Here is a 57,671-nt window from a genome sequence, read left to right on the forward strand (position 1 = left end):
ATTGATGATGTTTGGTTTTGTTAAAGAAATTTAACAAAGTATGCTCCAGCCCTGAGCCAGATGTAACCTGACAGATACCTGTATAAATAACCGGTAACTGTCAGATCAGGTCTGAGCTAATACACTTAAAAGAATGCTTTAATTTTTTCACCGATACGCTTGTTAAGCTGGCAAACCCGGGCTTCGGTTAATCCCAATACCAGTGAAATCTCTTTCAGGCTCATGTTCTGCTGGTAATAAAGGTTGAGGATGATTTTTTCACGTTCATCAAGCGTGTCGATAGCACTTGCCAAGGTACGCTGCGTTTCAATTTCTTCTTCCAGACGCCGGCCTGCGAACGCACTACCCTTCAGGTCACCAGAAAGCAGTACATCAAAACTTTCCATCGTTCCGGCATTATCCAGCAACAGATATTCCTGATAATCCTCAGCGGTGATACCTATCTGTTGGCAAATTTCTTCCGGCGAAGGCTCGCGCCCTAACTGACGAGACAGAACCCGAATAGCATCATTCATCTTATGGGTTTTCTGTCGCAGTCCACGTGGGCGCCAGTCGTGCTGGCGAAATTGATCCAGTACCGCACCGCGAATACGCTGTGTAGCATAACCCGCGAACTGCTCGTCAGGATGACCATAGCGGCGCAGGGCTTCAAGCAACCCCATCAGTGCAATTTGCTCAATATCATCGCGATCCATCATACTGTTGGCCTGTGGCGCCAACTGACGGACAATACGTTTCACCAACGGAAGCCATTGCTGCAGGTAATGACTTTCTTCTGCCGAATTAAGCGTGAGAAGTTCGTTAAATATTTCCTGATGTGCCATTACTTAAAGCCCCTTTTTTAAAAAAGTAAGATCGTTAAAAGTTACCGGCATATCCCTTTCCGCAAAATCCGGCTTGTCGTTGTTCATCCTCTCCACGATGACCCGCTGTAAAATATGCTGTCCCATTACGCTTCGATCCCTTCCCCGTTTTCCTGGATTGAACCTAAGATCTCTTCCACCTCTTTAATCCGTTCAATGGACCGTTGATGGCTGGCGTCGTACAGGCGATAAACGCAGTAGTCATACAAGCAAGCTAAACGCAGCGCTAACTCGCCACCGTTTTCAAAGTCCAACGCGCTGGTCAGCGTATTAAGAAGGTCAATGCCTTTGTTGAGGCTGTCAGCCATACGCGTATAACATCGGGCCTGAAAATGTCCCTTAGCACGAGTCAACTCATCCAACAGGCCGGCGCACAGCATCCGTTGTTGATATAACGCGGATGCGACTGGGCGAACAGCCAGATCAGCGTCCTGATTCTGAATCAAGTCGTTATCTGTTCTTCTCATTCTCGCGATCCTTTTTTCTTAAATAATTTGGTTTCTTCATCGCGACTGACGGTGGGGCCTTATTCGCATTTTATTGATTTGTGCTTCCCGAGAGGTAAGTCCTCACCCTGGCGATAAAGAGGTGGTTTCCCCTTAAATAGCAAGGTTCGGGCCAGAACTTAAAATCTTTGTTATTCAATAGGTTGATGATTTTATGCGGAAACAAAACTTCCCCCTTAACGGAAAGAAGGAAGTTTGCAGGAGGAAAAAAAGCACCGCTTAATAAACGCGGTCGGCAAAGAAAATAAGTTGGTTATTCCGTATACTCAGAACGCTCTTATCCAGAGTGTTCAGATTATGCTTACAGGAGGATGGCAATGTTGCCAGTCAGCACGATCACCCGCCGCAGAGTCGCTGAAAGCTGATCATGAAATATGACTAATGCATTGAATTATAATAATTTTATATATTATCGCGACAAGTGGTATGGCTGAAAAATCATCCAGATAAAGACACGACAAATAAAAGGTTATAAAGAGTGGCGGTGATAACAATCTGGTTATAAAAGACCATAAAAAGGATGAAATCCGCCGGACGGAATAAACATGTTCTGGTAAAGAAAATGAGAAAAATGTTAATAAAAAACAACACAATGGATTTTAATTAACAACAAGAGAGTAATCTGATACTAACTATCAATATAAAAAGAACAAAAAAAATAAAATAAAAATAGTTTAGAAAGAAGGAAGTGCTTATTACACTACCAGTTGAATAATAAAACTGGAATAATGAAAACATCGTCACCTAATTTCCGGTTAGAAAAAGTGTCAATCCTTCTATGATCTCACACTGTGTTATTCACCACTGGCTAATTGATATCTCGTCCAGTTCGCTGATCCATCAGTTGACCGGTGAGCGGCGCCGTCTGGGCGAATATCAACTCAAACTGCTGATCGTACTGGTACAGAACGCGGGTAAAATCTTCACCCGCGAAGAATTGAATTCGCTGGTCTGGGAACGCCGGGTTATCGGTAATAACAGCCTGCCTAATGCCATTCATGCCCTGCGCGTAGCGCTGGAAGACAATGGGAAACAGCAGCGCATCATCAAAACGATCCCCAAAAAAGGCTACATTCTGGAAACAGAGTTTTGTCAGTTTCACCTGGATAAGCAGGAGAAGAACGAGGGAGAAGAGCCAACAGCAGAGGAAAGCCGTGAAAATAAGTCACCTTTATCACTGCATACAGCAGTCAGCCCCGACAATCATCCAGGGCAACACGCACCACAACAGGTTATCCCCCATCGGACACAGAAACGAGATGGGAAACGTGAACATTTCTGGCGCTGGATGAGTCTGGCGCAGGGTCTCCTGCTGTCACTGGTTGTGGGTCTGCTGGCCATCACCAGTTCATCCCGTCAGGAAAATAAAATGGTCGAACAGAGTTCCGGTATCTACAGTCATATTCATCTTTATACTCTGGCGCACAGTAATGACCCTCTGAGCCTGACGGAAGATATCAATAAACTGCTCGCCCCTGCGCTAACAGAATTAAACACCCTGCTCAGAGTAAAACAGGCTGAAATGAAGGTGTTTTACCTGGTCACGGCCAGCGCTTTAAATTACACGATAGTGATTACCAACCGCTGTGATCGCCGCCAGTTGGCGATGAAGATCGCACAATTTCGCAGCGATAATTCACAACTTAATGCCTTAATTTACCGGGAAACAGAGCGAAAAATAAATGAAATGGAGAATTGTATCAATTAGTCTGATGATTCTGACATTATTGTTAATCAGTTGTACGGTACTCAAAACGCTTTATGTATCGTATCCAAAAAATTCCAAACTGTTCAGCAATGAAATGAACAAACTGAATATTCAACTAGGCTATTACGACTTATTGTCTAATAACAGTGAGTTATATAACGTTCATTTTCATATCAATGGCAATAACATTGAGCTAAAACTACGGAATCCTGACGACAACCACTTGCAAATAAAGCTGAACATGGCGCTGAAAAAAGTGACCCTCCAGGGGAAAATTTATAGTTATGAGCCCATATTTACCTCAAAAAGCAATGCTAACCTGCTGTTAACCAACACCCTGGGTTATCTTGAACATGGTGATATCATGCTGATCAGGCTGTCCAGTCCGGGAGGCAAGGTGACCCTCACCCCTACCGGGATGATAGTCAACCATATTTAGCGAATGTTCGGATGCACAGGCACGTTACAGTCCCTGCTCACTCGCGACGACGAAGAGGAAAAATGGGCGTAATTTTTTTTATTCCGAACGTAAAGTTCTGTCTGGCAGGGTCGCTCTTATAGGAGAGTAGATTTTCTTACCCTTTTATAGAGCAGCAACAAATGATGAAGATTCTAGCAGAATATATGATGCAATGTGGCAGCCCACTTAATAATGTATTTGCCGGAGCGGTGGGGAAAACCACGCAGAAAACCCCGGCTTCCCTGTTGCCAACCGATGTCATCAACCAGCCTCAGCAAGCGCTGCACGCCATGCCAGAGGTAGATACTGAGCGGGTTTATACCATGCAGGCGGCGATCAGAAACGGCGAATTGTCTCTGGACAGCGCCTCACTGGCAGGTGCCATGATGGATTACTACCGCCGATAAGCTGGCATGACCGACAGGTTCATCGTCTCCACACACAGTAAAATCTGCCGGAGCAAGGTATACCGATAAAATTTAAGGCTCAGGGATGGGTCTGCTTCTTTCCGTCAGCCATGTATCGCCAGATTGCGGGCGCTCAGTGCCGTCAGGCCCATCAGCGATACTAATCCAGCCTATCCCCGGTCATCAAGATGAACAACTGAGATCAAAGCCCTGCTCCCGCATACTGGCAAGCCGGTAACGTAGTGCACGCGGAGTGATGCCGAGAAAAGCAGCCGTCTGAGATTTATTGCCCTGATGGCGCTTAAGCAGGTCGGTGATATATTGAAATTCCGCCATCTTGCCGCACTGTTTGATTGGGCTTTCATCACTGTATTCAGGCCGTTCAGAGCTACAATCTGCCGACAACGGTGCCTTCAGCCCCAAACTATTGCTATCCAGTGCGCCGCTATCGGACATGATCAGGGCTCGCTGGACGGCGTTTTCCAGTTCACGGACATTACCTGGCCAGTCGTATGAAAGTAGCGCGCGTCGCGCCTGTTCAGTCAGGTGAGGTGTTGTGGTGGACAATGATCGATATTTCTGAATAAATCGTTCAGTCAGAGGAATAATGTCTTCCGCTCTTTCCCGCAGCGGGGTGATGTGAACGGGTACAACAGAAATACGGTAAAACAGATCCTGACGGAATCGCCCTTCGGCAACCTCTACTTCCAGATCTTTGTTGGTCGAGGCGATCAGACGGATATTCAGTGGTACGGATTTATGACTACCTAACCGTTCCACGCATTTTTCCTGCAATACACGCAACAACTTAACCTGCAACGACAACGGCATATCGCCAATTTCATCCAGTAACAACGTACCGCCATTAGCCTGTTCAAACTTGCCGGGTTGGCTGTTAATCGCGCCGGTAAACGCGCCCTTCTCGTAACCAAATAAAATCGCTTCCAGCATATTTTCAGGAATGGCTGCACAATTCACACCAACATAGGGAGCGTCATTACCAAAGGAATAATGATGAATATACTTTGCGACGCACTCTTTACCTGTACCTGTTTCACCGGTTATCAACACAGGGACATTAAACTTAGCCAACCGTCTTGCCAGTGATAATAAATTCACGCTAGTAGGAGAATGCGCAACAAAATCATATTCGATACAACCAGAAATTTTCCTGTTCATTTCCATTCTGCTGACTCTCATGTGTTAATACTTTGTTTGAAAATTACATCCAGTGGTAACCAGGAATAAAACAATTATACTTTTTTCCTTTATTTTTTTTATCTTTATTAGGATATTAAAAAATAATTCCAATAAAATCAATTAGTTGTACAATTTCAGGGGTGCGCATTAAGGTGATTAATAATAAATTAATAATCAAAAACCACTTAACACCCCACCTGAAAAACCACCAAATATATATTTTCAGAAGGAATTCAGAACAAACAGTGCTGGTGAAAATAAAAAAAACGCCCCAGGGAAATGACCATTTACCATTCAGATATATCCCCAAAAAAATACCGCCACCCTGTGCATTAATTGTACTTTTGCCTACAAAACAAATTATTGCGGATAGCGCGGTTCGTCTTAACAAGAGCATCATCAGCACTCATCATCATGGATGAGTATTCTGAGATAATGCCATTACAGATTAATCACTCCACTGCCCATTATTATAATGATTGAAAATATAACCATGGATAAACGAGAACATTTTTCCCGAAAAATTTTATCAATCATGCTCAAATGGGCGGTGATTCACAATAAATAGTCAACATAAACAGCCTTCTATGACTACAGTGAACACTGAAGATTCCGCACATGCTTGCGATGAATTGATGCATCATCGCGCCTGTCACTGGAGAAAAGGTTAGACAATGATGGTCAGACGTCACTTTAATTCAGGAATAAATTACGCCAATTGGTCAGCGTTTTCGGCAGCGTTGTCTCCCCTTTTTCGGTGGTGATGTAGCTAAGCTGTATGCTATTTTCCTGGCTGTCATCCGGAGTCACCAGCATCGCCCAGATTTTACCTGTTGATGTATACATCACTATCGCAGCATATCGATTGGCGGCCCCTTTCAACGATAATATCAGCACCGTCGCCCCCATATCATCTTGATCTTCCACGTAGCGTACATTGTTCGCTACGCGAACATACTGCTGGTAGTCTTTGTCGGCCAGTTGACGGAAACGGTCATCCAGCGTTTGGGATGGAAACACGCCTAAAGATAACAACGTGGCCGCCGGGCGCGGATCGCTGACCGCCTTCTCATACTCGCCATCAATACTCATGTTACCCGGCATCAGCAGCTTACAACTGCCCATCTTATCGCTGTTGATCTCCAGCTTGCCATCCTGACGCGGGATAAACAGCACAGTACATTTCCCCCCCCAGGCAATGCGGTCGGTGAACCCTTGTCCTTTATATATCCTTACGTTACCGCGCAGAGTCGATTTATAAACGCCACTCCACACTTGCCCGGTAAAATCGAACGCCCATTCATTGGCGTTACTGATAGTAATTTTTCCACCATTGCCATTGGTGGCAGAAGTATTCCACCAAACCCCATTCCAGCTAAACGTTTCCGGCACATGATATAACTCACTGAGTCCTTGCAGGTAAGCCCAGCGCAGACAACGGTTCGTGGTACAGGCATCTCGCGAACGCTGCCACAGCTGCATACGTTGAACCGCGCTATTAGTCTCCTCAGCCATCATCGTCTTGCGATATGTTTCGTTCAGCAGCCCGTCAAGCCAGAACAGTTGAGGGGTATCGCAAATGGTATTCTCCACAATGCTGGAGGCTTTATCACAGTCGATGGCCAACACGGGAAAAACACAACTGATCACAGCGATAAAAAGGATGCTTCTTTGTACCTGTTTCATCATTTCCTTATGTCATCTGGCTCGTAAAAAAAATTATATCCTTAACGCGTTGGAAATACCCGATTTCAGCACAACTGTTATAGTCTTATTTACGCAAATTGTGTCTGCTACTAATTAACTATTTATGATTAACTGTGAGCAGTATCAGTTGGGAGATCGACCATGGAATACGTCAAACAGATCCTGCTACGCGAAATTGACACGCTGAACCGTGAAGAACAACGCGATAACAAACCGCGTCTCAGCCTTGCCTTTCTGAAAAATCATCCTGGCCTGTGGGCTTCAATGTACGTCTGTTATGCGCTTACTGCGGCGCTCATTTTTACCACTGAGTTTCTGGGCTGGCCGGCCTTCTGGGGTGCCACTGGCTTCGTGCTACTGATGAGCGGCCTGATGCTACTGGATGTCAACCCCCGCTATCGTTTTGAAGATATCGATGCACTGGACCTGCGCGTCTGCTACAACGGTGAGTGGTATTACGTGCGTACCCTGTCCGAAAAAGCAATTCAGGATATATTGTCCAGCAATGAGGTGCCGGATAACATCAAACATGGCATAGAAAAGCTGTTATCACTGAAAGGCGAAGTGGACTTTTATGATGTCTACCATCTCGCCTGGGGACAGCAATCCGCCTCCAGCGTCTGAGTTCTGTGGGTCAGTCCGAGCGGCCCGCCAGCATATCACTGATCAACCCACCGAGTTTCGCCACCGCCGCTTCCTGCGCTTCTCCCCATGACCACGCGGTGTTAAAGCGAAAATAGTTGGCGTACTGCTCCCCGGAAGAAAACATCTTACCGGGCGCGATGCTGATATTGTGTTGCAGCGCACGGTAATAAAGTTCGGTGGTATTGATTTGTCGGGGTAACTCAATCCACAGGAAATAACCGCCCTGCGAATCGTTAATCCGCGCCGTCGCAGGCAAGTGGCGCTTCAGCGAAGATCGCGCCTGATTTTTGCGCTGTTCCAGTTGCTGACGCAATCGGCGCAGATGACTGTCATAACTACGCGTACCAAGATAGTTAGCCAGCGCCAACTGCATGGGCGCGCTGGTGGCAAGCGTGCTCATTAACTGCAGGCGCTGAATACGCTGGGCATGTTTACCGGCGGCCACCCACCCAACACGAAAACCCGCAACCAGATTTTTCGAAAACGACGAGCAATGCAGCACACGATTGTCGCGATCAAACGCTTTGGCAGGCAGCGGTTTCTCGCTGCCGAAATAAAGTTCGCTGTAAACATCATCCTCAATGAGCATCACCTGGTGCTGCTCCAGCAACGTCACCAACTGCTGCTTCTTCTCTTTACTCAGCGTACAACCGACCGGATTTTGCTGATTAGTCATCACCCAGCAGGCTTTGATCGGCCAGCGGCCCAGAGCTCTTGACAGCTCCGCCAGATCCATACCGTACTGTGGATCGGTGGCAATCGCCACCGCCTTCAGCTTCAGCCGCTCAATGACCTGTAGCGCGCCATAAAAGCAAGGGTTCTCAATCGCCACCCAGTCTCCCGGTTCGGTAACCGCCTGCATACTCAGATTCAGCGCTTCCATTGCACCATTGGTGATAACGATTTCATCGGGAGAAACCTGAATGCCTTGCAGGGCATAGCGCTGCGCCAGCGTTTTACGCAACGCTTCATTGCCGGGAGGCAGATTATTCAGAGCATCCGCAGGTTTGAGGGTATGGGAAACCGTCGCCAGCGAGCGCATTAATTGACGCTGGGGAAAGAGTCCGGGATCAGGAAAGGCTGAGCCAAAAGGTATAATGTGCGGATCACGGCAGGCCTGCAGGACATCAAAGATAAAGGCGTTTATATCCACCGACTCTGCCAGTTGCACCTTCTGGTGGCTGGCAGGCTGGTTGAGAAACTCCGCGCGCGGGGCAACATAGTAACCAGACTGTGGTCTGGACTGGATCCAGCCCTGGCTCTCCAACACCTGATAAGCATGCATCACCGTCATCAGGCTCATACTACTCAATGAGACCTGTTCACGTAGTGAAGGGAGTTTTTCACCCGGCAACCAGATCTCCGTCGAAATCTGCTGTTGGATTTGATCAATTAACTGCTGGTATTTTGCCAAAACGATGATCGTTCCGCCGCTAAACTTGAGCCATTATTATAGAGAGCGCCCACCGATTGAACAGCATCTGGCGGCAGAAAAATAGTTAAATCATCAATGTGTTGTTCCTGGAGTAAATCCCCTTTTTATGTTCAGGCGCCTGGTCGCTAAAGTTGCTGACGATAACGACGATAAAAGAGTCTTTCCTGCACCAGCGTTGATTCTGTTAATTTTTTGTTACCAATGTGAATGGAATACACCTTATCAACGGTGACCATCATCACATTAAATCCGACCTGCTCAGGCTAAAAGGGAAGAAAAACCTAAAGGATGTCGTATGACTGTGGCCACTTCTTCCTCTAACAAACCTCAGAGCAGTGCCAAAACCATCTTCAACGTCACCAGTGGTAACTTCCTGGAGATGTATGACTTTATGGTGTTTGGTTATTATGCCTCCGCCATTGCCAACACCTTTTTCCCCGGCGATGATCCGTTTGCTTCCCTGATGCTGACGCTGATGACCTTTGGCGCAGGCTTCCTGATGCGTCCGCTCGGCGCGATCATTCTCGGCTCCTACATTGACCATCACGGCCGTCGCAAAGGGTTGCTGCTGACGTTGGGTCTGATGGCGATCGGGACACTGACCATCGCCCTTGTCCCCGGTTACAATACGCTTGGGCCCGCCGCGCCGATTCTGATTCTGCTGGGCCGCCTGTTGCAGGGACTCTCTGCCGGGGTTGAACTGGGTGGCGTCTCGGTCTATCTCGCCGAAATTGCGCCGAAAAACCGCAAAGGTTTTTTTGTCAGTTGGCAGTCAGGTAGCCAGCAGGTTTCGGTGATTTTCGCCGCGCTGCTTGGCCTGACGATTAACCACTGGCTGGATAAAAACCAGATCACCGAGTGGGGCTGGCGGATCCCATTCGTGATCGGTTGTATGATTGTACCGTTCCTGTTCTGGGTCAGAAGCATGTTGCAGGAAACTGCGGCATTCAGCCAGCGTAAAGTTCACCCGTCAATGAAACAGATTGTCCGTTCGGTTGCCAGTAACTGGGCACTGGTGCTGGCTGGAATGCTGATGGTGGTCACCACCACGGTCATGTTCTATATGATAACCGCCTTTACCCCGACCTTTGGTAAAACCGTGTTGATGATGAGCGATAAACAGAGCTTCTTCGTCACGCTGTGCATTGGCCTGTCAAACCTGATCTGGCTCCCCATCATGGGGACTGTGTCCGACCGCTATGGCCGTCGTCCGCTGTTAATTTTGTTTTCCGTGCTGATGATTGCCACCGCATGGCCGGTGCTACGCTGGCTGGTCAGTTCTCCAACCTTCACTCACTTGCTGGAGGCCGAACTGTGGCTGTCATTTCTTTATGCCAGCTACAACGGTGCGATGGTGGTTTATCTGGCTGAAGTGATGCCTGCGGAAGTGCGGGCCACCGGATTCTCACTGGCTTATAGTCTGGCGACTGCGCTGTTTGGCGGCTTCACCCCAGCGATTTCCAGCTACCTGATCCATGTCACCGGTGATAAAGCGATGCCGGGCGTCTGGCTGACCTTCTCCGCCGTCTGTGGATTGATTGGCACCATGGTTATCAAACGCTTGCTCCGCCAGTATCAGGCGAAACATGCCGGAGTCCCGGCGGGGCAACAAATATAGTCTCTACGATGCCCCCTTGTGATACCGTATAGAAAGCCCCGAAAGGGGCTTTCTATACGGTATTAAACGGCAAGTCGGGGCAGAATTACTTACTGGTGGTTTCCATTCCCATTAGCCCAATTTTCAGGTATCCCGCCTGGCGCAGTTTATCCATCACCCCCATCAGCGTTTCGTAATCCACCGACTTGTCAGCCTGGAAGAAAATGGTGGTCTCTTTATTACCCTGAGTCTGATCGTTCAGCGTTGCAATCAGTGAGTCTGCGGTAACTGCGTCGTTGCCAATAAATAGCTGCTTATCTGCCTTGATAGAGAGATAAACCGGTTTTTCAGGTCTCGGCTGAGGCGCACTGGTTGAAGCAGGCAGATTAACGCGAATATCAACGGTTGCCAGCGGTGCGGCGACCATAAAGATAATCAACAACACCAACATAACGTCGATAAACGGCGTAACGTTAATTTCATGCATTTCGCCGTTGCTATCGAGATCTTCATTTAAACGCATTGCCATGATGCTTATCCTGCCCGCAGTTTTTGAGCTGCTGGCGAACACTGCGCACCATTACTGATAGCCAGGTCCAAATCACGACTTTGCAGCAGCATTATCTGAGCCGCCACATCGCCTAACATCGCTTTATAGTTGCCAATCCATCGGGCAAACACGTTATAAATAACCACCGCCGGAATGGCCGCAACCAGACCGATAGCGGTCGCCAACAATGCTTCAGCGATACCCGGTGCCACCACCGCCAGGTTGGTGGTCTGCGTCTGGGCAATGCCAATGAAGCTGTTCATAATGCCCCATACGGTACCGAACAGCCCGATAAAAGGCGCAATGGCGCCAATTGTTGCCAGAAAACCGTTACCCCGCCCTACATGGCGACTGAAAAAAGCCACCCGGCGCTCCAGGCGGAAAGCGGTGCGCTCTTTAATGCCGGCGTTGTCTTCCGAACCTGCCGACAGTTGCAGCTCATTTTCCGCTTCTTTCAGCAGTTGCGTAGTCAGACTATTGTCTTTAAAGGTCGCACAGGTCTCTGCCGCGTCCTGCAAAGAACGGGCATCCGCCAGTGCCAGTTGTTCGCGCTTCAGACGACGTTTCGCCGCGCTGAGTTCTGCGCTTTTGCTGAAGAAAATCGCCCAGGTCACAACCGACGCCAGCAACAGACCAATCATGACCACTTTAACCACGATGTCCGCATGGTGGTACATACCCCAGACGGAGAGATCCGTCTGCATCAAATCATTCGTCACGCTGTCTCTCCAACGGAAAAGGGATAGCAAAAAACCAGAGTGGATCATACCAAATCAATGACGAATTGATAGTAGTTATCATTACTATTTACCCACAACTTGCCAATTTTTACACTCTTTCCGCTTTGTTGCCGGTTTACGCTTTTTTGGCGTAATCTTTGTCACCTGGTGGGTTAACCAATGTCACGCCATCGCCTGCCGTGTTAACGTTAAGCAATAACCGCTATCTGCTAACAGAGTATCTGATGACCAGTAAACACATTGAAACGGCGCTGATTACGGTCGGACGTCGTAAACGATATACCCAGGGATCCGTGAACAGCGTTATCCAACGCGCCTCTTCACTGGTTTTTGACAGCGTTGCCGAAAAAAAACGCGCCACCGCAGGTCGGGCGAATGGCGAACTGTTCTATGGTCGTCGCGGCACACTCACCCACTTTTCGTTGCAGGAAGCCATGACCGAGTTGGAAGGCGGCGCAGGTTGTGCATTGTATCCTTGTGGCGCTGCGGCGGTCACTAATGCCATCCTCGCCTTCGTCTCCTCTGGCGACAACGTGTTGATGGCGGGGTCAGTCTACGAACCAACACAAGACTTCTGCACTAAAATCCTCACTAAAATGAACGTCTCCACCACCTGGTTCGATCACGGTATCGGCGAAGATATTGCGCAACTGATTCAACCGAATACCCGGGTGGTGTTCCTTGAATCGCCCGCCTCGATAACCATGGAAGTACAGGATATTCCAGCTATTGTCGCCGCTGTACGCCGTAAAGCGCCTGAAGCCATCATTATGATTGATAATACCTGGGCCGCCGGAATACTGTTTCCCGCGTTGGCATTCGGTATCGATATTTCCATTCAGGCAGGGACCAAATACCTGATTGGCCATTCCGATGCGATGATCGGTACGGCGGTCGCCAATGAGCGCTGCTGGGCGCAATTGCGTGAAAATTCATACCTGATGGGTCAGATGGTCGACGCTGATACCGCTTATATGACCAGTCGTGGCCTGAGAACACTGGCCGTGCGCCTGCGCCAGCATGAAGAAAGCGGCCTGAGAGTGGCAAACTGGCTGGCGGAGAGGCCAGAAGTGGCTCTGGTGAATCATCCAGCGCTACCGCAATGTCAGGGGCATCAGTTTTGGAAACGCGATTTTACCGGCAGCAGCGGATTATTCTCTTTTGTGTTAAAAAACCGGCTGAGCGAGGCGCAACTGGCTGAGTATCTCGATCATTTCGAACACTTCAGCATGGCTTACTCATGGGGTGGCTATGAGTCGCTGATCCTGGCCAATCAGCCGGAAGAGCTGGCCGCTATTCGACCGGCAGGCGGAATCAACTTCAGCGGTACACTGGTGAGGTTACATATCGGGCTGGAAAATGTTGACGATCTGATTGCCGACCTGGCGGCCGGTTTTGCCCGTCTGACACGCGGACCGGGCAGAGAAAAATAAACCGTGCCAGACGCCTCGACGCTCACAGTATGGTGAGTGGCTTATCAGTACCATCATCAAATTAATGCAGTAAACGGGATATGACATGGCAGTTTTACACGAGATTGTGCGTGCACTGTGGCATCAGGATTTTGCCGTGCTGGCCAATCCCGACGTGATTAAGATGGTTTATGGCGTTATGTTTATCACTCTCCTGCTGGAGAATGGTTTGTTACCCACCTCCTTTCTGCCTGGCGACAGCCTGCTATTGCTGGCTGGCGCAATGGTTGCCAAAGGCGTGATGGAATTTGTACCAACGATGGTTATCCTGACCTTTGCCGCCAGCCTCGGCTGCTGGATCAGCTATCTGCAAGGGCGCTGGCTGGGTCATACGCGGATAGTGAAAAAATGGTTGATGCACCTGCCTGCACAGTATCACCAACGGGCATGGAATTTGTTTCACCAGCATGGCCTGATGGCTCTGCTCATCGGGCGTTTTCTGGCTTTTATCCGTACTATCCTGCCAACGATGGCGGGAATTTCCGGCTTGAAAAACGGCCGTTTTCAGTTATTCAACTGGCTGAGCGGCGTATTATGGGTCGGGATACTGGTCTCGTTGGGCTATGCCATCAGCCAGGTGCCATTTATTAAACGTCATGAAGATTTGGTGATGGCGATACTGATGCTCCTGCCGCTGGGGCTATTGTTCACTGGGCTGATTGGCTGCATCACGCTGGTACTGAAATGTCGCAAATCCTCGTAAAACGCCGAATAAAGGCATACTGACCGGAAATCCGCAATCAACCGGTCAGATCGTGGACAACAACATTTCGTTTGCGTCGTTATGAACGGCTGATACTCCCGACAAGATTCCGCCAGTTCTCACCGCCCTGACGCATACGGGTTATCTCTTCTCCCGGCGTCACGCCAAAATAGCGCTTAAATTCACGCGAGAATTGCGAGGCGCTCTCATACCCGACCCGCATTGCCGCCGAACTGGCCTTCAGCCCTTCATGCAACATCAACATTCGCGCCTGATGCAGCCGGTAACTTTTCAGATACTGCAACGGCGAGGTGCTGGTCACCGCTTTAAAGTTGTGATGAAAAGCCGATACGCTCATGTTCACTTCGGCGGCCAGTTGTTCAACACTGAGGTTATCAGTGTAGTGGTGTTCAATACGCCGTAGCGCACGAGCAATCTGGCTGAACTGCGTCTGCCGGCTGACCAACGCCATTAGCGCCCCGCCACTCGGCCCCAACAGGACATGATAGAGGATCTCACGAACGATCTGTGGCCCCAGAACGCGTGTATCCCGCGGATTTTGCAGTACATCCAACAAACGTCCGGCTGCGTCCAGCATCGCTTCGGTTAGTGGTGAAGAGTGAATACCCCGCGTTTGCGGCTGAGGCTGGAAGCTGTCGTCATCACCGATATCAATCAGCAGATCCTGCAACTTTACCGGATCAACGGTTAACAGAATACCGGCCAGCGGCTCTTCCGGGGTGGCGAACGTTTCGCATTCAACCGAAAGCGGCACGGTGAGCATCAGGTACTCGGTGGCGTCATAATGGAAAACATGGTTACCCAGATAGCCAGTTTTCCGTCCCTGAAACAGAATAACGATCCCAGATGAATACAATACTGGCGTACGCCCACTCGGCTGGTTGGCATAAATCAGACGGATATCGGGTAAGGAAGCGATCGACGACGCGTTCGCAGTGACCAGATTGATAACCTGGCCGGCAAGTCGGGTACAAAGGGTATTGCGATCCATAATCAGTTCTCTTGCCCAGAAATTGTCTGATGTCATCCTGCCTGATCCGCCAACAATCCTCCAGACTCATGGAGAAACAGGCAAGAAAAGAGCAGGAATGTGTCTTATTCTAACCCCTGCTATATCCCCTAAACAGAACAGCGCGCAGGACAAAAACGTTAACGCGTTGTTGAACTAACCCCCCGGTCATCCTCGGTAATGGTCAGGGTCAGCGAACCGCTGCCCGGTTTCCGGAGAATATTAACGCGGTGGACTCATCCGTCCATCGTCCTGCCGGGAAGCAGGCGCTGTATGATGGTTCACCTCTGGTGCCATTTATGCACCTCAGGCACGCCATCATCTTACCGACACGCCAGTAATGACCGCATGACAAAGATGACATTTTTAGTTATTTAGGGTACAGCACGATCACCAATGGCAGAAAGGACCATGCGTCGCGACTCGTTTTAGCCGACATCCCGCTAAACTCAACTAAACTTAGTATCACTGACTGGCGCATTGGGCCAGTTCATCCGCTGAAAAGGAGGGATCATGGCAGAGCAACCGGTAATTAAACTCCACGATGGCAACACGATGCCGCAGATCGGTCTTGGCGTCTGGCAGGTCAGTATTGATGATGCCCGTAAAGCAGCGGTTAAGGCGCTGGAGGTCGGCTATCGTTCCATTGATACCGCCGCAATCTACAAAAATGAGGAAGGAATAGGTCAGGCGTTACAGGAAACTGACGTGGCGCGAGATGATATTTTCATCACCACCAAATTGTGGAATGACGACCAGTTGAATGCGGAAAAGGCGCTGGAAACCAGCCTGAAAAAACTGCAACTGGCAAGCGTCGATCTGTATCTGATGCACTGGCCATGCCCGGCCAAAGACCACTATGTCGAAGCATGGCAGGCGATGATTGCGTTGCAGAAACAAGGTCTGGCCCAAAGTATCGGCGTCTGCAACTTCCAGGAGGCGCACCTGAAACGTCTGATAGATGAAACCGGCGTCATCCCGGTGGTGAACCAGATTGAGCTACACCCCATGTTCCAGCAACGCGCACTGCATGCGTGGAATGCCCTGCATCATATCCAGACTGAGTCCTGGAGCCCGCTGGCACAAGGCGGTAAAGGGGTATTTGATCAGGAAGTGATTAAAAACCTGGCGAAGAAATACCATAAAACCCCGGCGCAGATTGTGATCCGCTGGCATCTGGATAGCGGACTGGTGGTTATCCCGAAATCGGTCACGCCGTCGCGCATTGAGGAAAACTTCGCGGTCTTCGATTTCCGCCTCGAAAAACCGGAAATCAGTGAGATTGCGACCCTGGACCACGGTAAGCGTCTGGGGCCGCACCCTGAACAATTCAACTGACATGCTGGATACGGGCAGCCTGACGATAAAATAGAGTTGAAAGCCCCGCACAATACCCGTCGGGGCTTTTACCTTTAATCCCTGTAGATTAAATCGCGGGCTGTACCTGCAACTGCCCCGCGGAGCCGCGATCTGCCATTTCCAGAGTCTGGCTGTAGTAAACGAAAGGGAAGTGATCAGATGACGGTTGAGTGAAGGAGACCAACAGCTCAACACTGCCGTCGACCCAAACAGTGTCCTTCCAGCCGCGATCCTCGGCCATCGGCTGCGCACCATTAATGCTTTTAATCAGGAACATCACCCCCTGAATATGAAAGGCCTGCGGCAAATCGGCATGAATGACCCAACGCTCGAAACTGCCCTGCTGCACCAGGGTGTCAATGCGTTTCATATCCCACAACGCCCCATTGATGCCCGGCGTCGAATCCCCCAGGCGGAATTCCCGTGTGCGGGTGACGCTGCCGTCAATAAACGGCGCCGTCTGCAATCGCATCGGCAGATTATCAGTGACCAGCGGCAACAACCCGGTCGGACGCAGTGTCAGGATCATGGTCGACGTCAGAATGCTCGACGGTTCAAACAAGCCGCGCAGGCGATCAATTATCCCTGCGGCCATGCCAGCGGTAATGGAAACTTCATTACCCTGGCTCATATCAACCAGAATCTCCCGTCGTTCGCCTGGTGCCAGAGAAAGCTGCTGTACTGCCACGGGCGCAGGCAGGAAACCCTGATCACTGGCAATAACGTTAAACGGGCGATTGTCATTCATCTGCAACTGATAACGCCGTGAATTAGACGCGTTCAGCAGGCGTAAACGTACCCAGCCGCGTGAAACATTAACAAATGGATTCTGCACACCATTCACCAGCAACGTATCACCTACAAAACCGCCGCTGTCGGGCTGCTCATATTCCGGCGTCCCAAAATTATCGAGCCGTTTGTCCTGAATAATCAGCGGGAAGTCGTCCACGCCGTAGTGTTTTGGCAACGGTAACGCTTTGCTGATTTCATCTTCCACCAGCCACAGACCGGCCAGCCCATTATAGACATGCCGCGCCATTTTGTTTGGTGTGTTAGCGTGATACCAACAGGTCGCGGCCGCCTGGCGGACAGGTACCACCGGCGACCAGTCCACACCGGGCGACATCAAACGGGGAGCGCCACCCGCCAGCGCGCCGGGGACCTGCAGGCCGGCAACGGTCATGGCCACCGATTCAGCGAGGCGATTACTGTAAATCAGTTTGACGTCATCACCGCTCCAGACACGAACTGTCGGCCCAAGATAGAGGCCGTTGATCCCCCAAACCTCCGCTTTACTGCCATCGGTGAATGACCAGTGGCTACGCTGCAGGGTGAGAAAAATAGGCTGTCCACGGCGTGACTCCACCAACGGAGGAACCGGTAAAGCGGTACCCGCTCCGGCAGCCAGCGCACGAGAAGGCAACGCACTGGCGCACAGCGCAATGCCCGAAGCCTGAATAAACTGACGTCGACTGAAGGACATGAAAACTCCGTAACCGAAAATGCAGCCTGCTGACCCGGCTGCTAGCCATTTATTATGATCCTGATAAATGCTGTGTTGTCCGTTGTGACCCGGTGCGTTAGCTCACTATATTTTCCCGGAAGCTTCGCGTTCGGCCACTTCGGCGTTAAGTTCTTCCAGTTTGGCCGCCATCAGTTCACGGCAGTGGGTCGCCAGTTTGCGCACAGACTGATCGACGAAGGCACTGGGGTCCACAGGCGGCAGCATCTCGACAATCACCAAACCGTTTTTCAGCCGGTTCAGTTTGATTTTGTCGTGAGTATTGCTGATAACCACGGGAATAATCGGCACACCCGCGGCTATTGCGGCATGGAAGGCACCGGTTTTAAACGGTAACAAACCGCGCCCCCGGCTACGAGTCCCTTCCGGAAACATCCAGAACGAAATTTTTTTCTTCTGAAATTGCGCGATCAATTCACTAATAGTGCCATGCGCTTTGGTACGGTTATTGCGGTCAATCAATAAATTACCGCTCAACCAGTACAGCAGGCCAAAGAAGGGGATCCACAGCAGGCTTTTCTTGCCTACTGTCACCGTGGTGGGCTGCACGATATTCGCTGCGGTTACCATGTCATAATTATTCTGGTGATTGGCAATATAGATAGCATTCGGAAAGTTTTCCGCGCCAACGGGTTTTCGCTGCTCAACTTTGATGCCAAACACCACCGCCAGATAGCCAAAGAGATGACCAAAAGTAGCGACATGGCGGGGATTACGTGGGCTAAACAGACAATATATACATCCCAATACACACACCAATAGCGAATAAATAATCACCACGAAAAAGCGTAAAATTGCGAGCATCACATCCTCGTTATTGCTTTCATAACCTGCCCAGGCGGGACAGCGGGGAGATTATATCCTGAATTAACGAAATACGCTGCCGTTCATCGGGTTAGCGACATGATATTGCCGCTACCCCGTCGATTACTCTTCGCTGTCAGCCGCTTTCTGCCGGGCTGGCGCGTCCACGTCAATGCGGTCAATCTTCTGCAAGCCACGCGGCAGCAATGTTCCTCGCCGTCCACGTTCAGCGCGGAATTTGTTCAGGTCATCCCACTTCATGGTAAGTTTGCGCTTACCAACGTACAGAGTCAGCGACGTTTGCGGGGCTAACAGTAACAGCCACGCCAGTTTATCCTCGCCCGACGCCGCCTGAGCGGAAGGAATGGAAACGATTTTGTTCCCCTTGCCTTTCGCCAGTTGTGGCAGTTCCGCCACCGGGAACATCAACATTCGACCTGCCGCAGTGATCGTCAGTAACATTTCATCATCGTTCTCGATAGCGATTGGCGTCATTACCTGCGCATTCTGCGGCAAACTCAGCAACGCTTTACCGGCGCGGTTACGCGAAATCAAATCGCTGAACGTACAGACAAAACCATAACCCGCATCCGAAGCCATCAGCAGTTTTTGTTCATCGGCGGCCATCAGAACCTGCTCAATAACGGCACCTGGTGGCGGCGTCAGCTTGCCAGTCAGTGGTTCTCCCTGCCCTCGTGCGGAAGGCAGCGTGGCCGGATCCAACGTATAACTGCGGCCCGTGGAGTCGATAAACGCCACCGGCTGGTTACTCTTACCACGCGCGGCAGCACGGAAGCTGTCCCCCGCTTTGTAACTCAGTCCGGCAGGATCGATATCGTGCCCCCTGGCGCTGCGTACCCAGCCCATCTGTGACAACACAATAGTCACCGGTTCAGACGGCACCAGTTCGCTTTCGCTGATCGCTTTCGCTTCTTCACGCTCACGCAGCGGCGAGCGACGGTCATCACCATAAGCCTCGCTATCAGCCTGCAGTTCTTTCTTCAACAGCGAGTTCATTTTGCGTTCGGAAGCCAGGATGCCTTGTAACTGGTCACGCTCTTTCGCCAATTCATCCTGTTCACCCCGGATTTTCATCTCTTCCAGTTTGGCGAGGTGGCGTAATTTCAACTCAAGGATTGCTTCAGCCTGGGTCTCACTGATACCAAAGCGCGCGATCAATTCTGGCTTCGGTTCGTCCTCGTTACGGATGATGTGAATCACTTCATCAATATTAAGGAACGCAATCAGTAAACCTTCGAGAATATGCAGGCGTTTGAGCACTTTTTCCAGACGGAAACTCAACCGACGGCGCACCGTCTCACGCCGGTAAACCAGCCACTCACTGATAATCTCCAGCAGGTTTTTCACCGCCGGGCGGTTATCCAGCCCAATCATATTGAGGTTAATGCGGTAGCTTTTTTCCAGATCGGTTGTGGCGAACAGATGGTTCATTACCTGCTCCAAATCCACCCGGTTGGAACGCGGGACAATCACCAGACGCGTCGGATTCTCATGGTTTGACTCGTCGCGCAAATCCTCCACCATCGGCAATTTTTTATTGCGCATCTGGGCAGCAATCTGCTCCAGCACACGGGCGCCGGAAACCTGATGCGGCAGTGCGGTGATGACCACATCGCCGTCTTCTTTTTTCCATACGGCCCGCATACGCACCGAGCCACGACCATTCTGATAGATCTTACGGATTTCATGACGTGGAGTGATGATCTCCGCTTCCGTGGGATAATCCGGCCCCTGCACGATGTCCAGCAACTCATCCAGGCTGGTTTTCGGCGCGTCGATCAGTTTGATCGCCGCCTGCGCCACTTCCCGCAGATTATGCGGTGGAATATCGGTGGCCATCCCCACGGCAATACCGGTGGTGCCATTCAGCAAGATGTTCGGTAGACGCGCCGGCAGGATCGCCGGTTCTTGCAATGTACCATCAAAGTTCGGGATAAAATCGACCGTTCCCTGCCCCAGTTCCCCCAGCAATAGCTCGGCGTATTTTGACAGGCGGGATTCGGTATAACGCATCGCGGCGAAGGACTTCGGATCATCCGGCGCCCCCCAGTTCCCCTGTCCGTCTACCAGCGGGTAACGGTAAGAGAACGGCTGCGCCATCAGCACCATCGCTTCATAACAGGCGCTGTCGCCGTGTGGATGGTATTTACCCAGCACATCACCGACTGTACGCGCCGATTTTTTAAACTTGGCGCTGTTGCTCAGGCCCAGTTCCGACATCGCATAGATAATACGGCGTTGAACCGGCTTCAGACCATCGCCAATATATGGCAACGCACGGTCCATGATCACATACATGGAATAGTTGAGGTAGGCCTCTTCCGTAAACTTATGCAGGGCACGACGCTCTGCACCATCCTGCGTCAGATCACTCATTACTATTGTTCCTCACATCGCGGCGCGATCAGCATGCCACATCGGGGTCGTTTGGCGAGGATAGTACCTTATCCAGGCAGGTTCTGTCACAGGTAACCGTGACAGGAACACCGATTACGGCGGGGAACTGACTTTCCCCGCCAGAAGGGGTTATTTAGCGCCCGCCAGCCATTCTCCCGTCACCTGCGCGTATTCGCCGCTGACGTTGCTCAAATGCAGCCACTGATCGACATACAGTTTCCAGCTTATGTCGTCACGCGGCAGCATATAAGCCTTTTCGCCATACTCCATTGGCTTTTCTGGATTAACGGCACATAGCTGAGGATAATGTTTTTGCTGGTACATCGCTTCGGATGCGTCGGTGACCATCACGTCCGCTTTTTTATCCAGCAATTGCTGAAAGATAGTAACGTTATCATGGAACAACGTCAGATTTGCCTGTGGCAAATAGCGATGAGCGAAGGCTTCGTTAGTGCCGCCCGCAGGCTCAATCAGCCGCACGGAAGGTTTGTTCAGTTGTGCGATAGTACGATACTTCGCCTTCTCTGCACAGCGTACCAGTGGGATTTTGCCATCGGAGCCGAGTGGCACGGCGAACCATGCGTTCTGCTGGCGCTTCAGCGTAACCGACACCCCACCCAGCGCGATATCGCACTGCTTGGCGAGGAAATCCTGCGTCAGGGTTTTCCATGTGGTAGGCACCCATTTAACCTGCGCCCCCAGACTTTGCGCCAACAATCCAGCCATGGTCACATCTATTCCTTCATATTGTCCGTCCGCTCTCAGGAAACTGTAAGGCTTGTAATCGCCAGTGGTACAAACCGTCAGCACTTTACTCTGCAATACCCGATCCAGATGCGACTGTGCACTGGCACTGCCTGCGGCAACCAGCAGCAGCGTCGTGATCCCTGCTTTTATCATGGTGGTGTGTCTCATTGTGTAATAAGAAGAAAAGGAAATCCCGCCTGTTGCCCACCCATTGTGACTTAAATAGCCAGAGACTTGAATTATTTGGAATAGATAATCAAAATCTGTCGAACGGCTTGCAAAATATACCGCGAATGTTTTTGAATAACACTGACACTCACGTTACTGTTGTACCAGCCACTCACTGGCATGAACGTTATCACGACACCTTTCCCAGGGAACCCTTATGCTCACTGTCATTGCCGAAATTTTCGTCAAACCAGGGCGCCGTAACGCTGTCCTGCAAGCCATTGAGAAACTGACGCCTACGGTGTTACAGGAAGAGGGCTGCGGTAGCTATCAGGCACTGATCGACCATCAAGCCCAGGTTCCATGGAAGCAGCATTCGCCAGACTCGATCTTTATGATTGAGCACTGGAAATCCCTGCGCCACCTGGAGCAGCACCAGCAGGCTGAGCATATGGAACAACACCGCGCCAGGATCAAAGAGGACGTGCTCAGGGTGAAAATTTTAGTGCTGGAACCGGCGAAATCAGCATTCCTACCCGCGGGGTAGATCGATCTATTCCGCTTACAGTAGCGGCTTACTGGCAATCTGCTCGCTGAGAAAATCCAGAAAACAGCGAATGCGCACCGACAGCGAGGTATTGCGATAATACACCGCGTGGATCTGATGGAACATACACTGTGTCTCGGCTTCCAGCACCGGTACCAACCGTCCACAAGCGCGATCTTCCCGGCTGAGAAAATCAGAAATCCGCACGATCCCCTGGCCCTGTATCGCCAGTTGTCGCAACGTTTCGCCGCTTGAAGCCGAAAGGGTCGGCTTTATCTGCAAAAACTCCCCTTCCCGCCGCCACACTGGCCAAACATTATGCTTATCCAGTTGGCTGAACCCCAGTAATCGGTGACGGGCCAGATCGTCCACGCTGGCAGGATGACCATATTTCGCCAGATACGCTGGGCTGGCCATCAGTTGCAGCTTGCTACACCCCAACAAACGGGCGTGAATCGTGGAGTCCTGCAAATCGCCAATCCGGATAGCGATATCGGTCTGCTGTTCCAGTAAATCAATCACCACATCATCGGTGTTCAATTGCAACTGGATCAGCGGATAACGGGCCGTGAATTCATCCAACAGCGGCAGGATAACGTGCAACATAAAAGGCGTGGCGGCATTCACCCGCAGTCGTCCTGATGGCGTAATCCGCCGTTGCGCAAGACTGTCTTCCGCCCGTTCAACCGACTGCAAAATCTCCCGCGCATGCTCAAGAAACAGCAGTCCTTCTTCCGTCAGCGCAATGCGTCGGGTTGTACGGTGCAGCAACGTGGTTTGCAGCTTACTTTCCAGGCGGCTCAGCGCCCGACTGATGCCGGAAGTGGTCTGGCCCAGTTGCCCGGCGGCGGCAGTGATGGACCCGCTATCCACCACCCCCACCCAGGCGCGCAGTTCTTCAAGCGTGATCTTCACGGGGCGCTTTCCTGAGAAAATAATAATAAGAAGCGACCGGTCGGTCGCCTCCAGGAAAGCGCAGTATAAATTTTTTTACCGCCGGGGAAAACATTTCCTCTTTGTCTGTCCCTTCCCTTCGCACATTGGGTGCAGTAGGGTTATTTCTCGCCGCGACAATAATAGCGGAAAGAATACGCGACATAAAAAAACAATCGGTTAAAAAAAGTTATTTTATCCTTTTCGGCGCAAAAATAACCTTAAGGATTACCGTATTCACTATATTTCCGCTGCGTGGCAATATGGTCTGCAATATATTTCGCATCATGCCAGACGCCCCAAATAAACGTGGAGCCACGACGGGAAAGCCACGGTAAACCTAAGAAATACACCCCGGCCTCACTGGATACCCCACGCTGATGTTTCGGTTTGTTATTTTCATCAAAGGCATCCACCTTAAGCCAGCTATAATCAGCAACATACCCTGTGGCCCAAATAATGGTGGTGATACCGGCTTCTTTAAGATCCAATTCAGTCACGGGATTGACCATACAGTCAGGATCAGGCAGGAAATGACGCGCCTCGGGCTCTTCCGGCAAATCCAGACCATTACGGGCGATATACGCGTCGGCGGCATCCAGCAGCGAGAGATAGTTAGCATCGCCGTTGGCGATATTGTCGGCCAGATCGGTCTGGAAAGTGACTTTGCCATCAGCAAAAGCGCGGGTCAGCCCCACCAGATTAACGCCCTGATATGCCAGCTTACGAAAATCAACAGTGTGACCGCCACGCGCGCCACTGACGGCAATGGTCACATGCTCTTTACCTGGCTGGCTGGCGGCGGCATCCCACAGGCCGAGTACACCCAGCCACCAGCAGAAATCCCGCTGACGATAAGCACGTGGCGGCCGGTCATGTGGTCCAACAGACAGGTAAACCGTTTTGCCCGCGCGCTGCAATTCATCGGCTATCTGGACCCCTGATGAACCAGCACCGACCACCAGCACCGCGCCTTCAGGCAATTGCTGCGGATTGTAATACTGCGCCGAATGCAACTGATGCAAACTGGCGTCCTGCGGCGCAATCGCTGGAATAACCGGGCGCTGGAATGGGCCGGTAGCCGCCACGATACGGCGAGCTTCAATGATGCCTGCGGAGGTTTCCACGGTAAATCCCGGGCGCCCTTCATTACGTACCGCGCTTTTCACTTCCACGCCGGTACGGATCGGCGCGGAAAATTTTTCCGCATAAGCCACAAAATAATCCGCCACCTGCTCTTTTGGCACAAAATCATCGGGGCCAAAACCGGCGAAAGTCATATTGGGAAAACGATCATGCCAGGCCGGGCCATTGGCGACCAGCGAATCCCAGCGTCCTGTGCGCCATGCTTCAGCAATACGGTTTTTTTCCAACACCAGATGGCTGATGCCCAATTTCGTCAGGTGTTCGCTCATCGCGACACCAGCCTGCCCTGCGCCGACTACCAGCGTGTCAATTTCGGTTTTTTCAACGGTCATCACTGCATCCTTAATAAGGGCTAAAGCATCCCGCAGATCATTGACGTCACAGCAAACACCTGCACCCTCAGTGATAATTAACTGAGGGGGAGACACGTCATCACCATTGCTGCAACGTCAAGTATGAGGGGACTTCGTCATACGCCAAGATTATTGAACTGTGGCATGACGGTAAATTAGTAAAAAACGAACCCCTGAAGATAAAATAAAGAGGCAGTCACTGCGGCTGAATACCCGGCGTTATATTGCCAGGCAGAATAAAAAATAATTCAGCGTGTTATCGCTCAGGCTGCCTCTGCATCGATAATTCGCAAAGATGAAAATATCAGGTTGAAAGTAACAGGCTCTGTTGTGCGTCCCACCCCAGTGACACACGATCACCAATTTTCTCACCGGACATGCCATTGCTACGTACAATGAAGCGTTCGCCACCTGCCAGCGCCACCACCAGCCGTGTTTCTGAACCAGCATAAATCCGCTCGCAGATCTCACCGTCCAGCGCCGCCGCACCGGACGGCTGAATGTGGATATGTTCCGGTCGGATAACCAGCGAGGCTTGCCCCTGTACAGTCGCCGAATCCGGCAGCGCGAAATCGCCCTGTCTGGTCACCAGTCGCCCCGCGCGGACTTCGCCGCTGAGAATGTTGGACAAACCAATAAATCCCGCGACAAAGGTCGAATTTGGCTGCTGATAGATAGCCTGCGGCGTGTCAATCTGCACTATCCGTCCTTCATTCATCAGGCAGATACGATCGGACAGCGCCAGTGCTTCTTCCTGATCGTGGGTAACAAAAATAATCGTGGCGCCCGATTCGCGGTGGATACGACGGATTTCCATCTGCATGGTCTCACGTAACTGACGGTCCAGCGCCCCCAGCGGTTCATCCATCAGGATGATCCCTGGCTGATAGACAAGGCAGCGCGCCAACGCGACACGCTGCTGCTGTCCGCCGGACAGCGCGCGCGGGAAGCGCTGCGCGGCATGGCCCAACTCCACCATCTCCAGCGCGTCCCTGACTTTGCGGGCAACCTCGGCGGCAGGCAACCGACGCATACGCAGCGGGAAAGCGACGTTTTCTGCAATAGTCAGATGCGGAAACAGCGCGTAGTTCTGAAACACCACGCCAATGTCGCGTTGGTGTACCGGGGTCCAGGTTTCGTCCCTGCCATCAATCAACAGACGACCAGAAGTCGGTTCCGTCAGGCCGCTAATTATCTGCAACAAGGTGGTTTTACCTGAACCAGAGGATCCCAGCAGGGTCAACAGCTCCCCCTTGCGTACCGTTAAATCCAGGTCCTGCAGGACTTTCGTTGGCCCGTAGTACTTGGCTATCTGCTCCACTTTTAACTTCACGGATGACATGATTTCTCTCCTTACTGCGCGCGACGTGAACGTTCAGCGATAATAAATAACACCGTCACCACCAACAGGATGATGACCGATGCGGCGGCCAGCGTCGGCGTCACCGACAGCAACACGTCATCCCACATCTGTTTTGGCAGGGTCTGCTTAACACCGCCGCCGACGAACAGCGCCACCGTCAACTCTTCAAAGGAGTTCAGGAAGCCAAAGATAAACGCGGCAATCAGGCTACTTTTAATCAGTGGCAACGTTATCTCCCGCAAGGTACGCCAGCGACTGGCACCCAACGTTTTTGCCGCCTGATCCAGGCGCCAGTCATAGCCTTTAAAGGTGGTCAGGATAATGATGAACACCACTGGGATAGCCATCACCGTATGGCCAAGGATGATGCCCAGATCCGTTCCCACCAGCCCAAGGGTGGCAAACAGGTAGAACAACGAGACCGCGGTAACGATATTGGGAATAATCATCGGCAGCAGGAAAGTCATCACCACCAGGCTGCCGGATTTTCCCTGATGACGGGCCAGACCCAACGCCGCAGCGCCCGCGATCAACACCGACAGTATGCCGGTGACCAACGCAATACCGAACGAACGTAGCGTAGCGCCAGTCCAGACCGGTGAGCCAAGATACGTCTCCATCCAGCGCAGCGAGAAGCCCGGTGGAGGAAATTGCAGAAAGCTGGAACTGCTGAAAGCCATCGGCAGGAACGACACCACCGGCAACACCAACACCAGAATCACCAGCACGCTGAAGCAAGGCAGCAACCAGCCAACGGTCGTTCCTCCAGGAAGAAACGCCAGTATTTTCCCTACCCCATCGGTCATTTTCGCGGCACCTGCGGTGACCGCTTGTCCCAGACGGCGAACAGACTTGCCGCTGGCATGACTTTCACCACCGGAAATCGCCGACAGACCAAACAGTCGGTCATAGCAGAAGCACACAATCAGCGTAGTCAGCAACAGCAACATCGCCACCGCGCCAGCCAACCGCCAGTTAAGCAGTTGCTGCACCTGGGTAATCAGCAGTTGACCAATCACCGAATCCTGTGGGCTACCGAGCAATGCCGGGGTGATAAAGAAGCCCAACGAACCAATAAAAATAAGCAGGCAAGCCGCCACCACGCCAGGCATGGAAAGCGGGAAAAAAATGCGCCAGAAACTCTGCACCCGTGAAGCCCCCAGGGTGTGGCCTGCGCGCATCAGCCCATGATCAATGCCGGTCATGGTCGGCAACATGGTGATAATCGCCAACGGCAGCATACTGTGCGCCATCGCAAAGACCACCACGCCGCGGGTATAAAGGATGTTCAGCGGCTGGTCGGCGCCCATCGACATCAGGATTTCCGACAGAATGCCACGCCGCGAGAGTACCACCAACCAGGCGAAATTTTTCAGCAGCGCACTGGTCCAGAAAGGTAACAGGATCAACCACATTAGCCGTCTGCGGGCATTTTCACTGCGTTGCGACAACCAGTACGCCACCGGATAACCGACTAACAGACAGCTCAGCGTGGTTTGCAGCGCAATAACGAAGGTATTGATCATGACCTTCACATAGATCCCAGCACCAAACATCTGGCGCCAGACATCCAGCGAAAAGCCGCCGTCGTTCCCATGGAAACTCAGCAGCATCAATTTCAGGGTGGGCCAGGCGAGAAACAGCGCCAGAAATAACAAACCCGGCGCACTCAGCCACAGGGGATGCCAGCGTCGCTTCGCAGTCGGCATCATTTTTTTCGCCTCAGAGGTTGCAAGTTCGGACAAGGAATTTTCCTCACAAAAAACGGGTGGCGCTTACCGCGCCACGACCAGGATTAACTCATTACCCACTTTTCAAAACGTTCCGTCAGCGCCACCTGGTTATCACCCCAGTAGTCCGCGCCTAACTGTGCCAGCCCCTGGATATGATCCGGCGCCGTTGGCAACAGGGCGGCCTTTTTCTTATCGATAAAGTCATAGGCTTTAATATTGGTCGGGCCGCAGGCCAGATCATTGGTGTACATCGACTGACGTTTTGCATCCATACAAAACTGGATGAACTGACGCGCCGCTTCCAGCTTCGGACTGCCATGCGGGATAGTGAAGCCATCAATGTTATAGAGACCCTGGCCCCAGGCGATTGACGCTGGCGTACCGGCATCAATCGCTGTCTGGGCGCGGGTACTCCAGATGCTCATCATATCCAGCTCGCCGCTCTGCAACATCTGCGTCGCCTGTGCGCCACTGGTCCACCAGACATCAATACTGCTGCGGATTTTATCGAGGCTGCGGAATGCCCGATCGACATCCAGCGGATAGAGTTTTTTCGGATCGACGCCATCGGCCATCAACGCCAGTTCCAGCGTACACACCGGGCTACGCCACAGACCGCGGCGACCTTTGAATTTGGCGGTATCCCAGAAATCAGTCCAGTTAGTCGGCGCGGTCTTGCCGTCGAAGGTATCGGTACGGTAACCCAGCGCCAACGCGTAAATGCTCACACCGCCGAACTGCGGGGTGATCGCGCCCTTGACATAATGCTCGGGATCCGCGACCTGGAGATGCAGATCCTCCAGATACGGCTTCGGCATTTTGTTCAGGCGCACCAGGTGTTCCGGGTTGAGCAACGCCACATCAAACAGGTAACTTTTGGTATCTACCATCATCTGGAACTGCGGTACCGGATCCGGCCCCAACACCGTATTAATAATTTTGATCCCGGTCGCTTCTTCAAAGGGTTTATAAAACGCTTTGCTGAATCCCGTACCGTATGGGCCGCCAACATCGGCGACCGTCAGGGTCGTGACCTCTGCCGCCCGCGCCGGACGGCTGATGATCATCGGGGCAACCGCCGCGGTGACCGCCGCCCCCATACCCAGCTTAAGTGCATCACGACGAGTGTACTGTTTATTTTCTTTCATCCTGACCCCTTGTTATCCCCGTCATACTTCAAGCCACAACCGCGTGGGTCCCGCCTCACTGACCACAGTAAGCTTATCGGGAGTCCTGCCTGATACCGCATGATTCAGCCTGATGGCTTCGCCCCTGTGGGGGCGGCCATCAGGCCACGGCGCATTCGCGTTTTGCTCCTGCAACTCGAATTATTGTGGGGTGTTATCATCACAAATAATGTTATATACCGGCACAGATGCCGCTGATTTTTACGCCTGTTCCTGCGCTTTAATGGCGCAGTTAACCTCATCAATCAGTTGATCGATTGCCTCATCGGCAAAATGCTGACGGAAACGACGATCAAAGGTGGTGAAAATGCTGAAGAACGAGTTTTTACAATGCTCCAGCATCCGGTCAGCATCGGCGGCATTCACCGACAACTGCGTCTGCAGGAAGCGATTGAAGTATTCACGCGCCAGTGGGTTCTCCAGCACGAAAATCGGCTGCGTGTCACGCGAGATCAAGCGATACTGCGCAACGGTACTGAGGCAATGCAGACTGGCCTGCAACGGCAGATCGCGAGAGTTTGTCCCAACGCTGAGCTGTACTTCCCCGCCTTCGAGCACCCACTGCTGACGACCGGTGTGGTAGTAACGTAAATCGGCGGCGGGTACCGTCAGCGTCACGCGACGTTGTTCGCCAGGTTGCAACTCGACCTTGCAGAAAGCACGTAACTCCTGGCGTGGACGCCTACGCGGCGAGTGCGGATAGTGACTGTATAACTGACAAATTTCTTTCCCGGCACGCGAACTGTTATTGTGCAGCGTGAAGCTGACGGTCACCGTTTCGCCATCGCGCAGGCTGTCGCGGTCGAGTACAATGTCGCTGTAGACAAACTGGCTGTAGCTCAGCCCGTAACCAAACGGGAACAACGGCTCGACATTGCGGGCGTCGTACCAGCGATACCCCACGAAAATCCCTTCACTGTAATAATGACGGCCATTCTCGCCAGGATAGCTGTGCCAGCCAGGAATATCCTCGATACGTTGTGGGAAGGTCACCGTCAGCTTACCGCACGGGTTAACCACACCGAATAACACCTCTGCCAGGCCACCGCCCATCGCCTGCCCCGCGTAAAAGGTTTCCACCACCGCACTGACTTCCGCCAGCCACGGCATCACCACCGCATCCGGATTGGCCAGCACCACAATCACCTTGTCATGCACCGCCGCCAGGGCACGGATCAGTGCATCATGGCCCTGCTGTAAGTCCAGTGTGCGGCGGTCAGAACCTTCGCCGTCATAACCATCTTCACTGTTGACAAATACCAGTACACGATCGGCCTGACGCGCGGCGGCACAGGCTTCTTCAATCAGTGACTGATGCTCAGCCGCCTCGTCGCTGGTCCCCTGGCACCAGCTCACATCCATGCTGTCGCCGGCATATTTCAGGATTTCATCGTAAGGAATATCCACCCGCGTCGGCGTGGTAGTGGCACAGCCCGATCCCTGAATAACCGGTTTCTTCGCGCCTTCACCAACCACCAGCAAATGGCGACAATGTGCCGCGTCTAACGGTAAAGCCTGTTGGTCGTTTTTCAGTAGCACGATAGATTCAGCCACCATCCGACGCGCCAGGGCATGATGCGCATCGACATCCATTGGCGTACCCGGTTTTTCCGCCGCTTTCGCCTGCTGGACCAGGCCGAGGATACGTTCCGCTGAACGTTCAGCCTGCTCACGCGGCACGGCTCCCGTTTTCAGGGCATGAACCAGGCTGGCTTTGCGCGTTTCACTTTCCGGCATGTCGAGGTCGTTGCCTGCCATCAGCGACAACGGGCGATCTTTAATCCCGTGCCAGTCCGCCACCACCACGCCTTTGAAGCCCCATTCTTTACGCAGTACCTCTTCCAGCAACCAGTGATTTTCAGCGGTATGCACCCCATTCAGTCGGTTATAGGAACTCATGACTGTCCAGGGATGCGCCTGCTTAACGGCACGTTCAAAACCACGCAGGTAAATTTCCCGCAGCGCCCGCTCATCAACGATGGAATCCATGCTGGTGCGTTCCACCTCGCAGTTATTACAGGCGAAGTGTTTCAGGGAAGCTCCCACGCCCTGCTGTTGCAGGCCGTTGATCACCCCGCTGGCTATCTCGCCGCTGATCAGGGGATCTTCAGAATAATATTCGTAGCTGCGACCGCCCAGCGGCGTACGACGGATGTTGATGCCCGGTCCGAGCAGCAAATGCACACCAAGATGTTGACACTCTTTCCCCAGCGCCTCACCCAGAGTCTGCGCCAGATTGACATCCCAGCTACAGGCAAAACTGGAACCATTAGGGAAACACGTGGCGGGGCGCATCGTCCCCCAGGCTACTTCAACGTCTTTTGCGCGCTGATTGACAACATTAAGAAAGGCCGAGAAATCCTGGCCGCCCTTTTCATCCTGTTCGATCTGTTGGATGGAGTAACGTACACCGTAGGTGCCATCTGTCATGACCATATGGGGGATCCCCAGGCGTGCATTGGCTTCGGTTTTCCACATGCCGTGACCACTGAGAATGTCGCCAAGCTCTTCCGGGGTCATTGATTTGGCCAGAGACAAAAAATGTTGAGATAAAACAGTGCTCATGCCGGTGTTTTCCTGTCAGATAAAAGCGGCGAGCGATCGCCACATAATTCGCTGGCCTTCAATATGGACTGCCTGGACACCGTGGCGAAAGAAGTAAAATGTTGCTCTCTGAAATTAAAAAAACTATCCAAAAAGGGGGGTTAAATAGCCATATCAATAGCGAGAAATATGCGGATAATATCGTCAGACCCGTTGTTCAATTGCGCCAAAATAGTACCAATGCTCCACCATGCGGCAGCGAAATGCACAATAACAGGGCACCCTTCCCACGCCATACGACGTTATCAGCCAGATAGCGCTTATTTCGTCTGGCACAGTTATTGCTTTTGTTCCCTTGCATCGCTTTTTTGTTCTCACAGAAAGCTCTGACATAACCAAATACTAATCAGAGAGATCACCTGCCATGGCTCACTTCACACTTCGTCAGCTTAAATATTTTATTACTGTGGTTGAGCACAAGAGTATTGCCGAGGCCTCACGCCATCTGCATATCGCTCAACCCTCGATTTCAACCGCGATAAAAAGTCTGGAAGAGAGTTTCGAACAACAGCTTTTTATCCGCCATCACGCCCAAGGAGTTTCGCTGACCCCCAGCGGACGCCGCTTTTATGAAAAAGCCGCCGAATTGTTGCGCATGTCCCGGCAGTTTGAGCAAAATACCAGAGCGGATAATGACATGGTGGCCGGTACGCTTTCCGTCGGCTGTTTCGAAACCGCCGCGCCTCTTTATATGCCGAAGCTGATTGCCGGTTTCAAAAAACTCTATCCGAATATTGAAGTGCAGATCTCTGACGGCGAGCAGCATGAGCTCACCGATGGTTTGCACCGTGGGCGTTTTGATATGGCCATCCTCTATCGCCATGAGCTGGACAGCAGTATCCACGCCGAACCATTGAAAGCGCCGCAAAAACCCTACGCGTTGCTGCCTGCCGACCATCCGCTGGCCCTGCGCAACAGTGTCAGTCTGGAAGAACTAAGCGTTGAACCGATGATCTTGCTGGACGTGGTACCCAGCCGGAACTATTTCCTTGATATTTTTAAACAAAAGGGGCTGTCACCCAATGTCGCCTTCAGTTCGCCGTCGATCGAGATGGTTCGCTGTATGGTGGGTCAGGGATTTGGCTTTTCCTTGCTGGTGACCCGGCCTTTTCCAGACTTTACCTATGACGGCAAGCGCGTGAAACGGGTGACCATTCGCGATGAGATGGAGGGTTCGTGCCTGGTGATGGCACATTTACGCCATGCCGAGCCCACGCGTCCGACACAGCTGTTTATGGATTACTGCCGTTCTCAGGAATTAACGCCGGAGCACCTCAGCAAATCCGAGATGCTCCCGCTGTCAGCGGCTTAAACTGTTTGTAGCCAGTGACACAGGCGGAGCAGAAAGTCGTCGCACTCCGCCAGTTGTTGCAGGCTGATAAACTCATCGGGCTTATGCCCTTGCGCCATTGAGCCAGGACCGCACACCAGAGTCGGAATGCCATGCTGCTGGAACAATCCGCCCTCGGTGCCAAAGGCCACCGTATGTAATGCGTCCGGCGGCGGCAGTAACGCCAGCACCTCATCAATCGCCGCACTGTTCGCGGTTTGCAAACCGGGATAGTGACTCAACGGGCTAAAGGTAATCGCGCAGTCCGGCGAAACACGCCGCATCTGCGGCAGCAACTCTCGCTGGCACCAGGCAGCCAGTTGATCCAGCATCGGCTGGACTTCCACGCCAGGCAACATACGGATTTCAAAATCAAACTGACAGTGGGCTGGCACGATATTTAACGCCTCGCCGCCACGAATAACGCCGGTTTGCAAGGTAGAGAACGGCGGGTCGAAGGCGATATTTTGTTGCAATTGCAGTTGTTCCGCCAACGCCATTAACCGCTGAATAATCCGCACGGCATATTCAATCGCGTTCACCCCTTGCGGGGTATAGGCCGAATGGCTGGCGTGGCCAGTGACCTCACAGCGCAGGGCGATTTTGCCCTTATGCCCAAGGATCGGTCGCATCTCCGTCGGCTCGCCGACAATACAGACCGCGGGCAACACCGGCAGGTTATCAACGTGGGCCAGCAAGCCAGGCACACCTTTGCATCCCACTTCCTCATCGTGACTGAACGCCAGCCACACCGGCTGACGCAGCGGTCGGGTCACCAGATGTGGAACCAGCGCCAGTACCGCCGCCAGCCAGCTTTTCATATCCGCCGTACCCCGACCATATAACCGGCCATCAGCCTCGTGCAGGATAAACGGCGAGCTATGCCAGCGCTGGCCGTCAACCGGCACCACATCGGTATGTCCCGACAACACAATGCCGGCCTTGTCCTGCGGTCCAATCACCGCCAGCAAGTTGGCCTTTTGCCCGCTCTCATCCAACAATATCTGACTGTTGACGCCGAATCCGGCCAGATAGTCACGGACATAGTTGATCAACGCCAGATTGCTCTCGCGGCTGACGGTATTGAAGGCAACCAGATCAGCCAGCAGTTCCCGCGTGCCGGGCTTACTCATCGCCAGGCACCCCATAGCTCGGCGCGTCGACCGGATTAATCGCGCGCGTCAAATACGCTTCGCTCTGCGGTTGCCACCGTTGCCACAGTCGTGCCAGTTCGCCAATCGCATCCTGTTCGTGCCAGTCTACCCGCAGGTCGGTCAGCGGCCAGCTTTCGCTACTCACCACCTTCATTCCGGCGGAATACACCGGTCCGGCTTCCCCACCTTCCTGTAAACCCGCCTGCAACGCGGCAATCAGCCGGTCACCCAGTGATTGCTGCGGGTCGCGACAAAATACCCTGACCATCGCCTCGATAACCGTTGGACTGGCCAACATATTTCCCGCCGCCACACAATTCAGCCCCTGACAGTGATGATGAGTGCCCAGCGTATGCGCACCGGACCAGACGGCGCTCTGTTTGCTGTTCAGTACCGTCACCTGCCGCCAGTCGGCAAACGGTTCTGCCGCCATTTCCGCTGCCAGCGCGTCGGGGGCGTTTTCCCCCTGCGCCAGCCGCGCGAGAATTTTCGGCCCCAGCGCGGGCAACGTCACGTTCTGGCTGGAAACCGCGCCCACACCGCTCATCAGCCACGGACAACGAGCAGCCACCGCGATGCTGGATGAACTCAGGGCAATGCCGTACTGGCCGCTGCGAGGACAAAAACCGGCAATGGAAAAGGTCATGTTATGCCTCCGGGATCACGGCAATCACATCAATTTCCACCAACCACTCTGGCTGTGCCAGCCCGGAAACCACCAGACCGGTAGAGATAGGGAACACCCCTTTCAGCCATTTGCCCACTTCCTGATAGACCGGCTCGCGATAACGCGGATCGATAATATAGGTGGTGGTTTTAACGATATGGCTGAGGTCGCTACCGGCTTCCTCCAGCAGTTGCTTGATGTTTTTCATCGCCTGTTCCGCCTGCTGTCCCGCATCGCCCAGCCCAACCAGGTTGCCTGCAAAATCGGTCCCGACCTGGCCGCGCACATAAACGGTATTACCCGCCCGAACCGCCTGGCAGAGGTCGTTATTCAACGTCTGGTTGGGATAGGTATCTTTGGTATTAAACATGCGGATGCGGGTATGTGTTGGTTGACTCATCGTCGGTTCCTTACAGATCTGAGGTTAACGGAAGCCACTGTGCGTGCCGCTACCGCTGCAAAATAGTGGTCTCATTTTGGCTACCAACGGCGCAGAAAATAAATAATGATTTTTATCTACAGGGCTTAGGGGAAAACTGGTTTCGCCGAGCCTCGTTTTTTTGGTGTCAGAGCATAAAAAAATACACATTTATCTTTTTCGCTCATCATGAACATACTCACGCCTGGATAATTGAGGAACTGGCTATGCATTCCACTGTTAGAACGTTACCGCTGATCACCCGGGATGCGTTGATCAACGCGATGGAAAGTGGGGTGAGCGGCGTGTACATCATCGCCACTGATGGCGCGGGAGGCAAGGCTGGCGGCACGATCAGCAGTTTGACCTTCGTTTCAGTTGAACAACGTCTGCTGATGATTTGCCTGCACCGTGACAGCCCGCTATGCCCGGCCATTGAGCAAAATAGCGGCTTCAGCATCAACATGCTGTCCGAGGGACAAAAACCACTGGCCCAGAATTTTGCCACCGCCAGTCGTCATGCTCAGGCTTTCGACCCGGCGCACTGGAGCGAAAGCGCCGGGGGGCATCCGTTGTTACACGGCGCGGTCGCCAATTTTGACTGCCAACTGGTCAATCAACTGGTGCTGAACAGCTACGTTATCCTGGTGGGTGAAGTCAACGCCGTTCATCGCCATCCTGGGGTTCCCCTGGCCAGACAGGCTCGTCAGTATGTGCTCATCCAACGGGATCCAGCGTAATATCCCTGTTTTTGCTCTACCCGGCGGTGCTGACCGCCAATAAAAAATAATCGACCTGCGTCCGAAGTATAACGACTATCACCTGCACCGGAGATGAAAGTATGACCCCCAACCTGCGCCTCAACACTATCGCTCAAGGTTTGACACTGACCCTGCTGGCGGCAACCACTTATGTCCAGGCAGCCGTCATGACGCCAGGGAAATTGACCGTCGGCAGCGATATCACCTTCCCGCCGTATGAATACCTTGATGGCAAAACACCTGCTGGTTTCGATATCGAGTTTATTAACGGGGTGGCGAAAGCGATGAAGCTGGAACCCCACTATGTCGATACCCGTTTCACCAGCCTGATCCCGGGCTTACAGGCGAAGCGCTATGAATTGATCGCCTCAGCGCTGTTTATTACCCCTGAGCGCCGTAAAGTCATCGATATGATCCCTTACCTGAAGACCGGCGAATCATTGCTCACCCTCAGCAGCAGCACCTTCAAACCGAAAAAGCCGGAAGAATTATGCGGTCACAAGGTCGGATCGATGCAGGGCACTTACTGGCTGGAGAAACTGCATACCCTGTCTGCCGATTACTGCGTAAAACAGGGGCTTAAGCCGATTGCGGTCAGCGAATTCTCAACCGACCCACAGGTGACTCAGGCCATGCTGTCCCACGCGGTAGAAGTACAGATGACCGATGCGGCGGTTGCCAGCCAGGTCGTGGATAAGATGAAAGGCCGTCTGGTGGTGACCTCTGATACACTGCTGTATCCGGTACTGATCGGGCTGGGAGTCAGTCAATCCAATCCGCAATTCAAACAGCAGTTAATCGATGGCATTACCGCGTACAAAGCCAGCGGCCAGTATGCCGCTCTGGTGCAGAAGTACCATCTTGCTGAACCGCAGGACGCCGACATTCAGGCACTGAAACAGTAACCGTAGATTTTCGGGCGGGAGAGCAAGCATGACTTTTGACTGGAATTATTTCCTGGGCCTGTTGACTGACGCTGACTTCTGGCTGGCAACCTGGACCGTGTGCAAACTGAGCCTGGCCAGTTGGGCAATAAGCATCGTACTGGGCTTCGTGCTGGCGCTGGGTAAGCAGGCGACACGGCCCTGGCTGTCCATTCCCGCCCGCGTGTATATCTGGCTGTTCCGCAGCCTGCCTCTACTGGTGCTGCTGATTTTTGTCTATAACCTGCCGCAGGCGCTACCGGGGTCTTCGGTTCTGCTTAGCGATCCGTTCTGGGCCGGGCTGATTGCGTTGGTACTGAGCGAAACGGCCTATATCGCCGAGATCCACCGCGGCGGATTGTTATCCATTCCCAAAGGACAACGTGAAGCCGCTCGCGCCCTCGGTCTGCGTTATAGCGGAATTCAATGGCGGATCATTATCCCACAGGCGATCCGCGTATCTCTGCCTTCACTGGCAAACGAATATATTTCCATCGTCAAACTCAGCTCGCTGGTGTCGGTTATCTCGCTGACCGAGATCCTGATGGTCGGTCAGCGCCTTTATTCGCAAAACTTCCTGGTGATGGAAACCATGGCGGCGGTGGCGTTCTACTATGTGTTTATCGTCACCGTATTCGACTTTTTACTGAAAAGGCTGGAACGTTATCTGGATGTGAGCCAACGCAACACCGCCAGGCCGCCCGACCCGACGCTATTAGCACTCGCTCACCAACCGTTACCAACCGTAGCACGCCCGACGACCGAAGCGCAGGTTCCGGCTTTGCAGGCATCGAAACTGCACAAAGCCTATAATAATGTCGAAGTGTTGGGCGCGGTTGATCTGCAAATTCAACCCGGCGAAGTGGTCTCGGTTATTGGTCCATCCGGCTCAGGTAAAACCACGCTGATTCGTTTGCTGAACGGTCTGGAGCAAATTGATAATGGCGAGATCCGCATCAACGGCCAGCCGTTTATCCATCTGCTCCAACAGGGGGCGCAAAAACCACGTTTTATTGAGCATGATAATCACCGGCTGAACATTGGCATGGTATTTCAAAGCTTTAACCTGTTCCCACATCTGACGGTGCTCAATAACCTGCTGCTGGCACCGCGTTACCATCGTGCCGCGCCGTTGAGCGCATTGAAACATCAGGCTTGCGTCCTGCTGCAAAAAGTCGGCATGCTGGAACACGCAATGAAGTATCCACATCAACTTTCCGGTGGTCAGCAGCAGCGCGTAGCAATTGCCAGAGCGCTGATGATGCGTCCGCAAATTATGCTGTTCGACGAGCCGACCTCGGCGCTCGATCCGGAAAAAGTGCATGAGGTGCTCCAGGTTATCGAAGCGCTGGCCAAAGAAGGCATCACCATGATTATAGTGACCCATGAGATGAACTTTGCTTTTACCGTGTCGGATCGTATCGTCTTTATGGAGAAGGGACGCGTGGTTTATGATGACGCGCCGCAAGCCTTGCGGGATGGGCACTACCCGCGGATCAACGCCTTCCTGAAAGACGTTAACTTTGCCGTGAGTGAAACACGAGGGACTGATGAGAAAGATAATCCTTGATACTGATATCGGCGTGGATGATGCCTTCGCACTGGCTTATGCCGCGAAAACGCAAAATATCCTGGGGATAACCACCGTTTTCGGCAACGTGCCCGTGGCACAGGCGGTTAAAAATGCCAAATTATTCTGCCGGGAAATCGGCCTGGATGTCCCGATCTTGCGCGGTTGTTCCCGCCCACTGGCATTGCCACTGCACGCGAACGCCACGGATGTTCATGGCAGCGATGGCCTGGGCGATGTACTGGACAATCCGTTTGATGATCGAGCCGGTAACGCAGTTGATTTTATTATTGAAACCGTCAGGGCGCAGCCAGGTGAAATCACCCTGGTGGCGATTGGGCCGTTGACCAACCTGGCCTGTGCGATGAATCAGGCGCCGGATATCATCCCGCTGGTCAAAGAAGTGATTATCATGGGCGGCGCTTTCGGCACCCACGGTCATGCCGGCAATGTGACGCCGCACAGTGAATTCAATATCTGGAAAGATCCACATGCCGCCGATCAACTGCTCTCTTCAGCGTTGCCAGTGGTTATCCTGCCACTGGATGTCACCCATGAAGTACAGATCAGTGGCGAGGACATTCGCGAACTGAATCAGCCGGTGTTAACCGCTATCTCACAAGGCTATTTGCGCTACAGCCTGGAAAAAGAAGGCTTCGAGGGTATGGCGCTACACGATACGCTGACAATTTCGTGGCTGAATCATCCGCAGTGGTTTACCACCGTACAGTCCCCGGTGCGGGTGGTGACCGAAGGCATTACGCTCGGCCAGACGCTGCGTAAACTGACCCCTTTAGCCTCCCGTTATGATCCTTTCGCCCATTGTCGGGCACAGACATTGTGTTTAGCGGTACAGGCGACGCAGGTCAAACAGGCTTTTCTGCACAGTCTGCGTCTGGTGAACTGAGCAACATGCAGTATTGGCTGGCGGGTATTGAAGATCAGCGCTTCGCTTGCAACATCAACGATCCCACGACGTTGACAGGCAATACCGTGACTGCTCGCAGCAATAGCATACTGCCCGTCCGTGCTCCTCAATAACCTGCTGATCATGGGTCAGAACGCGAATAATCCCCAGCATGACCATGCCTTATCAGTCAAAAACAGTGCCCTGCCGCCAGGGGAATGGCAGGCTCGTTAGCCTTAAACAACAGCGCCGGCTTGCTGCCAGCCAATTCTGCGTTGCCGTTACGCACCGAAATCCAGTTACCTTCCGGCAGGCCAATCACCTGCAACTGGGGATCGAGCGCCAGTAACTCGCGAATACGCTGCTCTCGTGTTTCTCCCTGATGTCCTTCCGGCAATGCGTTGGTAAAGTGTGGGTTGATCTGCAATGGCAGCAGATTCAGCGCATCCAGACCACCAGGATCGACAATCGGCATATCATTGGTGGTCCGAATGGTCGGGCAGGCAAGGTTGGCGCCGGCACTCCAGCCAACGTACAGCGCGCCCTTTTTCACCGCCTGGCGGATCGGTTCCAGCAGGCCCTGCTCACGACACATTTTCAGCAAATGAAAGGTATTGCCGCCGCCGACCATAATGACTTCCGCGTCCGCAATCGCCGCCCGTGGATCTGCCACGGTATGAATGCCGGTGATCGCCAGATTCAGCGAGGCCAGCGCCTGCCTGACTTTTTCGGTATAGGCGTCATGGCTCTGGGTCACGCCGGCAAACGGAATAAATACCCCCCGACGACGCTCGCCCAACTGTGCCGTCAGTGGCGCAAGAGCATATTCAAGATAAGCCAGGCCCGGCATAGCCGAGTTACTCAGTAACAACAGATCCATTTTTCTTTCCTCTTACAGCAGATTACTCAGCAGGTCAGCCAGCAATTTATTCGACAACACCACCGGCACCGTGACATGTTGCGCACAGATAGCCTGATGCCAGCCAGTGTAACCGATGCAATCGGTAATGATCACCTCAGCGCCTTGTTCAGCCAGAGAACGCGCCGCGGCGGCCACCTGCTCTTCGCTGGCGGTATATGGCGAAGCGACAGCAAATACCGGCGTCTGCGCCGCACTGTGCCATTTTTCCAACTCACTGGCGATCTGCGCCGCCAGCGGCACCAGGATCCCGGCACGGCGGCTGCCCACCAACGCATTCAACGTTGGCGGCAGGATGCGGTCCGGCTCAATAAGCCAGGCGTGTTGGCTGCGCAGATCATGGAACTCACCAGTGCAAAGAATGACGATAATTTCGCAGTCCTGCGCCTCCAGCCAGTCGATCTTCTGCTGGATAGCCTTAGCCACCGCCGGTTTTCCCATCACTACCGCACGTCCGTCCAACAGGCGTGAAGTCAACAACGCATCGCCGGGCTGCGGCGCAAAGCGCTCAGCGATCGCCGCGTCATCCACCCCGTCCAGCACACCGGCATGCAGGCAACTGACGTGGGCGGGCAATGCGGCGTCAAGGATCGGCGTAATATCGCTGCGCGGCGCCTGTCCGATGGTCAGTGTGCCTATTTTACGCATCGCCATGTCAGACTCCCGGTTGACGTTTCTGCAAATGCGCCAGCGAACCATAGAGATCCAGCAGACGCTGATATTCAGCCTTGTCGTAAAACTGGCAACTGCCACGGGTGAATTCTTTCGCCACTTCCACCGCGTATTTGCAGGCCAGCGCGATATCGGTTTCATGGCTGGCGCCAGTACCACAGCCCGGAACAATCCCGACGGAGGTAATCGCCACACCAACCACCGGCGCGCGGGTGGCAATCGACGGCTGCAAGATACTGTTAAGATGGTAGACGCCATTACCGTATGGCGTAATGTCCTGGATGGTAATCGGGAAGGTGACCGGTAACTGGCCCGTGGTCATTTCCATCACCCTCAGCAGATCCTCTGCAACCCGCAGGATGTAGCCCTCTTTGACGGTTGGCGAAATAGCAAAGCCTTTATGGTTGATGATGCGGTTGCCTTTGGTGGTATCGATCGACAGTACCGCATCCATTTCCTCTGAGACTTCCTGCTCGTTCATGTCTTCGGTCGCAATCGGCGAGTCCATAAAATCAACCGGTTGATGTGGACGCGTTGGCGCATCCGGGCAAATATGCGTGGTGACAATCACATCGCCAGGCAGACTGTCGCCCTGACGTTGCATTTCAGCCAGTTTCAGCGCGCTGGCAATCGCCGCGATAGCACCATCGGCGTCAGACACCAGGCCGATACGCCCCGGACGCGCGCCAATCCCTCCCAGACGGCCAACAATGCCCAGAGTCGGGGCCGCCCCGCCGCCCCGCTTGCCTGTCACTCCCGGAATGACGATTTTAACAAAATCGGTACTCCCTTTATGACCCGTGACGACCTGTACGCTGACCTCAACATGACGATAATCGCGGAACAACGCTTTCACCCTGTCGCCACTGGCATAAGCGCTGTCAAGTAACTCAAAAACCTGTAATGTTTGTTGTAAACTCATCACGATATTCCTGATAGTGCGAGGTTATTTTTTCCCGCCCGGCAGGACGGAACTGAAGAAACTGAACAATGCATCGCCGGCGATCAAACCCGCCGCCAGGACCTCGATTTTGTTACGTGCCGCCACGCCGCCGATACGTAGCGCCGCCGTACGAATAACAATGCCGATAATCATCGCCCACCCCGCCAGCGGATTGTTGATCAACAGACCGGTAGCCAGCATAACGCCCATCTGACGCCCTGGTCCGCCAAGCAATTGAATAATCGCCCCTGGAATCGCCCAGATCAGCAAGGATTTGGCGATCTCCAGCGAAACGCCAGCATTAATAGCAGCGACATAGACCTTCGCCACTGGCGGTATCAACCCCTGCGAGAAATAGTCACGGAAAATAAGCAGTACCACGGGTATCGCCACCACAAAGGCGAGCATCGCCGCGAACAGTTGCTGACGACGCCCTTCCAGCTCAAAACGGCTGTGGCACCCTTTTCCGCGCAGGATCCAGCCCGCCTTCAGGTCATAGCCCATATCAGCAAATGCCGGACCGGTCGCCGCAGAGAAACCACACAACATCGCCAACGCATCCGCCGGGAAGCCGATCAAAATACCGATAAGTAAGGTAATCAGCGCCACGGCAAACGCAGGAAACCAGCCGGAATGCATGGCGGCGAGGCCGACGATCATCTCGTGAAGGAAAGCGGCAAAAGCTGCGTAGAGCACAAACGCCAGCAGCCATGGCAGCGACAGATGCGCGTACAAACCGCTGCTTAAGGCGATCAATACCGCAATCGCCATAAAACCAAGCGCACCAAACCGAAGAGTTTTGCCCATCTGCTCATTTTGTGCCGCAGGCAGTGACGCCTCGCCATCATCTGCGACCACTGAAGGCGCTTTACGTTGGCGGATAAGCTTGATTATCTGCAACAACGCTATCACTCCGGCCCCCGCCATGACGCCATGTGGAATGTATAATTTGTTGAGATCGCTGTTGAACAGCGACGGTGAATAACCTCGCAGCAGGAAGCCCACGCCCAGCATCCCCAGCGCCCAGATATTACCGATAAATGCAGTGCCCAGCGCCGCCATCGGAAATTTGAACCAGGAGCCGATCGCGCCAATGACGATGCCGACACTCAATAAAACCGCCTGTTTACCGCCCTGATCTCCCGCTTTGATCGACTCTGCCGCCGCAATTCCCGGCGGCCATGCGCCTTCAGCGGGGAAAACACGGGTGTTAAACAAGCGGTAGAGTAGCCAGCCATCCAGCAACATCGCCAATGCCACACCGATGAACATTGGCATCACCATCTCCTGACGGCCAAACAACCAGGGAATGGCTATCGGCAGTAATAAGGAGTTCGCGGCGCCAAACGTCGCGGCGGAGGTGGCGCTCTGCGCGAGATTCTGAATATGGATGGAACGAAAACGAACGCAACATTGCAACGGAATGCGCGCAATGATCATCGCCGCCATCGCGCCGATAATCGCGGTGTTCGGCGTGACGCCAAGTGTGGTCAGCAGTTGGACGCCGATGATGGCGCCAAATACGCTGAGCAGCAACAGCATAAGCAATGTAGCGGGAGCGAAAGCGCGTGGATGAGTTTCAAGCTCCCCTGATGGGGTTTCTGCATGGGCTGTCTGACTCACAGAGATTCTCCTGGCATGGACAAAAGTGAAAAACTAAAGCGGTTGACGGATCAATGGATCACCGGTCTTCCGGGCAATGGCAATGGCGGTTTCTTTCAGCAACACGGCGATACGTTGCCGTTCTTCAGGGGTCGCGAGCGCCTGCGGGAATGAGAGGCAAAACGCCACAGCTTCGTGGGTTACTGGGTCACCCACCGCACAACTGACCGAGGCGGTGTTAGCAATAGATTCATTAATCGCACTGGCGTAACCGGTATCGCGGGTACGGGCCACCGCCGCTATCAACGCGCTGGCCTCCAGCTTACTGCCGCTCAGCTGCGCCACCACCGGTGGACTGGCGAAGAAATCATGCAGTTGCGTATCAGTGAAACGCGCCAGCAGCGCCCGCCCGGTTGAGGTTCCCCATGCCGGAGAACGGGAACCGGGCCAGGTGACCCTCGCCAGAGCATGGCGGCCATGGATAACACGCAATACCAGAATTTCCTGGCTATCGAGTATTGAGATGTAACCGGTGTAGCCGGTGCGTTCACACAGGCCACGTAGCGCAACATCGACGTGGTCGCTGAGCGTTTGCTGGCGACTGGCCAGATGCGAAGCCGACACGATGAGCGGCCCCGGTAAAAAGGTTCCCTGTTGCGGATCTTTTTCCAGGTAGCCATAGCTTTCGAGCTGGCTCATCACCCTCGATGCGGTACTTTTCGGCATGCCAAGATGGCTGATGAGATCATTGATGCGAATGCCACCCTGCAGGGTGACCATCAGTTTGAAAATGTGGGCAGTGGTTTCAAGTATCGACATCAGCGTGTCTCATTTTATGGGACCATAATCCATTTAATGAGAATGCAAAATTGATACCACATTTTAATGTATTGATTTAAAAACGTTTATCACTTTTATTTCCTGATATTGCCTCACATTAGCAAGCCATTGTGGTGCAAAAAAACAGACGACCTGCAACGATGCACCACCGGTGACATACCGATAAAAGCGGGACTATGTGCGTTGCGATGCCACGGCGTAATGTCGGACGAGATCAGCATAAATCATCCCGTTGCTTTGCTGCGGGTTACCAATCGGGAGAAGGGAAAGGTGGGGGAAATAAATAATATGCTCAGGGTCACCCTGAAAATAAAAGCAATAGATTGATTTAACAGGATAATCCCTTCCAGCCCGCAATGGATGGAAGGGACGGGAAGCCAGTGTTATACCTCGATATCCGCGGTATGGCCATTTTCCTGCAGCCAGTTACGGCGATCTTCCGACCGCTTTTTCGCCAGCAGCATATCCATTACCGCCATGGTCTGATCGATTTCATCATCTTCAATGGTGAGTTGCACCAGACGACGGGTATTGGGATCGAGGGTGGTTTCACGCAGTTGCAGAGGGTTCATCTCACCCAGACCTTTGAAGCGTTGCACGCCTGGCTTGCCTTTCTTGCGCTTAAGTTGATCCAGAATGCCCTCTTTCTCTTCTTCGTCCAGCGCATAGTACACCTCTTTACCGAGATCGATACGGTACAGCGGCGGCATCGCAACATAGACGTGGCCATTACGGACCAGCGCGCGGAAATGGCGAACAAATAAGGCGCACAGCAGCGTGGCGATATGCAGCCCATCGGAGTCCGCATCGGCGAGAATACAGACCTTGCCGTAGCGCAGTTGACTCAAATCTTCGCTGTCGGGATCGATGCCGATCGCCACCGAGATATCATGCACTTCCTGCGAGGCCAGCACTTCATCCGAGGAAACTTCCCAGGTGTTGAGGATCTTCCCCTTCAACGGCATGATCGCCTGGTATTCTCGATCTCGCGCCTGCTTAGCCGAACCGCCTGCGGAATCCCCTTCCACCAGGAACAGTTCGGTGCGGTTCAGATCCTGTGCGCTACAGTCAGCCAGTTTACCCGGTAACGCCGGTCCGCTGGTCAACTTTTTCCGCACCACTTTCCTGGCGGCGCGCATTCGACGCTGGGCGCTGGAAATAGCCAGCTCCGCCAACATCTCCGCGGCCTGCACGTTTTGATTCAGCCACAGACTGAAGGCGTCCTTCACCACGCCGGACACAAAGGCCGCGCACTGGCGTGAAGAGAGACGCTCTTTGGTCTGACCGGCAAACTGCGGATCCTGCATTTTCACCGACAGCACGTAGGCACAGCGCTCCCAAATATCTTCCGCCGACAACTTCACGCCGCGCGGCAAAATATTACGGAATTCGCAGAACTCACGCATGGCGTCCAACAGTCCCTGACGCAGACCATTGACGTGCGTTCCCCCCTGCATGGTCGGGATCAGGTTGACATAACTTTCAGTCAGCAGTTCGCCGCCTTCCGGCAACCACAACAGCGCCCAGTCCACCGCTTCAATATCACCGGCAAAAGAACCGACAAACGGCTTTTCCGGTAAGGTCGGCAGACCATTCACCGCTTCAAGCAGATAATCCGTCAAGCCATCGGCATAACACCAGCTCTGCTCAGTATGATTAAGCTGGTCTTTAAAAACAATTTCAACGCCCGGGCACAGTACCGCTTTCGCCTTTAACAAGTGGCTCATGCGTGAAACGGAAAAGCGCGGACTGTCGAAGAACGACGCATCCGGCCAGAAGCGTACCCGAGTACCGGTATTGCGTTTTCCTACCGTCCCGGTGACGTGCAAATCCTCAACCTTATCACCGTTTTCAAAAGCCATTTCATAGACTTCCGCGTTACGGCGCACAGTCACTTCCACCCGTTTTGACAAGGCGTTAACCACCGAAATCCCTACGCCATGCAGACCGCCGGAAAACTGGTAGTTTTTGTTGGAGAATTTACCGCCGGCATGCAGACGACAAAAAATCAGCTCAACGGCAGGCACCCCTTCTTCCGGATGAATATCAACCGGCATGCCTCGTCCGTCGTCAATAACTTCCAGCGACTGGTCCGCGTGCAGGATAACCTCAATACGTTTGGCATGACCCGCCAGCGCCTCATCAACGCTGTTGTCGATCACTTCCTGGCCTAAGTGGTTGGGACGTGACGTATCGGTGTACATTCCCGGACGACGACGAACGGGTTCAAGGCCGCTGAGTACCTCAATGGAATCAGCGTTGTAGCTGGATTGAGTCATCTTATAAATCTGATTAGTAGCTAAAAATGATTGGCCATGCCGCGCGGCTCACTTCAACTGCCTGACAAACCAAGGAAGTCGAGGATCGCGGAGAAATGGCGTTCGAATCCGACATAAGCATGATTACCGCCCTCTTCTACCGTCTGACGACAAGCGCTGTAATAAGCCAGCGCCTGACGGTAATCGAGCACCTCATCGCCCGTTTGCTGAAGCAACCAGACTAAATCAGGCGATTCCAACGGGTCAATCTGCATCACTTTCAGATCGTAAATGTGGCGAGACTCTAACACATATTGCTGACCGGTGTACGGGTTCTCGTTGTCACCAAGGTAATCCACCAGCAACTCAAAGGGCCGGACAGCGGGGTTCACCACCACAGCAGGCAACATGAAACACTGCGACAGCCAGGTGGCATAATACCCGCCCAGCGAAGAACCCACGATCCCCAGCGGCTCCCCCGCCGTGGACAACACAAAATTTTCCAGCTGCAGCGCGACATCTGCCGGAAAGACCGGGAGCTGCGGCACATACAGGCGGATATCCGGATGATGGGTGGTCAGCCACTGACGAAACTGACTGGCCTTGGCAGACTGAGGTGAACTGTTGAAGCCATGCAAATACAGCAGCGTCGCCATTACTCATATCCTTCAGCATCAAGATCCGGACTGAAAGCGCGGGTCTGCAGACGCTCGACCACCGTCTCCACCCGACCATCTTCATACAGTTCCAGCCAACGCCAACCCGGCGCCTCAGAATCAATAGTAAAATTGGTACAGTGTGGTTTGAACTGGACACATGTGGAAGGCGTGGCCAACAGACGGCGTCCATTCCAGTTCAGATCCAACTCCTGGTGGATATGACCACACAGCAAGGTGGTCACCAATGGATAATGTTGCAACACCGCGTCCAACATATGCGAATTACGCAGGCTATGCTGGTCAAGCCAGATACAGCCCGACGGCAGAGGGTGATGATGCAGTAACACCAGCGTGTAACGATCTGGCTCAATCGCCAGCGTTTTATCCAGCCACTCCAGTTGATAATCGCTTAGCTCGCCATGGGGGACGCCAAAGACCTGGCTATCCAACAGCACAACCTGCCAGCTGTCGCCCACCAACACGTGCTTGGCGTCAGCAATTTGCGCCTCAGCCAGCGTGTTGAACATGGCCGGCTGAAAGTCATGATTGCCCGGTAGCCAGACACAAGGCGCGGGCAGACGCGCAATCCCCTCAGCGAAATGCTGATAGGCTTCGGCAGTATGGTCCTGAGCCAAATCGCCGGTGGCGACGATCAAATCATAAGATTGCTCACTGGCCAGGATGGCCTGCAGCACCGCGTCAAAACTGGCCCAGGTATTCACACCCAGCAACGTTTCGTGTTTACCAGCGAAAAGATGGGAATCGGTTATCTGTAAGATCCTGATTCGGCCCCCACTTTCCACTGGAAGTTTTAACAGGCTATCCAATCACAATCCTTAGGGTTAACACCATCGCAGAAGGTATCGTCACTGACTCAACAAACCAGAGCAGCCACCGCGCCATGCGCTAAACAATAACGCAACCAGTCAGCGAGAAACTGATTTATCTGATGCTTTTCATCACGCTGATGCAGTTTTTTATTCGGATAATCATAGCGTGCTTTAAAACGATAGATCTGCTGAGTGGAACACACTTCCGCCACCATCGCATCGTGGTAGAGCCGAACAGACATCGCTGGCAGGCTCCAGTAACTCACCACCGGAGCAATTTGTTTAATCTCCACCAGCGTAGTGTAGCGCGTCGATTCCTGGATGGTCACCGTATAGCGGGCACCATTAACCTGATATGTCACTGACTCACCCGCCTGGTCCTCTTTCGGCAACAGGCGACGTAACTGCGCGAAATTCGTTTCACACAAACGCATCATTTCAGGGAAATCAGGTACGTAGCGCTTAATCATTAGAGTTTCCACTCGTCTCGAAGTTTTTTATGGTGTAACTCCAGCCATTGTAAAGCGATGACCGAGGCCGCGTTATCTATTTTTCCTTCTTCCACCCACTGATAAGCCTGCTGGCGGCTGACCACATGGACAAGAATATCCTCATTCTCTTCCTCCAGACCATGGTTTCCCTGCGCCACACTGGCATCCACTTCTCCCACCAATATCGCCAGCCGTTCGCTGGTACCGCCCGGACTGGCCAGATAGCTTAGCACTGGCTTGACACGACGCGGGGTTAAGCCCGCTTCTTCGACGGCTTCGCGGCGGACCACATCTTCCGGTGTTTCTCCGGGCTCAATGATCCCTGCGACTAATTCTAACAGCCATGGCGTCGCGCTGCTGTCAAAAGCGGGGATACGGATTTGTTCAATCAACACCACTTCGTCCCGTATTGGGTCATAGGGTAGCAGCACGGCGGCATGACCGCGCTCAAAGACGTCTCTTTGTACTTCATCACTCATTCCACCGTTAAACAAGCGATGGCGAAAATGGTAACGAGTGAGTGAAAAAAAACCACTATAAAGCGTCTCTCGTGCAATAATTTCTACATCGTTTTTGGTGAAAGTCACTGGATATTTATGACTGGTATCCATCCGGTTCCTCCGTATGCTGGTTATGGCAAAACAAGAAAAAACATTCCCGATTTTGCTAAGAGTGTAGTTCTTGATGAATTATTTGAGTAAATTGTGGCAACATGGCACTTTCAGCCAACTTACTGCTTTAGTTTACTCTGCTAAAATCGGCGATAATTTTTGTCTTACGTCAGCGCTACCATAGCAATTTTGCGGCACAACAAGGAATGCAAATGAAGAAACTGCTCCCGTTACTTATTGGCCTAAGCCTGGGTGGCTTCAGCGTCGCCAGCCAGGCGGAAAACTTACTGCAAATCTATCAGCAGGCACGGCTGTCTAACCCTGATCTTCGCAGTTCTGCTGCTGATCGCGATGCAGCATTCGAGAAAATCAATGAAGCCCGCAGTTCACTGTTGCCACAGTTAGGTTTGGGGGCGGATTATACCTACAGCAGTGGTTACCGCGACAATAGCGGTCTGCACTCCAACACCACCAGTGGTTCCCTGCAACTGACACAGACCATTTTTGATATGTCGAAATGGCGTTCGCTGACCTTGCAGGAAAAAACGGCGGGTATTCAGGATGTGACCTATCAGACGGCCCAACAGAAGCTGATCCTTGACACCGCCACGGCCTATTTTAACGTGTTAAACGCTATTGATACGCTGTCTTACATTGAGGCCCAAAAACAGTCGATCTACCGTCAATTAGATCAAACCACCCAACGGTTTAACGTGGGTCTGGTCGCTATCACCGACGTGCAGAACGCCCGGGCACAATACGACAGTGTGCTGGCAAATGAAGTGACCGCGCGTAACGATCTGGACAACAATTTGGAAACGTTGCGTCAGGTCACCGGCAACTACTACACCAACCTGGCTTCGCTGAATATCGATCGCTTCCAGACTGAAAAACCACAGCCGGTTAATGCGCTGATGAAAGAAGCAGAGAGCCGTAACCTGAGCCTGTTATCAGCCCGTCTGAATCAGGATCTGGCACGCGAACAGATTCGTTCAGCGGAAACCGGTCACATGCCAACGCTGGACCTGACCGCATCGACGGGTCTGTCCAACAGCAATTACGGTGGTCGCCGCGCGAACCAAAGCTCTTCCACGACTGACAACATTTCCGGCACCAACCAGGTGGGTCTGAGCCTCTCGATGCCGTTGTACAGTGGCGGCGCCGTGAACTCACAGGTGAAACAGGCGCAGTATGCTTACGTTGCCGCCAGTGAGCAGTTAGAAAGTGCACACCGTACGGCTATCCAGACCGTGCGTTCTTCTTTCAACAACGTGAATGCGTCAATCAGCAGCATCAACGCTTATAAACAGGCCGTGGTTTCCGCGCAAAGCTCCCTTGATGCGATGGAAGCGGGTTATCAGGTTGGTACCCGTACTATCGTTGATGTGCTGGATGCCACCACCACGCTGTACAACGCTAAACAACAGCTTTCCAATGCGCGTTACAGCTACATGATCAATGAACTGAACATCAAGTCCGCATTAGGTACGCTGAATGAGCAGGATCTACAAGCGTTGAATGCCCGTCTGGGTAAAGATATCCCGACCTCGCCAGACAGCGTCGCGCCAGAAAACCCACAGCAGGATGCCATGGCGGATAATGCCCGGTTGGTTTCCTCCTCCGCTAAAGTGGGTACGGCGACACAGAGCGTATCCGGTAATACACGTAATCCGTTCAGGCATTAATTTTTTTTCCTCACCATCACCTGATGTCTGTATCGACATCAGGTGATGGTTTTCACTTTATTCACTCAGATCCCGCCATTTTTTATCACCTGTTCCTGTCCCTGTCTCTGCCGCAGATATATTGCCTGTACGAACGCAATCGTTTTTATCCTGCTACTTGAATAAATTAGGGTCTCATTTAATTTTTTTAAAATTTTTACTATTCCTCTCTTTCAGCAGAAAGTGTTTAAATGCGTTCAAACCGACCAACAATAAAAAATCGCTCATGGGGAAAGTTTTAATCATTGAACCCTGCTCTTATGCTCGCATTGGGCTTTCGTCAATGTTGGGAAATAAAGAAATAAAGTATGATGCATTAAATGAATGTTTCTTTTCATCTTGTCAACCTTGTGAAAGAAACATTAAAAAACTTTTCACCTACATCAAGAATGAAAAATTTTCTCTCGTCATCGTTGGAAATATTAACGCTATCTATGGACTACAGGCTTCAACGGCTTTCATTTGTCGATTTCATCAGGAATTCGGAGAGAAGAAAAAAATTGCTTTATTCAGTCACGCGATTAGATTGCAGATACTAATGGGAATTTTTGGTATTAATGTGGAAACTATTGATATATCCAGTTCAGTCAACAGCATAATCACTCAGATTTTTGACATTATGAACAGTCCAGAAAGAGGCTATATTAGTACCGCTTCACCGTCGCCGCTTTCAAAAAAACAACGGGAAGTCATGTGCTATTTTTTTCAGAATATCACTATGGTGAAAATGGCTAAAATACAGGGTGAAAATGCTAAAACACTTTGTGTGCACAAAAGAAGAGCATTACGTAAACTGGGTATTACCCACCCAGCCCAGTTGCTGAGCATCAGTCGTGAACGACAATTAGAACTCATTAGCAAAGGAAATGCATAGCGTAATGAAACTCGGTGTGGATATTATCGAGATTGACAGGATCCGACGTGCGCTTGAGAACAGTGGTGACGCCTTTTCTGAACGCGTATTAACATTATCGGAACGAGCCACCCTTAACCCGGTGCAGGAAAATACCGCACGCTTCGCAGGTATCTGGGCCGCCAAAGAGGCCGCAGTAAAAGCACTGGGAAGTGGGTTTCGCCATGGTATCGCATTTCATGACATTGAGATCCGCCATGATGAATCAGGATGCCCTTTCTACCATTTCAGCGGCGCATTTTCACGACTGGCGATGGAACTGAACATCCAGTCCGCAACACTCAGTATTTCCCACTGCGCCGCCTATGCGGTAGCGGTGGCTGCGTTAATTTAAGCAAGGGAGAAATCAATGGTTACCTATACCGATTTGGCAGGGAAAAACGTGCTCATTACGGGCGCCAGTGGCGATATTGGGCTTGCCCTCTGCCGCCAGTATCTGCGCCAGCAATGTCAGGTGTGGGCGGTGGGTAAAAACAATGTTGAGCCGTTGGAAAAAATGCAGCAATCCGATGTCAACGGTAGCAATCTGCATGTTCTTCGCTGTGATATCACCCAGCGAGAAGAAGTCAATCAGCTGGCTGAAGTTCTTGCAGGCCAGATCAAAGAACTGCATATATTGATCAATAATGCCGGACTCTGTCGCGATACCTTGTTTTCAGAAATGAACTGGGAAATGTTTGACGAGGTGATTAAGACCAATCTTTATGGCACCTTCAACGTCTCCAAAGCACTATTCCGTCTGCTCAGTTTTGCCGACCATGCCGCCATTGTGAATATTTCCTCTATTGCGGGCCTGACCTCCAGTTTCGGTCAAACTAATTACAGTGCGGCGAAAGCCGGGGTTATTGGTTTTACACGTACCCTGGCAGCTGAATATGCCGCACGCGGCATTCGTGTGAACGCTATCGCTCCCGGCGTTATTGAGTCGCGCATGGTAAAAAAAGTTCCTCGCCAGATTATTCGCGCCATTATGTCTGCTATTCCGCTCCGTCGTCAGGGGAATGTCGACGAAGTCGCCAGCGTCGCGCTGTTTTTAAGTTCTGCCGCCGCCAGTTACGTTGTCGGTCAAACCCTGATCGTCGACGGCGGACTGATTATGCGTTAAATGAAAGGATGCACCACATTGAAAATGACCAAAAGTCTTGTTCCCCCATCATTACTTTTAAAAATGGGCGCATGGCGTTCACCTATGTTTATGGTTGATCGCATCGTCGATTTTTCACCCGGTGAACAGGGAAGTATTACAGTAATTAAGCATGTTGCGTTTAATGATCCCTATATCCCGGGTCACTTTCCGGACAATCCCGTTATGCCAGGGGTGATGATCGCGGAAATATTTGGCCAGGCCAGCGAGTATTTAAGCCTGCTGAATGATTATTGCCATGCGCATGAAAAAGCAACAGGAATGACTATAAAAAAATTTGATGATATTTCCCGCTCACTACAAACGCCAGAAGGCAGCGAACGTGTTCTGGCGGAGCGTTATCGCATCGTGGGTTTTCTTGCCGCTCAGGATTTGAAATTTAAACATGTCGTCGTTCCTGGCGACACGATCGAAGTGACCAGTCAGTTAGATATGGCGGACAGCAATGGCTTTTATCATTACAACGTCAATGCCCGTGTGGGACGGCATGTCGCCAGTCAGGGAAAAATTATTAACTTCCGTGTTGAGCGTTCTCGTGCGGAAAATCGTGGTGCAATGATTAATTAGTATCAATGGGAACTTAACATAATGGGAAGCAGCACGTTACACACAGCTATTGAAGAACGAAAAGCGATGTTACTGGAAGTCAAAACCGGATTAATTGAGCGCCTGAATCTTTATCAGACACCCGAACAGATTGATGACGATACTCCCCTGTTTGGCAGCGGTTTAAAACTGGACTCGGTTGACGCTACCGAGTTGCTGGTCTTGCTGGACAAAAATTTTGGGATCCGCGTTAACGAAGGAGACGATCCTTCTTACATGCGCAGTGTGAATACACTGGTGTCATTCATTATTGATAAAAAAGCACAGAATGCCCTGTCTGGCGAGCCCCTGGCGCCGCAGGGCTCCTCTGCCACAGGAGACCATTGATATGAACCATCTCACTGAGTTGCATCATCAAAATGGCGTCCGGATGACTGAGCGTAATGGTAAAACCGTGCCAGCCCGTTACAACTCGCCGGAACAGGAACACCTGGCGGTTCGTCGTCACATCCTCCTCAGCGATTATTCGCACTTTGGTCAGGCCAAAATCAGTGGCGAAAGCGCATGGGAGCTCCTTAACGTGCTGGTCAGCGGCGACGTCTCTTCCATCCGTGATGAACAGGCGATGTATACCCTGATGCTGGACGATGATGGAAAAATTATTACTGACCTCTATATCCTTTGCGATGAAGAACATTATCTGCTGATTTCTGAATGGCTGTCCGGCGATGAACTGTGTGAAAAGATGCAGGCAGTGCTGATCTCGCGAGGAGATGAATTCGACGAGATTGACGAGATCGTGGCGCTTGATGATCACGGGATACTGCATATCGAAGGCCCCTATAGCTGGGAACTCCTGGTAGAGCGCTATGGTATTGACGTGGCGGGTCTGCCTTTCCAGGAACACATGCACGTCGCCGACGAACTGACCTTGCTGCGCTCCGGTAAACATGGCGAATACTCCTACAAACTCATGGGGGAGTATGCCGAACTGGCAGAGGCCTGGCCCCAGTTGGTCGAGGCGGGTGAAAAATTCGATATGCGCTGTGGCGGTCTCGACTACCAACAGCAGGTTCGTCTGGAAAACCCCTGCTGGCAACCAGAGACCTTGTCCCACCTGAGCCGTTGCCCGATAGAACTCCAACTGCAATGGATGGTCCGTTATGACAAAGACGACTTCATCGGGCTGAGCGCCCTGAAAGCGCGCCTTGAAGCCGGGCCGGATAACCGGGTGATTGGGATGAGCATCGAAGGACAACCCGAGTGGTTCCCACAGCGCGGAGAGCAGGTCTGGCTGGACGGCGAGGTGGTCGGGCAGGTGATTGAATGTGGCTACAGCGCGGATCTTGATAAGACCATCGGTCGCCTGTTTCTGGACACCCGTTTCGCATGGGCGGATCTGCCTGGATTCAGCGTCCGTTCGTCCGGTGGGCAGGAAATCATGTTGAAAACCGCCGCCGTACCGTTTGCCCGTAACTACAGCTTCCTGGTCAATCCCACTGAGCACAGCTACATCGATACCAGTCGTCCGCGTGATCTACTCCAGCAGCTTGAGTGGCAGAAAGCCCGTGAAGAAGAAGAACGGGCCGCCGCCGCCGCAACAAGCAACGAGTAAAAAAGTATGGCAGGCGGGCACCGTTCAGCCTGCCAGCTAAAGGATTGAGTGCCAGGGAAGAGAATATCATGCTGATAAAACGTAAACGGGTGGTCATCACCGGAATGGGGCAGTTGTCATCCATTGCCAGTGACGTGCCAGAATTTAAACAGGCATTGAAAAATAAAATCTGTGGGATTCAACCCAGCGAGAAGTATCTGCGCTGGTTTAAAGATGCCAACGCCTCTGAAGTACGTCACCCCATCGAACTGCCTGGGTTAAACCAGGAACAGATCGCCTCAATGGATAATGCCGCGCTCTGGGCTTACAAAGTCGGCCATGAGGCGCTGGAATCGGCACGCCTGGACGATCCGGCACTCCGGGAGCAAACGTCGCTGATCATTGGCGTCTCGTCTGCCGGAACCGAAGCGTTTATTCCACTGTTTGAAAACCAGCCGAATGACTTTTCGTTAAAAAAAGCCATCGTCTGCGGTTGCTTCTCCTCCTGTAGCGCGATTGTGTCATCCCTGCTGGGGCTCAAAGGCGGATTTGAACTGTTGGCCACCGCCTGTACAGCCAGCACGAACGCGATGGGCATCGCTTTTGACCAGATTCAGAACAATAAAAACCACACCGCACTGGTTATCGGCACCGAACCTATCTATCTGCCCACTTTTGCCGGTTTCTATGCTCTGCAGGCGATGAAGACCACACCGACCAGTCCCTTCTCCGGTTCACCTGGCATGTCTATTGGTGAAGGCGCGGGAGCGCTGCTACTGGAAGAGTACGAACATGCCATTGCCCGTGGCGCGACTATCTACGGTGAAATGGTCGCTTACGCCACGTCAGGCGACGCCTACCATGAAACCGCCCCCGATCCTCGCGCCGAAGGGGCGGTACAGGTCATGAACACCGCGCTGGCAAACGCGCATCTGACGCCAGCGGATATTGATTATATCAACGCGCACGGCACCGGGACTGAGGCTAATGATCGTTGTGAAACCCTGGCGATGAAAAAGGTCTTTCCACAAATTGCCGAGATCCCGGTCAGTTCCACCAAGTCTTATATCGGCCATAACATCGGCGCAGCAGGCATTATCGAGTTAATTGCCTGCTTTGTGACCCTGGCCGACGGCCAGATCCTGCCTACGCTAAATTTTGGCGCGCCACGCATTAATTGCGATCTCAACTACGTGCCAAATGACTTTCAACCAGGTGACGTTAAGTTGTTCATGAAAAACAACTATGCGTTTGGCGGCAATAACTGTTGCGTAATTGCCAGCCCGAAAGCCGGTATCGCGCCAGAAACAGCGTATAAACCACGGCGCGTGGTCATCAGCGGACGGGGCATGGTGACCTCGCAGGGCCACGATCTGGCGACGGTCATGGAACGCTTGTGGCAGGACAGCGCACCGCAAAATCTACTTCCCCTGACGCTGGATGATGAAACCCGTCAACAGTTTGAAGATATGATGGACAACCTCAATGAAAACAGTGAGATCCAGTCTTTTCTCTTCGAGCGCTACGGCACAGATGAAGAATGGCGTAAAAAGTTACACAGCCGGACATGGCAGCATCAGATTTCCGGCCTCGAACCCCGAAAATATCTGCGCCGTTTCGATCCGCGCAAGGCTGATGCGGTCAGTACCTATGCGCTGCTGGCGCTGACTCAGTCGATGAAAGAGGCCGAACGCAAAATTAAGCGCGACGGCCACCAACTCGGCTTAGTGTTAGGCATGTCTCGTGGCCCACAAAAGCGCGTTGAACGTTACCTGAACAGCCTCTATCCCGATCCTAATAATGTGCGAACGTCTGAGTTTCCCGGTTCGCTGATGAATGCTATCTCAACCTTCTGTTCCATTGCCGAAGGGATTAAGGGCTACAACACCACACTGGCGACCGGAATAAACGCCGGACTCGGCGCGCTGACGTATGGTTATGAACTGATCCGCCAGGGAATACAACCTGAGGCGATTGTCGGCGGCGCGGATGAGTCGATGAGCCTGTTCTCAACCTATCTTCAGGCGCTGCATCGTCAACTGATGATGACCGATTCCCCTGACAATTATCAGCTTTATAGCGCTGAGCATAACGGGTATTTCTCCGGCGAAGGCGCGGGAATGCTGTTTATCGAAGACTACGAGCGAGCTCAGGCTCGCGGCGTTCCGATACTGGCGGAAATTGTCGGTTATGGTAAAGCCAACGGAACCGGGTACTTTGAGATTGATAATACCGCTGAGAACACCCAGGCGATGGCCCGCGCTATCCGCCAGGCGCTGGAAGAGGCC

Annotated in this window: 53 protein-coding genes (1 of these 53 running past the window's edge); 22 read left to right on the forward strand and 31 right to left on the reverse strand. The window is 52.5% G+C overall.

Translation table 11 applies throughout. The features are described from left to right. Positions 1-125: 125 nt before the first annotated feature. Positions 126-824, reverse strand: a complete 699-nt coding sequence (locus EH228_RS06600; protein WP_152320873.1) for a FliA/WhiG family RNA polymerase sigma factor — start codon at positions 822-824, stop codon at positions 126-128. Positions 825-949: 125 nt separating this feature from the next. After that, on the reverse strand, positions 950-1,330 hold the full coding sequence (locus tag EH228_RS06605) for a flagellar export chaperone FliS (RefSeq protein ID WP_152320874.1): 381 nt from the start codon (positions 1,328-1,330) through the stop codon (positions 950-952). 817 nt (positions 1,331-2,147) lie between these two features. On the opposite strand from EH228_RS06605, the gene EH228_RS06610 reads away from it, so the two are divergent. The 3 genes from EH228_RS06610 to flgM all read left to right on the forward strand — a co-directional run bounded on the left by EH228_RS06610 (position 2,148) and on the right by flgM (position 3,944). After that, positions 2,148-3,077 (forward strand): winged helix-turn-helix domain-containing protein, encoded by a 930-nt coding sequence (locus tag EH228_RS06610; protein ID WP_152320875.1) that lies wholly within the window; start codon positions 2,148-2,150, stop codon positions 3,075-3,077. 94 nt (positions 3,078-3,171) lie between these two features. Then, the gene (locus EH228_RS06615) at positions 3,172-3,516 is read left to right on the forward strand and encodes a hypothetical protein (protein WP_152320876.1); all 345 of its coding nucleotides are present in this window, start codon (positions 3,172-3,174) and stop codon (positions 3,514-3,516) included. 161 nt (positions 3,517-3,677) lie between these two features. Continuing rightward, positions 3,678-3,944, forward strand: a complete 267-nt coding sequence (gene flgM / locus EH228_RS06620) for a flagellar biosynthesis anti-sigma factor FlgM (protein ID WP_152320878.1) — start codon at positions 3,678-3,680, stop codon at positions 3,942-3,944. Positions 3,945-4,127: 183 nt separating this feature from the next. On the opposite strand, the gene EH228_RS06625 is transcribed toward flgM, so the two are convergent. Beyond that, the gene (locus tag EH228_RS06625) at positions 4,128-5,129 is read right to left on the reverse strand and encodes a sigma-54 interaction domain-containing protein (RefSeq protein ID WP_152320879.1); all 1,002 of its coding nucleotides are present in this window, start codon (positions 5,127-5,129) and stop codon (positions 4,128-4,130) included. A 708-nt stretch (positions 5,130-5,837) separates the two neighbouring features. Then, a complete protein-coding gene (locus EH228_RS06630; RefSeq protein ID WP_152320880.1) occupies positions 5,838-6,833 on the reverse strand; it encodes a lysozyme inhibitor LprI family protein in 996 nt (331 codons plus the stop codon). A 159-nt stretch (positions 6,834-6,992) separates the two neighbouring features. On the opposite strand from EH228_RS06630, the gene EH228_RS06635 reads away from it, so the two are divergent. Continuing rightward, positions 6,993-7,475, forward strand: a complete 483-nt coding sequence (locus tag EH228_RS06635) for a YlaC family protein (RefSeq protein ID WP_152320882.1) — start codon at positions 6,993-6,995, stop codon at positions 7,473-7,475. Between the two features lie 10 nt (positions 7,476-7,485). Here the strand turns inward: EH228_RS06635 and EH228_RS06640 are convergent, their stop codons facing one another. Next, positions 7,486-8,910, reverse strand: coding sequence for an aminotransferase-like domain-containing protein (locus EH228_RS06640; protein WP_152320883.1), 1,425 nt, complete (start codon positions 8,908-8,910; stop codon positions 7,486-7,488). A gap of 316 nt (positions 8,911-9,226) precedes the next feature. On the opposite strand from EH228_RS06640, the gene tcuC reads away from it, so the two are divergent. Further along, complete coding sequence (gene tcuC, locus EH228_RS06645) at positions 9,227-10,549, forward strand: MFS transporter (protein ID WP_152320884.1); 1,323 nt, start codon at positions 9,227-9,229, stop codon at positions 10,547-10,549. An 85-nt stretch (positions 10,550-10,634) separates the two neighbouring features. On the opposite strand, the gene exbD is transcribed toward tcuC, so the two are convergent. Together exbD and exbB are read right to left on the reverse strand one after the other, a co-directional pair. Then, positions 10,635-11,057 carry a TonB system transport protein ExbD gene (gene exbD / locus EH228_RS06650; protein ID WP_152320885.1) on the reverse strand — a complete coding sequence of 141 codons (423 nt, stop codon included), beginning with the start codon at positions 11,055-11,057 and terminating at the stop codon, positions 10,635-10,637. 5 nt (positions 11,058-11,062) lie between these two features. Next, a complete protein-coding gene (gene exbB / locus EH228_RS06655) occupies positions 11,063-11,797 on the reverse strand; it encodes a tol-pal system-associated acyl-CoA thioesterase (RefSeq protein WP_152320886.1) in 735 nt (244 codons plus the stop codon). Positions 11,798-12,042: 245 nt separating this feature from the next. Between exbB and metC the strand changes: the two genes are divergently transcribed. Next, entirely contained in the window at positions 12,043-13,251 is a 1,209-nt protein-coding gene (metC, locus tag EH228_RS06660) for a cystathionine beta-lyase (RefSeq protein ID WP_152320887.1), read from the forward strand. 85 nt (positions 13,252-13,336) lie between these two features. Further along, entirely contained in the window at positions 13,337-13,993 is a 657-nt protein-coding gene (locus tag EH228_RS06665) for a DedA family protein (protein WP_152320889.1), read from the forward strand. 79 nt (positions 13,994-14,072) lie between these two features. Here EH228_RS06665 and EH228_RS06670 read toward each other — a convergent pair whose 3' ends face one another. Continuing rightward, positions 14,073-15,005 (reverse strand): AraC family transcriptional regulator, encoded by a 933-nt coding sequence (locus tag EH228_RS06670; RefSeq protein WP_152320987.1) that lies wholly within the window; start codon positions 15,003-15,005, stop codon positions 14,073-14,075. A gap of 531 nt (positions 15,006-15,536) precedes the next feature. On the opposite strand from EH228_RS06670, the gene dkgA reads away from it, so the two are divergent. After that, complete coding sequence (dkgA, locus tag EH228_RS06675) at positions 15,537-16,361, forward strand: 2,5-didehydrogluconate reductase DkgA (protein ID WP_152320890.1); 825 nt, start codon at positions 15,537-15,539, stop codon at positions 16,359-16,361. Between the two features lie 88 nt (positions 16,362-16,449). Here dkgA and ftsP read toward each other — a convergent pair whose 3' ends face one another. From ftsP to EH228_RS06695, 4 genes are all read right to left on the reverse strand, one after another. Further along, positions 16,450-17,865: a cell division protein FtsP gene (gene ftsP / locus EH228_RS06680; RefSeq protein ID WP_152320891.1), complete on the reverse strand. Its 1,416-nt coding sequence runs from the start codon at positions 17,863-17,865 to the stop codon at positions 16,450-16,452. 105 nt (positions 17,866-17,970) lie between these two features. Then, positions 17,971-18,708: a 1-acylglycerol-3-phosphate O-acyltransferase gene (locus EH228_RS06685; RefSeq protein ID WP_152320893.1), complete on the reverse strand. Its 738-nt coding sequence runs from the start codon at positions 18,706-18,708 to the stop codon at positions 17,971-17,973. A 123-nt stretch (positions 18,709-18,831) separates the two neighbouring features. Beyond that, on the reverse strand, positions 18,832-21,105 hold the full coding sequence (gene parC / locus EH228_RS06690; RefSeq protein WP_152320894.1) for a DNA topoisomerase IV subunit A: 2,274 nt from the start codon (positions 21,103-21,105) through the stop codon (positions 18,832-18,834). Positions 21,106-21,255: 150 nt separating this feature from the next. Continuing rightward, positions 21,256-22,026, reverse strand: a complete 771-nt coding sequence (locus EH228_RS06695) for a transporter substrate-binding domain-containing protein (RefSeq protein ID WP_193323287.1) — start codon at positions 22,024-22,026, stop codon at positions 21,256-21,258. A 232-nt stretch (positions 22,027-22,258) separates the two neighbouring features. On the opposite strand from EH228_RS06695, the gene EH228_RS06700 reads away from it, so the two are divergent. Further along, positions 22,259-22,588 carry a putative quinol monooxygenase gene (locus EH228_RS06700; RefSeq protein WP_152320896.1) on the forward strand — a complete coding sequence of 110 codons (330 nt, stop codon included), beginning with the start codon at positions 22,259-22,261 and terminating at the stop codon, positions 22,586-22,588. Between the two features lie 15 nt (positions 22,589-22,603). Here the strand turns inward: EH228_RS06700 and EH228_RS06705 are convergent, their stop codons facing one another. From EH228_RS06705 to EH228_RS06730, 6 genes are all read right to left on the reverse strand, one after another. Next, positions 22,604-23,503 carry a LysR family transcriptional regulator gene (locus EH228_RS06705; protein ID WP_152320897.1) on the reverse strand — a complete coding sequence of 300 codons (900 nt, stop codon included), beginning with the start codon at positions 23,501-23,503 and terminating at the stop codon, positions 22,604-22,606. Between the two features lie 239 nt (positions 23,504-23,742). After that, positions 23,743-24,999 carry a flavin-containing monooxygenase gene (locus tag EH228_RS06710; RefSeq protein WP_152320898.1) on the reverse strand — a complete coding sequence of 419 codons (1,257 nt, stop codon included), beginning with the start codon at positions 24,997-24,999 and terminating at the stop codon, positions 23,743-23,745. Between the two features lie 325 nt (positions 25,000-25,324). Continuing rightward, complete coding sequence (locus EH228_RS06715) at positions 25,325-26,362, reverse strand: ABC transporter ATP-binding protein (RefSeq protein WP_152320900.1); 1,038 nt, start codon at positions 26,360-26,362, stop codon at positions 25,325-25,327. 11 nt (positions 26,363-26,373) lie between these two features. Then, the gene (locus EH228_RS06720) at positions 26,374-28,128 is read right to left on the reverse strand and encodes an ABC transporter permease subunit (protein ID WP_240116244.1); all 1,755 of its coding nucleotides are present in this window, start codon (positions 28,126-28,128) and stop codon (positions 26,374-26,376) included. 50 nt (positions 28,129-28,178) lie between these two features. Beyond that, a complete protein-coding gene (locus EH228_RS06725; protein WP_152320901.1) occupies positions 28,179-29,264 on the reverse strand; it encodes an ABC transporter substrate-binding protein in 1,086 nt (361 codons plus the stop codon). A gap of 240 nt (positions 29,265-29,504) precedes the next feature. Further along, on the reverse strand, positions 29,505-31,868 hold the full coding sequence (locus EH228_RS06730) for a glycoside hydrolase family 3 C-terminal domain-containing protein (RefSeq protein ID WP_152320902.1): 2,364 nt from the start codon (positions 31,866-31,868) through the stop codon (positions 29,505-29,507). A 403-nt stretch (positions 31,869-32,271) separates the two neighbouring features. Here EH228_RS06730 and EH228_RS06735 point away from each other — a divergent pair, with 403 nt between their 5' ends. After that, positions 32,272-33,219, forward strand: a complete 948-nt coding sequence (locus EH228_RS06735; RefSeq protein WP_152320903.1) for a LysR family transcriptional regulator — start codon at positions 32,272-32,274, stop codon at positions 33,217-33,219. On the opposite strand, the gene argE is transcribed toward EH228_RS06735, so the two are convergent. From argE to EH228_RS06750, 3 genes are read right to left on the reverse strand one after another with little or no spacing between them, the layout of a single operon-like run. Further along, positions 33,216-34,370, reverse strand: coding sequence for an acetylornithine deacetylase (gene argE / locus EH228_RS06740; protein ID WP_152320905.1), 1,155 nt, complete (start codon positions 34,368-34,370; stop codon positions 33,216-33,218). The genes EH228_RS06735 and argE overlap by 4 nt on opposite strands. Then, positions 34,363-35,037, reverse strand: coding sequence for a DUF1028 domain-containing protein (locus EH228_RS06745; RefSeq protein WP_152320906.1), 675 nt, complete (start codon positions 35,035-35,037; stop codon positions 34,363-34,365). The genes argE and EH228_RS06745 overlap by 8 nt, the downstream gene beginning before the upstream one ends. A 1-nt stretch (position 35,038) precedes the next feature. Next, entirely contained in the window at positions 35,039-35,458 is a 420-nt protein-coding gene (locus EH228_RS06750; protein WP_152320907.1) for a RidA family protein, read from the reverse strand. A 245-nt stretch (positions 35,459-35,703) separates the two neighbouring features. On the opposite strand from EH228_RS06750, the gene EH228_RS06755 reads away from it, so the two are divergent. From EH228_RS06755 to EH228_RS06770, 4 genes are all read left to right on the forward strand, one after another. After that, positions 35,704-36,216 (forward strand): flavin reductase family protein, encoded by a 513-nt coding sequence (locus tag EH228_RS06755; protein WP_152320909.1) that lies wholly within the window; start codon positions 35,704-35,706, stop codon positions 36,214-36,216. Positions 36,217-36,317: 101 nt separating this feature from the next. Beyond that, positions 36,318-37,142: an ABC transporter substrate-binding protein gene (locus EH228_RS06760; RefSeq protein WP_152320911.1), complete on the forward strand. Its 825-nt coding sequence runs from the start codon at positions 36,318-36,320 to the stop codon at positions 37,140-37,142. 28 nt (positions 37,143-37,170) lie between these two features. After that, positions 37,171-38,730, forward strand: a complete 1,560-nt coding sequence (locus EH228_RS06765) for an amino acid ABC transporter permease/ATP-binding protein (RefSeq protein ID WP_152320912.1) — start codon at positions 37,171-37,173, stop codon at positions 38,728-38,730. Further along, on the forward strand, positions 38,711-39,637 hold the full coding sequence (locus tag EH228_RS06770; protein ID WP_152320913.1) for a nucleoside hydrolase: 927 nt from the start codon (positions 38,711-38,713) through the stop codon (positions 39,635-39,637). Before EH228_RS06765 ends, EH228_RS06770 begins: the two co-directional genes overlap by 20 nt. Positions 39,638-39,827: 190 nt before the next feature. On the opposite strand, the gene pepE is transcribed toward EH228_RS06770, so the two are convergent. The 10 genes from pepE to nudF form a co-directional block, all read right to left on the reverse strand. Beyond that, a complete protein-coding gene (gene pepE, locus EH228_RS06775) occupies positions 39,828-40,517 on the reverse strand; it encodes a dipeptidase PepE (protein WP_152320914.1) in 690 nt (229 codons plus the stop codon). A 12-nt stretch (positions 40,518-40,529) separates the two neighbouring features. Continuing rightward, complete coding sequence (locus EH228_RS06780; RefSeq protein WP_193323288.1) at positions 40,530-41,210, reverse strand: AroM family protein; 681 nt, start codon at positions 41,208-41,210, stop codon at positions 40,530-40,532. Position 41,211: 1 nt separating this feature from the next. Beyond that, a complete protein-coding gene (locus EH228_RS06785; protein ID WP_152320915.1) occupies positions 41,212-42,150 on the reverse strand; it encodes a DUF1177 domain-containing protein in 939 nt (312 codons plus the stop codon). 24 nt (positions 42,151-42,174) lie between these two features. Then, the gene (locus EH228_RS06790; RefSeq protein WP_152320990.1) at positions 42,175-43,713 is read right to left on the reverse strand and encodes an OPT/YSL family transporter; all 1,539 of its coding nucleotides are present in this window, start codon (positions 43,711-43,713) and stop codon (positions 42,175-42,177) included. A 114-nt stretch (positions 43,714-43,827) separates the two neighbouring features. Beyond that, a complete protein-coding gene (locus tag EH228_RS06795) occupies positions 43,828-44,592 on the reverse strand; it encodes an IclR family transcriptional regulator (protein ID WP_152320916.1) in 765 nt (254 codons plus the stop codon). A gap of 404 nt (positions 44,593-44,996) precedes the next feature. Continuing rightward, positions 44,997-46,892, reverse strand: a complete 1,896-nt coding sequence (parE, locus tag EH228_RS06800; RefSeq protein WP_152320917.1) for a DNA topoisomerase IV subunit B — start codon at positions 46,890-46,892, stop codon at positions 44,997-44,999. Between the two features lie 53 nt (positions 46,893-46,945). Then, the gene (yqiA, locus tag EH228_RS06805; RefSeq protein ID WP_152320918.1) at positions 46,946-47,527 is read right to left on the reverse strand and encodes an esterase YqiA; all 582 of its coding nucleotides are present in this window, start codon (positions 47,525-47,527) and stop codon (positions 46,946-46,948) included. Next, on the reverse strand, positions 47,527-48,357 hold the full coding sequence (gene cpdA / locus EH228_RS06810; protein ID WP_152320919.1) for a 3',5'-cyclic-AMP phosphodiesterase: 831 nt from the start codon (positions 48,355-48,357) through the stop codon (positions 47,527-47,529). The genes yqiA and cpdA overlap by 1 nt, the downstream gene beginning before the upstream one ends. Before the next feature lie 47 nt (positions 48,358-48,404). Next, positions 48,405-48,830: a DUF1249 family protein gene (locus EH228_RS06815; protein WP_152320920.1), complete on the reverse strand. Its 426-nt coding sequence runs from the start codon at positions 48,828-48,830 to the stop codon at positions 48,405-48,407. Continuing rightward, positions 48,830-49,462 carry an ADP-ribose diphosphatase gene (nudF, locus tag EH228_RS06820; RefSeq protein WP_152320921.1) on the reverse strand — a complete coding sequence of 211 codons (633 nt, stop codon included), beginning with the start codon at positions 49,460-49,462 and terminating at the stop codon, positions 48,830-48,832. The genes EH228_RS06815 and nudF overlap by 1 nt, the downstream gene beginning before the upstream one ends. A 212-nt stretch (positions 49,463-49,674) precedes the next feature. Between nudF and tolC the strand changes: the two genes are divergently transcribed. The 8 genes from tolC to EH228_RS06860 all read left to right on the forward strand — a co-directional run. Continuing rightward, on the forward strand, positions 49,675-51,147 hold the full coding sequence (gene tolC / locus EH228_RS06825; RefSeq protein WP_152320922.1) for an outer membrane channel protein TolC: 1,473 nt from the start codon (positions 49,675-49,677) through the stop codon (positions 51,145-51,147). A gap of 265 nt (positions 51,148-51,412) precedes the next feature. Continuing rightward, complete coding sequence (locus EH228_RS06830; protein WP_152320923.1) at positions 51,413-52,060, forward strand: helix-turn-helix transcriptional regulator; 648 nt, start codon at positions 51,413-51,415, stop codon at positions 52,058-52,060. Continuing rightward, a complete protein-coding gene (acpS, locus tag EH228_RS06835) occupies positions 52,053-52,433 on the forward strand; it encodes a holo-ACP synthase (protein ID WP_240116245.1) in 381 nt (126 codons plus the stop codon). Before EH228_RS06830 ends, acpS begins: the two co-directional genes overlap by 8 nt. A gap of 15 nt (positions 52,434-52,448) precedes the next feature. After that, complete coding sequence (gene fabG / locus EH228_RS06840; RefSeq protein ID WP_152320924.1) at positions 52,449-53,204, forward strand: 3-oxoacyl-ACP reductase FabG; 756 nt, start codon at positions 52,449-52,451, stop codon at positions 53,202-53,204. Positions 53,205-53,288: 84 nt separating this feature from the next. Beyond that, positions 53,289-53,810 carry a 3-hydroxyacyl-ACP dehydratase FabZ family protein gene (locus EH228_RS06845; RefSeq protein ID WP_240116246.1) on the forward strand — a complete coding sequence of 174 codons (522 nt, stop codon included), beginning with the start codon at positions 53,289-53,291 and terminating at the stop codon, positions 53,808-53,810. 21 nt (positions 53,811-53,831) lie between these two features. Beyond that, positions 53,832-54,176, forward strand: a complete 345-nt coding sequence (locus EH228_RS06850) for a phosphopantetheine-binding protein (protein ID WP_152320926.1) — start codon at positions 53,832-53,834, stop codon at positions 54,174-54,176. Position 54,177: 1 nt separating this feature from the next. Continuing rightward, entirely contained in the window at positions 54,178-55,404 is a 1,227-nt protein-coding gene (locus tag EH228_RS06855; protein WP_193323289.1) for an aminomethyltransferase family protein, read from the forward strand. 68 nt (positions 55,405-55,472) lie between these two features. Next, positions 55,473-57,671, forward strand: partial view of a beta-ketoacyl-[acyl-carrier-protein] synthase family protein gene (locus tag EH228_RS06860; protein WP_152320928.1) — the 5' portion only. Its footprint extends 363 nt past the window's final position; the window shows 2,199 of its 2,562 coding nt (coding positions 1-2,199); the start codon lies at positions 55,473-55,475; the stop codon falls past the right edge of the window.

It is taken from the genome of Erwinia endophytica (genome assembly GCF_009295515.1).
GTDB lineage: Bacteria > Pseudomonadota > Gammaproteobacteria > Enterobacterales > Enterobacteriaceae > Erwinia > Erwinia endophytica.

Excerpts from the sequence above, each read along its gene's own strand:
- EH228_RS06625 (WP_152320879.1), bottom strand. The coding sequence starts at position 5,129 with ATGGAAATGAACAGGAAAATTTCTGGTTGTATCGAATATGATTTTGTT.
- tcuC (WP_152320884.1), top strand. The coding sequence starts at position 9,227 with ATGACTGTGGCCACTTCTTCCTCTAACAAACCTCAGAGCAGTGCCAAA.
- EH228_RS06725 (WP_152320901.1), bottom strand. The coding sequence starts at position 29,264 with ATGAAAGAAAATAAACAGTACACTCGTCGTGATGCACTTAAGCTGGGT.
- argE (WP_152320905.1), bottom strand. The coding sequence starts at position 34,370 with ATGAGTAAGCCCGGCACGCGGGAACTGCTGGCTGATCTGGTTGCCTTC.
- EH228_RS06670 (WP_152320987.1), bottom strand. The coding sequence starts at position 15,005 with ATGGATCGCAATACCCTTTGTACCCGACTTGCCGGCCAGGTTATCAAT.
- EH228_RS06665 (WP_152320889.1), top strand. The coding sequence starts at position 13,337 with ATGGCAGTTTTACACGAGATTGTGCGTGCACTGTGGCATCAGGATTTT.
- ftsP (WP_152320891.1), bottom strand. The coding sequence starts at position 17,865 with ATGTCCTTCAGTCGACGTCAGTTTATTCAGGCTTCGGGCATTGCGCTG.
- pepE (WP_152320914.1), bottom strand. The coding sequence starts at position 40,517 with ATGGATCTGTTGTTACTGAGTAACTCGGCTATGCCGGGCCTGGCTTAT.
- parC (WP_152320894.1), bottom strand. The coding sequence starts at position 21,105 with ATGAGTGATCTGACGCAGGATGGTGCAGAGCGTCGTGCCCTGCATAAG.
- exbD (WP_152320885.1), bottom strand. The coding sequence starts at position 11,057 with ATGGCAATGCGTTTAAATGAAGATCTCGATAGCAACGGCGAAATGCAT.
- EH228_RS06760 (WP_152320911.1), top strand. The coding sequence starts at position 36,318 with ATGACCCCCAACCTGCGCCTCAACACTATCGCTCAAGGTTTGACACTG.
- fabG (WP_152320924.1), top strand. The coding sequence starts at position 52,449 with ATGGTTACCTATACCGATTTGGCAGGGAAAAACGTGCTCATTACGGGC.
- EH228_RS06845 (WP_240116246.1), top strand. The coding sequence starts at position 53,289 with ATGTTTATGGTTGATCGCATCGTCGATTTTTCACCCGGTGAACAGGGA.
- acpS (WP_240116245.1), top strand. The coding sequence starts at position 52,053 with ATGCATAGCGTAATGAAACTCGGTGTGGATATTATCGAGATTGACAGG.
- EH228_RS06790 (WP_152320990.1), bottom strand. The coding sequence starts at position 43,713 with ATGCTGTTGCTGCTCAGCGTATTTGGCGCCATCATCGGCGTCCAACTG.
- EH228_RS06735 (WP_152320903.1), top strand. The coding sequence starts at position 32,272 with ATGGCTCACTTCACACTTCGTCAGCTTAAATATTTTATTACTGTGGTT.
- EH228_RS06770 (WP_152320913.1), top strand. The coding sequence starts at position 38,711 with ATGAGAAAGATAATCCTTGATACTGATATCGGCGTGGATGATGCCTTC.
- EH228_RS06635 (WP_152320882.1), top strand. The coding sequence starts at position 6,993 with ATGGAATACGTCAAACAGATCCTGCTACGCGAAATTGACACGCTGAAC.
- EH228_RS06600 (WP_152320873.1), bottom strand. The coding sequence starts at position 824 with ATGGCACATCAGGAAATATTTAACGAACTTCTCACGCTTAATTCGGCA.
- EH228_RS06795 (WP_152320916.1), bottom strand. The coding sequence starts at position 44,592 with ATGTCGATACTTGAAACCACTGCCCACATTTTCAAACTGATGGTCACC.
- EH228_RS06850 (WP_152320926.1), top strand. The coding sequence starts at position 53,832 with ATGGGAAGCAGCACGTTACACACAGCTATTGAAGAACGAAAAGCGATG.
- EH228_RS06730 (WP_152320902.1), bottom strand. The coding sequence starts at position 31,868 with ATGAGCACTGTTTTATCTCAACATTTTTTGTCTCTGGCCAAATCAATG.
- EH228_RS06780 (WP_193323288.1), bottom strand. The coding sequence starts at position 41,210 with ATGGCGATGCGTAAAATAGGCACACTGACCATCGGACAGGCGCCGCGC.
- yqiA (WP_152320918.1), bottom strand. The coding sequence starts at position 47,527 with ATGGCGACGCTGCTGTATTTGCATGGCTTCAACAGTTCACCTCAGTCT.
- EH228_RS06685 (WP_152320893.1), bottom strand. The coding sequence starts at position 18,708 with ATGCTCGCAATTTTACGCTTTTTCGTGGTGATTATTTATTCGCTATTG.
- parE (WP_152320917.1), bottom strand. The coding sequence starts at position 46,892 with ATGACTCAATCCAGCTACAACGCTGATTCCATTGAGGTACTCAGCGGC.
- EH228_RS06715 (WP_152320900.1), bottom strand. The coding sequence starts at position 26,362 with ATGTCATCCGTGAAGTTAAAAGTGGAGCAGATAGCCAAGTACTACGGG.
- EH228_RS06610 (WP_152320875.1), top strand. The coding sequence starts at position 2,148 with ATGATCTCACACTGTGTTATTCACCACTGGCTAATTGATATCTCGTCC.
- EH228_RS06615 (WP_152320876.1), top strand. The coding sequence starts at position 3,172 with ATGAACAAACTGAATATTCAACTAGGCTATTACGACTTATTGTCTAAT.
- EH228_RS06710 (WP_152320898.1), bottom strand. The coding sequence starts at position 24,999 with ATGACCGTTGAAAAAACCGAAATTGACACGCTGGTAGTCGGCGCAGGG.
- EH228_RS06745 (WP_152320906.1), bottom strand. The coding sequence starts at position 35,037 with ATGACCTTTTCCATTGCCGGTTTTTGTCCTCGCAGCGGCCAGTACGGC.
- EH228_RS06605 (WP_152320874.1), bottom strand. The coding sequence starts at position 1,330 with ATGAGAAGAACAGATAACGACTTGATTCAGAATCAGGACGCTGATCTG.
- metC (WP_152320887.1), top strand. The coding sequence starts at position 12,043 with ATGACCAGTAAACACATTGAAACGGCGCTGATTACGGTCGGACGTCGT.
- EH228_RS06815 (WP_152320920.1), bottom strand. The coding sequence starts at position 48,830 with ATGATTAAGCGCTACGTACCTGATTTCCCTGAAATGATGCGTTTGTGT.
- flgM (WP_152320878.1), top strand. The coding sequence starts at position 3,678 with ATGATGAAGATTCTAGCAGAATATATGATGCAATGTGGCAGCCCACTT.
- nudF (WP_152320921.1), bottom strand. The coding sequence starts at position 49,462 with ATGGATACCAGTCATAAATATCCAGTGACTTTCACCAAAAACGATGTA.
- EH228_RS06750 (WP_152320907.1), bottom strand. The coding sequence starts at position 35,458 with ATGAGTCAACCAACACATACCCGCATCCGCATGTTTAATACCAAAGAT.
- EH228_RS06630 (WP_152320880.1), bottom strand. The coding sequence starts at position 6,833 with ATGATGAAACAGGTACAAAGAAGCATCCTTTTTATCGCTGTGATCAGT.
- EH228_RS06855 (WP_193323289.1), top strand. The coding sequence starts at position 54,178 with ATGAACCATCTCACTGAGTTGCATCATCAAAATGGCGTCCGGATGACT.
- EH228_RS06755 (WP_152320909.1), top strand. The coding sequence starts at position 35,704 with ATGCATTCCACTGTTAGAACGTTACCGCTGATCACCCGGGATGCGTTG.
- tolC (WP_152320922.1), top strand. The coding sequence starts at position 49,675 with ATGAAGAAACTGCTCCCGTTACTTATTGGCCTAAGCCTGGGTGGCTTC.
- dkgA (WP_152320890.1), top strand. The coding sequence starts at position 15,537 with ATGGCAGAGCAACCGGTAATTAAACTCCACGATGGCAACACGATGCCG.
- EH228_RS06785 (WP_152320915.1), bottom strand. The coding sequence starts at position 42,150 with ATGAGTTTACAACAAACATTACAGGTTTTTGAGTTACTTGACAGCGCT.
- EH228_RS06830 (WP_152320923.1), top strand. The coding sequence starts at position 51,413 with ATGGGGAAAGTTTTAATCATTGAACCCTGCTCTTATGCTCGCATTGGG.
- EH228_RS06765 (WP_152320912.1), top strand. The coding sequence starts at position 37,171 with ATGACTTTTGACTGGAATTATTTCCTGGGCCTGTTGACTGACGCTGAC.
- EH228_RS06700 (WP_152320896.1), top strand. The coding sequence starts at position 22,259 with ATGCTCACTGTCATTGCCGAAATTTTCGTCAAACCAGGGCGCCGTAAC.
- EH228_RS06695 (WP_193323287.1), bottom strand. The coding sequence starts at position 22,026 with ATGATAAAAGCAGGGATCACGACGCTGCTGCTGGTTGCCGCAGGCAGT.